This is a genomic window from Rhizobium sp. Root491 (assembly GCF_001427205.1).
Classification (GTDB): domain Bacteria; phylum Pseudomonadota; class Alphaproteobacteria; order Rhizobiales; family Rhizobiaceae; genus Agrobacterium; species Agrobacterium tumefaciens.
Map to the genome: position 1 here is coordinate 1 of NZ_LMFF01000004.1, position 53,670 is coordinate 53,670.

Annotated in this window: 63 protein-coding genes and 1 pseudogene (1 of these 64 only partly in view); 47 read left to right on the top strand and 17 right to left on the bottom strand. The window is 58.9% G+C overall.

Features of this window, described 5'->3' with window-relative positions; genetic code table 11:
• From ASD46_RS26380 to rplQ, 28 genes and pseudogenes are all read left to right on the top strand, one after another.
• Positions 1-98 (top strand): annotated as a pseudogene (locus ASD46_RS26380) (elongation factor Tu); the annotation flags it as partial.
• 313 nt (positions 99-411) lie between these two features.
• Entirely contained in the window at positions 412-720 is a 309-nt protein-coding gene (gene rpsJ / locus ASD46_RS08880) for a 30S ribosomal protein S10 (RefSeq protein ID WP_003507767.1), read from the top strand.
• Positions 721-886: 166 nt separating this feature from the next.
• Positions 887-1,528, top strand: coding sequence for a 50S ribosomal protein L3 (gene rplC / locus ASD46_RS08885; RefSeq protein ID WP_003516149.1), 642 nt, complete (start codon positions 887-889; stop codon positions 1,526-1,528).
• A gap of 12 nt (positions 1,529-1,540) precedes the next feature.
• On the top strand, positions 1,541-2,161 hold the full coding sequence (gene rplD, locus ASD46_RS08890) for a 50S ribosomal protein L4 (protein ID WP_025593949.1): 621 nt from the start codon (positions 1,541-1,543) through the stop codon (positions 2,159-2,161).
• Positions 2,158-2,451 carry a 50S ribosomal protein L23 gene (locus tag ASD46_RS08895; RefSeq protein WP_003495178.1) on the top strand — a complete coding sequence of 98 codons (294 nt, stop codon included), beginning with the start codon at positions 2,158-2,160 and terminating at the stop codon, positions 2,449-2,451. Before rplD ends, ASD46_RS08895 begins: the two co-directional genes overlap by 4 nt.
• 43 nt (positions 2,452-2,494) lie before the next feature.
• A complete protein-coding gene (gene rplB / locus ASD46_RS08900) occupies positions 2,495-3,331 on the top strand; it encodes a 50S ribosomal protein L2 (RefSeq protein ID WP_003516146.1) in 837 nt (278 codons plus the stop codon).
• 15 nt (positions 3,332-3,346) lie between these two features.
• The gene (gene rpsS / locus ASD46_RS08905) at positions 3,347-3,625 is read left to right on the top strand and encodes a 30S ribosomal protein S19 (RefSeq protein ID WP_003507772.1); all 279 of its coding nucleotides are present in this window, start codon (positions 3,347-3,349) and stop codon (positions 3,623-3,625) included.
• Positions 3,626-3,627: 2 nt separating this feature from the next.
• A complete protein-coding gene (rplV, locus tag ASD46_RS08910) occupies positions 3,628-4,017 on the top strand; it encodes a 50S ribosomal protein L22 (RefSeq protein ID WP_003495184.1) in 390 nt (129 codons plus the stop codon).
• Positions 4,017-4,748 (top strand): 30S ribosomal protein S3, encoded by a 732-nt coding sequence (gene rpsC, locus ASD46_RS08915; RefSeq protein ID WP_003516138.1) that lies wholly within the window; start codon positions 4,017-4,019, stop codon positions 4,746-4,748. The genes rplV and rpsC overlap by 1 nt, the downstream gene beginning before the upstream one ends.
• Positions 4,749-4,786: 38 nt before the next feature.
• On the top strand, positions 4,787-5,200 hold the full coding sequence (gene rplP / locus ASD46_RS08920; protein WP_003516136.1) for a 50S ribosomal protein L16: 414 nt from the start codon (positions 4,787-4,789) through the stop codon (positions 5,198-5,200).
• 12 nt (positions 5,201-5,212) lie between these two features.
• Entirely contained in the window at positions 5,213-5,413 is a 201-nt protein-coding gene (rpmC, locus tag ASD46_RS08925; protein WP_003495193.1) for a 50S ribosomal protein L29, read from the top strand.
• Between the two features lie 11 nt (positions 5,414-5,424).
• Positions 5,425-5,661, top strand: a complete 237-nt coding sequence (gene rpsQ, locus ASD46_RS08930) for a 30S ribosomal protein S17 (RefSeq protein WP_003495195.1) — start codon at positions 5,425-5,427, stop codon at positions 5,659-5,661.
• A gap of 234 nt (positions 5,662-5,895) precedes the next feature.
• The gene (gene rplN / locus ASD46_RS08935; protein ID WP_003495199.1) at positions 5,896-6,264 is read left to right on the top strand and encodes a 50S ribosomal protein L14; all 369 of its coding nucleotides are present in this window, start codon (positions 5,896-5,898) and stop codon (positions 6,262-6,264) included.
• A 12-nt stretch (positions 6,265-6,276) separates the two neighbouring features.
• The gene (rplX, locus tag ASD46_RS08940) at positions 6,277-6,585 is read left to right on the top strand and encodes a 50S ribosomal protein L24 (RefSeq protein WP_003516133.1); all 309 of its coding nucleotides are present in this window, start codon (positions 6,277-6,279) and stop codon (positions 6,583-6,585) included.
• Positions 6,578-7,132 carry a 50S ribosomal protein L5 gene (gene rplE / locus ASD46_RS08945; protein WP_003495201.1) on the top strand — a complete coding sequence of 185 codons (555 nt, stop codon included), beginning with the start codon at positions 6,578-6,580 and terminating at the stop codon, positions 7,130-7,132. The genes rplX and rplE overlap by 8 nt, the downstream gene beginning before the upstream one ends.
• A gap of 33 nt (positions 7,133-7,165) precedes the next feature.
• Positions 7,166-7,471, top strand: a complete 306-nt coding sequence (gene rpsN / locus ASD46_RS08950; protein ID WP_003495202.1) for a 30S ribosomal protein S14 — start codon at positions 7,166-7,168, stop codon at positions 7,469-7,471.
• Positions 7,472-7,483: 12 nt separating this feature from the next.
• Positions 7,484-7,882 (top strand): 30S ribosomal protein S8, encoded by a 399-nt coding sequence (gene rpsH, locus ASD46_RS08955; RefSeq protein WP_003516131.1) that lies wholly within the window; start codon positions 7,484-7,486, stop codon positions 7,880-7,882.
• Positions 7,883-7,925: 43 nt separating this feature from the next.
• Positions 7,926-8,459, top strand: coding sequence for a 50S ribosomal protein L6 (rplF, locus tag ASD46_RS08960; RefSeq protein ID WP_003516129.1), 534 nt, complete (start codon positions 7,926-7,928; stop codon positions 8,457-8,459).
• A gap of 12 nt (positions 8,460-8,471) precedes the next feature.
• Positions 8,472-8,834, top strand: coding sequence for a 50S ribosomal protein L18 (gene rplR / locus ASD46_RS08965; RefSeq protein ID WP_003516127.1), 363 nt, complete (start codon positions 8,472-8,474; stop codon positions 8,832-8,834).
• Between the two features lie 218 nt (positions 8,835-9,052).
• The gene (gene rpsE, locus ASD46_RS08970; RefSeq protein WP_003516126.1) at positions 9,053-9,622 is read left to right on the top strand and encodes a 30S ribosomal protein S5; all 570 of its coding nucleotides are present in this window, start codon (positions 9,053-9,055) and stop codon (positions 9,620-9,622) included.
• Between the two features lie 11 nt (positions 9,623-9,633).
• Entirely contained in the window at positions 9,634-9,840 is a 207-nt protein-coding gene (gene rpmD, locus ASD46_RS08975) for a 50S ribosomal protein L30 (RefSeq protein WP_003495212.1), read from the top strand.
• A gap of 16 nt (positions 9,841-9,856) precedes the next feature.
• Positions 9,857-10,336, top strand: coding sequence for a 50S ribosomal protein L15 (rplO, locus tag ASD46_RS08980; protein WP_003516125.1), 480 nt, complete (start codon positions 9,857-9,859; stop codon positions 10,334-10,336).
• A gap of 333 nt (positions 10,337-10,669) precedes the next feature.
• On the top strand, positions 10,670-12,010 hold the full coding sequence (secY, locus tag ASD46_RS08985) for a preprotein translocase subunit SecY (RefSeq protein WP_003516124.1): 1,341 nt from the start codon (positions 10,670-10,672) through the stop codon (positions 12,008-12,010).
• Complete coding sequence (locus ASD46_RS08990) at positions 12,007-12,597, top strand: adenylate kinase (RefSeq protein ID WP_003516123.1); 591 nt, start codon at positions 12,007-12,009, stop codon at positions 12,595-12,597. Before secY ends, ASD46_RS08990 begins: the two co-directional genes overlap by 4 nt.
• Positions 12,598-12,904: 307 nt before the next feature.
• Positions 12,905-13,273: a 30S ribosomal protein S13 gene (rpsM, locus tag ASD46_RS08995; protein WP_003516122.1), complete on the top strand. Its 369-nt coding sequence runs from the start codon at positions 12,905-12,907 to the stop codon at positions 13,271-13,273.
• Between the two features lie 138 nt (positions 13,274-13,411).
• A complete protein-coding gene (gene rpsK / locus ASD46_RS09000; protein WP_003495225.1) occupies positions 13,412-13,801 on the top strand; it encodes a 30S ribosomal protein S11 in 390 nt (129 codons plus the stop codon).
• Positions 13,802-13,996: 195 nt separating this feature from the next.
• On the top strand, positions 13,997-15,007 hold the full coding sequence (locus tag ASD46_RS09005) for a DNA-directed RNA polymerase subunit alpha (protein ID WP_003516121.1): 1,011 nt from the start codon (positions 13,997-13,999) through the stop codon (positions 15,005-15,007).
• 118 nt (positions 15,008-15,125) lie between these two features.
• On the top strand, positions 15,126-15,551 hold the full coding sequence (gene rplQ, locus ASD46_RS09010; RefSeq protein WP_003495230.1) for a 50S ribosomal protein L17: 426 nt from the start codon (positions 15,126-15,128) through the stop codon (positions 15,549-15,551).
• Positions 15,552-15,630: 79 nt separating this feature from the next.
• Here rplQ and ASD46_RS09015 read toward each other — a convergent pair whose 3' ends face one another.
• On the bottom strand, positions 15,631-15,954 hold the full coding sequence (locus tag ASD46_RS09015; RefSeq protein WP_025593945.1) for a hypothetical protein: 324 nt from the start codon (positions 15,952-15,954) through the stop codon (positions 15,631-15,633).
• 219 nt (positions 15,955-16,173) lie between these two features.
• The gene (locus tag ASD46_RS09020; protein WP_025593944.1) at positions 16,174-17,046 is read right to left on the bottom strand and encodes a DUF817 domain-containing protein; all 873 of its coding nucleotides are present in this window, start codon (positions 17,044-17,046) and stop codon (positions 16,174-16,176) included.
• A gap of 57 nt (positions 17,047-17,103) precedes the next feature.
• Between ASD46_RS09020 and ASD46_RS09025 the strand changes: the two genes are divergently transcribed.
• On the top strand, positions 17,104-17,532 hold the full coding sequence (locus tag ASD46_RS09025) for a DUF2809 domain-containing protein (protein ID WP_025593943.1): 429 nt from the start codon (positions 17,104-17,106) through the stop codon (positions 17,530-17,532).
• Here the strand turns inward: ASD46_RS09025 and msrQ are convergent.
• Together msrQ and msrP are read right to left on the bottom strand one after the other, a co-directional pair.
• Positions 17,486-18,133, bottom strand: a complete 648-nt coding sequence (gene msrQ, locus ASD46_RS09030; protein ID WP_060642093.1) for a protein-methionine-sulfoxide reductase heme-binding subunit MsrQ — start codon at positions 18,131-18,133, stop codon at positions 17,486-17,488. The two genes, ASD46_RS09025 and msrQ, sit on opposite strands and share 47 nt — an antisense overlap.
• A 2-nt stretch (positions 18,134-18,135) precedes the next feature.
• The gene (gene msrP / locus ASD46_RS09035) at positions 18,136-19,077 is read right to left on the bottom strand and encodes a protein-methionine-sulfoxide reductase catalytic subunit MsrP (RefSeq protein WP_025593942.1); all 942 of its coding nucleotides are present in this window, start codon (positions 19,075-19,077) and stop codon (positions 18,136-18,138) included.
• Positions 19,078-19,389: 312 nt separating this feature from the next.
• Here msrP and ilvD point away from each other — a divergent pair, with 312 nt between their 5' ends.
• On the top strand, positions 19,390-21,225 hold the full coding sequence (gene ilvD, locus ASD46_RS09040) for a dihydroxy-acid dehydratase (protein ID WP_013636431.1): 1,836 nt from the start codon (positions 19,390-19,392) through the stop codon (positions 21,223-21,225).
• 264 nt (positions 21,226-21,489) lie between these two features.
• A complete protein-coding gene (locus ASD46_RS09045; RefSeq protein ID WP_025593940.1) occupies positions 21,490-22,491 on the top strand; it encodes a serine hydrolase domain-containing protein in 1,002 nt (333 codons plus the stop codon).
• Positions 22,492-22,494: 3 nt separating this feature from the next.
• On the opposite strand, the gene ASD46_RS09050 is transcribed toward ASD46_RS09045, so the two are convergent.
• Complete coding sequence (locus ASD46_RS09050) at positions 22,495-22,848, bottom strand: lysozyme inhibitor LprI family protein (RefSeq protein ID WP_025593938.1); 354 nt, start codon at positions 22,846-22,848, stop codon at positions 22,495-22,497.
• A 174-nt stretch (positions 22,849-23,022) separates the two neighbouring features.
• Between ASD46_RS09050 and ASD46_RS09055 the strand changes: the two genes are divergently transcribed.
• Entirely contained in the window at positions 23,023-24,429 is a 1,407-nt protein-coding gene (locus tag ASD46_RS09055; RefSeq protein WP_025593936.1) for a DegQ family serine endoprotease, read from the top strand.
• On the top strand, positions 24,426-25,742 hold the full coding sequence (locus ASD46_RS09060) for a replication-associated recombination protein A (RefSeq protein WP_019567062.1): 1,317 nt from the start codon (positions 24,426-24,428) through the stop codon (positions 25,740-25,742). The genes ASD46_RS09055 and ASD46_RS09060 overlap by 4 nt, the downstream gene beginning before the upstream one ends.
• 81 nt (positions 25,743-25,823) lie before the next feature.
• Here the strand turns inward: ASD46_RS09060 and ASD46_RS09065 are convergent, their stop codons facing one another.
• Positions 25,824-26,138 carry a DUF1883 domain-containing protein gene (locus ASD46_RS09065; RefSeq protein WP_013636426.1) on the bottom strand — a complete coding sequence of 105 codons (315 nt, stop codon included), beginning with the start codon at positions 26,136-26,138 and terminating at the stop codon, positions 25,824-25,826.
• 251 nt (positions 26,139-26,389) lie between these two features.
• Here ASD46_RS09065 and ASD46_RS09070 point away from each other — a divergent pair, with 251 nt between their 5' ends.
• The 5 genes from ASD46_RS09070 to ASD46_RS09090 all read left to right on the top strand — a co-directional run bounded on the left by ASD46_RS09070 (position 26,390) and on the right by ASD46_RS09090 (position 32,789).
• Positions 26,390-28,204: a methyl-accepting chemotaxis protein gene (locus ASD46_RS09070; RefSeq protein WP_060642094.1), complete on the top strand. Its 1,815-nt coding sequence runs from the start codon at positions 26,390-26,392 to the stop codon at positions 28,202-28,204.
• Between the two features lie 304 nt (positions 28,205-28,508).
• Positions 28,509-29,777: an extensin family protein gene (locus ASD46_RS09075; RefSeq protein WP_025593934.1), complete on the top strand. Its 1,269-nt coding sequence runs from the start codon at positions 28,509-28,511 to the stop codon at positions 29,775-29,777.
• 401 nt (positions 29,778-30,178) lie between these two features.
• A complete protein-coding gene (locus tag ASD46_RS09080) occupies positions 30,179-31,000 on the top strand; it encodes a sulfite exporter TauE/SafE family protein (protein ID WP_013636424.1) in 822 nt (273 codons plus the stop codon).
• 104 nt (positions 31,001-31,104) lie between these two features.
• Complete coding sequence (locus tag ASD46_RS09085) at positions 31,105-32,031, top strand: ABC transporter ATP-binding protein (protein ID WP_019567066.1); 927 nt, start codon at positions 31,105-31,107, stop codon at positions 32,029-32,031.
• Complete coding sequence (locus tag ASD46_RS09090) at positions 32,028-32,789, top strand: ABC transporter permease (protein WP_003516094.1); 762 nt, start codon at positions 32,028-32,030, stop codon at positions 32,787-32,789. The genes ASD46_RS09085 and ASD46_RS09090 overlap by 4 nt, the downstream gene beginning before the upstream one ends.
• A gap of 115 nt (positions 32,790-32,904) precedes the next feature.
• On the opposite strand, the gene ASD46_RS09095 is transcribed toward ASD46_RS09090, so the two are convergent.
• From ASD46_RS09095 to ASD46_RS09105, 3 genes are read right to left on the bottom strand one after another with little or no spacing between them, the layout of a single operon-like run.
• Positions 32,905-33,612 (bottom strand): TIGR02281 family clan AA aspartic protease, encoded by a 708-nt coding sequence (locus tag ASD46_RS09095; RefSeq protein WP_003516092.1) that lies wholly within the window; start codon positions 33,610-33,612, stop codon positions 32,905-32,907.
• Positions 33,609-33,803: a DUF1289 domain-containing protein gene (locus tag ASD46_RS09100; protein ID WP_003516090.1), complete on the bottom strand. Its 195-nt coding sequence runs from the start codon at positions 33,801-33,803 to the stop codon at positions 33,609-33,611. Before ASD46_RS09100 ends, ASD46_RS09095 begins: the two co-directional genes overlap by 4 nt.
• A 19-nt stretch (positions 33,804-33,822) precedes the next feature.
• Positions 33,823-34,608 (bottom strand): adenosylcobinamide-GDP ribazoletransferase, encoded by a 786-nt coding sequence (locus ASD46_RS09105; RefSeq protein WP_082546167.1) that lies wholly within the window; start codon positions 34,606-34,608, stop codon positions 33,823-33,825.
• Positions 34,609-34,739: 131 nt separating this feature from the next.
• Here ASD46_RS09105 and cobT point away from each other — a divergent pair, with 131 nt between their 5' ends.
• A complete protein-coding gene (gene cobT / locus ASD46_RS09110) occupies positions 34,740-35,774 on the top strand; it encodes a nicotinate-nucleotide--dimethylbenzimidazole phosphoribosyltransferase (RefSeq protein WP_003516086.1) in 1,035 nt (344 codons plus the stop codon).
• A gap of 8 nt (positions 35,775-35,782) precedes the next feature.
• A complete protein-coding gene (locus tag ASD46_RS09115; protein WP_013636420.1) occupies positions 35,783-36,187 on the top strand; it encodes a diacylglycerol kinase in 405 nt (134 codons plus the stop codon).
• A gap of 16 nt (positions 36,188-36,203) precedes the next feature.
• Here the strand turns inward: ASD46_RS09115 and pdhS2 are convergent, their stop codons facing one another.
• Positions 36,204-37,739, bottom strand: coding sequence for a two-component system sensor histidine kinase PdhS2 (gene pdhS2 / locus ASD46_RS09120; RefSeq protein WP_025593930.1), 1,536 nt, complete (start codon positions 37,737-37,739; stop codon positions 36,204-36,206).
• Positions 37,740-37,847: 108 nt separating this feature from the next.
• Here pdhS2 and ASD46_RS09125 point away from each other — a divergent pair, with 108 nt between their 5' ends.
• The 4 genes from ASD46_RS09125 (at position 37,848) to ASD46_RS09140 (ending at position 40,895) form a co-directional block, all read left to right on the top strand.
• The gene (locus ASD46_RS09125; protein ID WP_003516079.1) at positions 37,848-38,441 is read left to right on the top strand and encodes a thermonuclease family protein; all 594 of its coding nucleotides are present in this window, start codon (positions 37,848-37,850) and stop codon (positions 38,439-38,441) included.
• Positions 38,434-39,078, top strand: coding sequence for a uracil-DNA glycosylase family protein (locus ASD46_RS09130; RefSeq protein WP_162248381.1), 645 nt, complete (start codon positions 38,434-38,436; stop codon positions 39,076-39,078). The genes ASD46_RS09125 and ASD46_RS09130 overlap by 8 nt, the downstream gene beginning before the upstream one ends.
• Positions 39,079-39,148: 70 nt before the next feature.
• Entirely contained in the window at positions 39,149-39,637 is a 489-nt protein-coding gene (locus tag ASD46_RS09135) for an Lrp/AsnC family transcriptional regulator (RefSeq protein WP_003507846.1), read from the top strand.
• 292 nt (positions 39,638-39,929) lie between these two features.
• Positions 39,930-40,895 carry an aliphatic sulfonate ABC transporter substrate-binding protein gene (locus tag ASD46_RS09140; RefSeq protein WP_025593928.1) on the top strand — a complete coding sequence of 322 codons (966 nt, stop codon included), beginning with the start codon at positions 39,930-39,932 and terminating at the stop codon, positions 40,893-40,895.
• A 95-nt stretch (positions 40,896-40,990) separates the two neighbouring features.
• Here the strand turns inward: ASD46_RS09140 and ASD46_RS09145 are convergent, their stop codons facing one another.
• From ASD46_RS09145 to ASD46_RS09165, 5 genes are all read right to left on the bottom strand, one after another.
• Entirely contained in the window at positions 40,991-41,815 is an 825-nt protein-coding gene (locus ASD46_RS09145) for a class I SAM-dependent DNA methyltransferase (RefSeq protein WP_025593927.1), read from the bottom strand.
• A gap of 84 nt (positions 41,816-41,899) precedes the next feature.
• Positions 41,900-42,166, bottom strand: coding sequence for an usg protein (locus ASD46_RS09150; protein WP_003516070.1), 267 nt, complete (start codon positions 42,164-42,166; stop codon positions 41,900-41,902).
• Positions 42,167-42,334: 168 nt separating this feature from the next.
• Positions 42,335-43,165 carry an ABC transporter permease gene (locus tag ASD46_RS09155; protein ID WP_025593926.1) on the bottom strand — a complete coding sequence of 277 codons (831 nt, stop codon included), beginning with the start codon at positions 43,163-43,165 and terminating at the stop codon, positions 42,335-42,337.
• Positions 43,162-43,965: an ABC transporter permease gene (locus ASD46_RS09160; protein ID WP_003516067.1), complete on the bottom strand. Its 804-nt coding sequence runs from the start codon at positions 43,963-43,965 to the stop codon at positions 43,162-43,164. The genes ASD46_RS09155 and ASD46_RS09160 overlap by 4 nt, the downstream gene beginning before the upstream one ends.
• A 113-nt stretch (positions 43,966-44,078) precedes the next feature.
• On the bottom strand, positions 44,079-44,852 hold the full coding sequence (locus ASD46_RS09165) for an ABC transporter substrate-binding protein (protein WP_003516066.1): 774 nt from the start codon (positions 44,850-44,852) through the stop codon (positions 44,079-44,081).
• 341 nt (positions 44,853-45,193) lie between these two features.
• On the opposite strand from ASD46_RS09165, the gene ASD46_RS09170 reads away from it, so the two are divergent.
• Positions 45,194-47,422: an OmpA family protein gene (locus ASD46_RS09170; protein ID WP_035198551.1), complete on the top strand. Its 2,229-nt coding sequence runs from the start codon at positions 45,194-45,196 to the stop codon at positions 47,420-47,422.
• Between the two features lie 202 nt (positions 47,423-47,624).
• Here ASD46_RS09170 and ASD46_RS09175 read toward each other — a convergent pair whose 3' ends face one another.
• A complete protein-coding gene (locus tag ASD46_RS09175) occupies positions 47,625-48,548 on the bottom strand; it encodes a pseudouridine-5'-phosphate glycosidase (RefSeq protein ID WP_003516064.1) in 924 nt (307 codons plus the stop codon).
• A gap of 31 nt (positions 48,549-48,579) precedes the next feature.
• Positions 48,580-49,521: a carbohydrate kinase family protein gene (locus ASD46_RS09180; protein WP_025593923.1), complete on the bottom strand. Its 942-nt coding sequence runs from the start codon at positions 49,519-49,521 to the stop codon at positions 48,580-48,582.
• A 246-nt stretch (positions 49,522-49,767) separates the two neighbouring features.
• On the opposite strand from ASD46_RS09180, the gene recA reads away from it, so the two are divergent.
• Entirely contained in the window at positions 49,768-50,859 is a 1,092-nt protein-coding gene (gene recA, locus ASD46_RS09185) for a recombinase RecA (RefSeq protein ID WP_003516062.1), read from the top strand.
• 231 nt (positions 50,860-51,090) lie between these two features.
• A protein-coding gene (gene alaS / locus ASD46_RS09190) for an alanine--tRNA ligase (protein WP_025593920.1) crosses the window boundary here: on the top strand, positions 51,091-53,670 show its 5' portion. It continues 84 nt past the right edge of the window; only the first 2,580 of its 2,664 coding nucleotides appear in the window; the start codon lies at positions 51,091-51,093; its stop codon lies beyond the right edge, outside the window.

The following is a 53,670-nucleotide window of genomic DNA, read 5'->3' on the forward strand; positions in this document are numbered from 1 at the left end:
TGATCGTTCCGATCGCGATGGAAGAAAAGCTGCGCTTCGCTATCCGCGAAGGCGGCCGTACCGTCGGCGCCGGCATCGTCGCTTCTATCGTCGAGTAATTTCACGACGTTGAAATTCAGACCGGCGGCGGTGTAACCCACACCGCCGCCGGGCTTTTAGTAAAAAAGCCTGGCGGCGTTGCATTTTTAGTGCTTGAAAAATTCGGTGAAAGCGCGTAAACGCGCATTCACACTCACCCGCTGGATTCGCAAGCAATTGCGGAGCGCGGTGTTTTAGCAGTACAGACTACTGAAATGATTGGGGTGCGACGCGCATCCCTCTCGATTTTTGAAAATCTGCGGCGCCACGATCAATAGAAGTTCATGTGTTTCCGCGTGCGGAAACGAATAACAAAGAACAAGGACAAGACGAATGAACGGCCAGAATATCCGTATCCGCCTCAAGGCGTTCGATCACCGGATCCTCGATGCCTCTACCCGTGAAATCGTGTCGACCGCAAAGCGCACCGGCGCCAGCGTTCGCGGCCCGGTTCCGCTCCCCACCCGCATCGAAAAGTTTACCGTCAACCGCTCTCCTCACGTTGATAAGAAGAGCCGTGAACAGTTCGAAATGCGGACGCACAAGCGTCTTCTCGATATCGTTGACCCCACCCCGCAGACCGTCGATGCTCTGATGAAGCTTGACCTGGCTGCCGGCGTTGACGTTGAAATCAAGCTCTAAGACTGGCCTGACCTCATCCAAGTGAGGGCCATATAACAAGGAAGGTACGTGGAGAAATCCAACGGCTTCCAATCCGGAGACCGGAAACATCGTGAGATGTCGAAGGGCACTCCTTAACAAAGGCCAAAAAGGGTTTTCCCTTCAAGGCTCGCAAGAGGATGAACCAATGCGTTCAGGTGTGATTGCACAGAAAGTGGGTATGACCCGCGTCTACAACGACGCTGGTGAACATATTCCAGTAACAGTATTGCGGATGGATAACGTACAAGTCGTTTCCCAGCGCACGGAAGACAAGAATGGCTACACCGCAGTTCAGCTCGGTGCCGGCCAGTCCAAGGTCAAAAACACGACGAAGGCGCTTCGCGGTCATTTTGCCGCTGCCAATGTCGAACCGAAAGCAAAGCTCGTCGAGTTCCGGGTTTCCCCCGAGAACCTGATCGATATCGGTGCAACACTGACCGCAACTCATTTTCAGGCCGGCCAGCTGGTCGACGTAACGGGAACCACGATCGGTAAGGGTTTTGCCGGTGCTATGAAGCGTCACAACTTCGGTGGTGGTCGCGCTTCGCACGGTAACTCCGTATCGCACCGTGCGCACGGTTCGACTGGTAACAACCAGGATCCGGGCCGCGTGTGGAAGGGCAAGCGCATGGCTGGTCATATGGGCCAGACGCGCGTTACGACCCAGAACCTCGAAGTCGTTTCGACCGATGAAGACCGTGGCCTGATCCTCGTTAAGGGTGCAGTTCCCGGTTCCAAGGGCGCCTGGATCATCGTCCGCGACGCCGTCAAGTCGGCCGCGAAGTAAGGGAGCCTTATCATGGAATTGAACGTCAAGACCCTCGAGGGAAAAGACGCCGGCAAGGTTTCTCTGTCGGAAGAGATTTTCGGCCTCGATCCCCGTCAGGATATCCTGGCCCGTATGGTTCGCTGGCAGCTTGCAAAGAAGCAGCAGGGAACGCACAAGACCAAGACCCGTGCGGAAGTTTCCCGTACTGGTGCGAAGATGTACAAGCAGAAGGGTACGGGCCGCGCTCGTCACCATTCGGCTCGCGCACCGCAGTTCCGCGGCGGCGGCAAGGCCCACGGCCCGGTCGTTCGCAGCCACGCACACGACCTTCCCAAGAAGGTTCGCGCGCTTGCTCTGCGTCACGCCCTGTCTGCAAAGCTGAAGGCTGAAGATCTGATCATCGTCGATCAGCTCGTCGCGTCCGAAGCAAAGACCAAGGCTCTGCTGGGCAGCTTCGCTTCGCTTGGCCTGACCAACGCTCTCGTTATCGGTGGCGCAGAACTTGATGGCAACTTCAAGCTCGCAGCTCAGAACATCCCGAATGTGGACGTTCTGCCGGTTCAGGGCATCAATGTTTACGACATCCTGCGTCGTGGTAAGCTCGTGCTTTCCAAGGCTGCTGTAGAGGCTCTGGAGGAGCGGTTCAAATGACGGATCTTCGCCACTACGATGTGATCGTATCTCCTTCGATCACGGAAAAGTCGACGCTGGTATCCGAACAGAACCAGGTCGTATTCAACGTCGCCAAAAGCGCTTCCAAGCCTGAAATCAAGGCTGCCGTGGAAGCTCTCTTCGGCGTCAAAGTCACGGCTGTGAACACGCTTATCCGCAAGGGTAAGACCCGTCGTTTCCGTGGGTTCGCCGGTAAGCTGAAAGACGTCAAGAAAGCCGTCGTTACGCTCGCCGAAGGTCAATCCATCGACGTGTCCACCGGACTCTAAAGGTTAGGCCCAAGCGGGCAAAGACCCAAAAGGGAACAAGAATATGGCATTGAAAAGTTTCAATCCGACCACGCCAAGCCAGCGTCAGCTGGTTATCGTGGACCGCGCTTCGCTCTACAAGGGCAAGCCGGTAAAGGCTCTCACCCAGGGCCTCAGCTCCAAGGGTGGCCGCAACAACCAGGGCCGGATCACCGTCCGGTTCCAGGGTGGTGGTCACAAGCGGACCTACCGTCTGGTGGACTTCAAGCGTCGCAAGTTCGACGTTGAAGGCACCGTTGAACGTTTGGAATACGACCCCAACCGCACCGCGTTCATCGCGCTGGTTACGTATACCGACGGCGAACAGGCTTACATTCTCGCGCCACAGCGTCTCGCTGCCGGTGACAAGGTGATCGCCTCCGACAAGGCAGTGGACGTGAAGCCCGGCAACACCATGCCGCTTCAGTACATTCCGGTCGGTTCGATCATCCACAACGTCGAGATGAAGCCAGGTAAAGGCGGTCAGATTGCCCGCTCCGCCGGTACGTACGTCCAGCTCGTCGGCCGCGATGCCGGTATGGCTATCCTGCGTCTCAACTCGGGCGAACAGCGTCTGGTGCACGGCTCCTGCCTCGCATCGATCGGCGCAGTTTCGAACTCCGATCACGGCAACACTAACGACGGCAAGGCCGGTCGTTCGCGTTGGCGTGGCAAGCGTCCGCACGTTCGCGGCGTCGTCATGAACCCGGTCGACCACCCGCACGGTGGTGGTGAAGGTCGCACGTCGGGTGGTCGTCACCCGGTTACTCCGTGGGGTAAACCCACGAAGGGCAAGCGCACCCGTTCGAACAAGTCGACCGACAAGTTCATCATGCGTTCGCGCCATCAGCGCAAGAAGTAAGAGGAGAAGTCTCAAGTGGCTCGTTCAGTTTGGAAAGGTCCGTTTGTTGACGGCTATCTTCTCACTAAGGCTGAGAAGGTGCGCGAAAGCGGACGCAATGAAGTAATCAAGATCTGGAGCCGTCGCTCCACGATCCTGCCGCAGTTCGTCGGATTGACGTTTGGCGTCTACAACGGCAGCAAGCATGTGCCCGTCTCTGTCAATGAAGACATGGTCGGACACAAGTTCGGTGAATTCTCTCCGACCCGTACCTATTATGGTCACGGCGCGGACAAGAAGGCAAAGAGGAAGTAATCATGGCGAAGGCTAAGACCGAACGCCGGCTGAAGGACAATGAGGCTCAGGCCATTGCCCGTACGCTCCGCGTCAGCCCCCAGAAACTGAACCTGGTTGCCGCTCTTATCCGTGGCAAGAAGGTAGATCGCGCTCTCGCCGAGCTCGAATTCTCCCGCAAGCGCATCGCAGGGACCGTCAAGAAGACGCTCGAATCTGCGATTGCCAATGCGGAAAACAACCATGACCTCGACGTCGACGCTCTCGTCGTCGCCGAGGCCTATGTTGGCAAGTCCATCACCATGAAGCGTTTCCACGCTCGTGGCCGTGGTCGTGCATCCCGCATTGAAAAGCCGTTCTCTCACCTCACGATCGTTGTTCGTGAAGTTGAGGAAAAAGGGGAGGCCGCATAATGGGTCAGAAAATCAATCCGATCGGCTTCCGCCTCGGCATCAACCGTACCTGGGATAGCCGCTGGTACGCTGACACCGCTGAATACGGCAAGCTGCTGCATGAAGACCTGAAGATCCGGGCTTACCTGATCAAGGAACTCAAGCAGGCCGGTATCGCCAAGGTTGTCATCGAGCGTCCGCACAAGAAGTGCCGCGTTACGATCCATTCGGCTCGTCCGGGTCTCATCATCGGCAAGAAGGGCGCGGACATCGAGAAGCTTCGCAAGAAGCTTTCTGAGATGACCAACTCCGAAACGCACCTCAACATCGTTGAAGTGCGCAAGCCGGAAATCGACGCGACTCTCGTCGCTCAGTCGATCGCCCAGCAGCTCGAGCGCCGCGTGGCTTTCCGCCGTGCGATGAAGCGTTCGGTTCAGTCCGCAATGCGTCTTGGCGCCGAAGGCATCAAGATCACCTGCGGTGGCCGTCTCGGTGGCGCCGAAATCGCTCGTACCGAATGGTACCGTGAAGGACGCGTTCCGCTGCACACGCTGCGTGCGGACATCGACTACGGCACAGCTGAAGCGGAAACCGCGTTCGGCATCTGCGGCATCAAGGTCTGGATCTTCAAGGGCGAAATCCTTGAGCACGATCCGATGGCCTCTGAGCGTCGTGGTCTCGAAGGCGATGCTCAGGGCCCTGCAAGCCGTGAGCGTGGCGATCGTCCCGATCGTCGTCGCGAAAACGCTTGATTGACGCTGGCGAAAGATAAGCTCGGAGAAGTAAGAAAATGTTGCAGCCAAAGCGTACTAAGTACCGCAAGCAGTTCAAGGGACGCATCAAGGGCGTCGCCAAGGGCGGCTTTGACCTGGCATTCGGTGAATTCGGCTTGAAGTCGCAGGAACCGAACCGCGTGAACGCACGCGAGATCGAAGCGGCCCGCCGCGCGATCACGCGTTACATGAAGCGCGCAGGTCGTGTGTGGATCCGCGTATTCCCTGACGTTCCGGTAACGGCAAAGCCGACCGAAGTTCGTATGGGTAAGGGCAAGGGTTCGGTCGAATACTGGGCATGCAAGGTCAAGCCCGGTCGTATGATGTTCGAGATCGACGGTGTGTCCGAGGAGATCGCCCGCGAGGCGCTTCGTCTCGGCGCTGCCAAGCTCTCGGTCAAGACGCGCTTCGTACAGCGCATCGCAGAGTAAGGAGCAAGGCACATGAAAGCCGATGAAGTTCGCGGCCTCAGCGCCGACCAGCTCAAGGACAAGCTCGCCGATCTGAAGAAGGAGCAGTTCAACCTGCGCTTCCAGAAGGCGACTGGCCAGCTGGAGAAGTCCTCGCGCATCAACGAAGTCCGCAAGGACATCGCCCGCGTTAAAACCATTGCCCGCCAGAAGGCGGCAGAAGCCAAGGCCTAAGGAAAAATAATATGCCGAAACGCATTCTGCAGGGCGTCGTAGTGTCCGACAAGAACGAGAAGACTGTTGTAGTCCGAGTTGAGCGCCGATTCGCTCACCCGCTGCTCCAGAAGACCGTTCGCCGTTCGAAGAAGTACAAGGCACACGACGAAAACAATCAGTATAAGGTCGGCGATGTCGTTTCCATCGAGGAATGCGCACCGATCTCCAAGGACAAGCGCTGGACGGTCGTTTCCGCCCAGGCTTAATTTCATCAGAATCGCGCCAGGTCTCTTGTACTTGGCGCGAAATACTGTATGAAGCACCGCAAGGACGCTCGTGAATCGAGCGTCTTTTGCTTTGATGCGCACGGAAGGTCCTTCGGGAAACCACCCTGTCACGACATTTCCGCGCAAAAAAAGAGACATTCATAAGCTGGGGCAGGGGGCTCACTCGGGAGAGTTTGCCCAACCGTTCCGGTAACAACAAGAAGGCGACCTGACATGATTCAGATGCAAACAAACCTCGACGTGGCGGATAATTCCGGCGCACGTCGTGTCATGTGCATCAAGGTGCTGGGCGGCTCGAAGCGCAAATATGCTTCTGTTGGCGACATTATTGTCGTTTCCATCAAGGAAGCTATTCCGCGCGGCCGCGTCAAGAAGGGCGATGTGATGAAGGCGGTTGTCGTTCGCACCGCCAAGGACATCCGTCGCGCTGACGGCAGCGTCATCCGTTTCGATAACAACGCAGCCGTTCTTATCGACAACAAGAAAGAGCCCATCGGCACCCGTATCTTCGGACCGGTTCCGCGCGAACTTCGCGCCAAGAACCACATGAAGATCATCTCGCTGGCTCCGGAAGTACTGTAAGGAGCGTATGCGATGCAGAAAATTCGTAAAGGCGACAACGTTGTCGTATTGACCGGTAAGGACAAGGGCCGTACCGGCGAAGTAATCCAGGTTTTGCCGAAGGAAGATCGGGCCGTTGTGCGTGGCGTTAACATGGTGAAGCGTCACCAGCGCCAGACCCAGGCTCAGGAAGCTGGCATCATCAACAAGGAAGCGTCCTTGCACATCTCCAACATTGCCATCGTCGATAAGGATGGCAAGCCGACCCGCGTTGGCTTTACTGTTGTAGACGGCAAGAAGGTCCGCGTGGCCAAGCGTTCGGGAGAAGTGATCGATGGCTGATAAGTACGAGCCGCGTCTCAAGACGGAGTACGTTTCCCGTATCCGTGGCGCCATGCAGGAGAAGTTCTCCTACGCCAACGTGATGATGATCCCGAAGCTTGAAAAGATCGTGATCAACATGGGTGTTGGCGAGGCAACTGCCGACTCCAAGAAGCCAACCATTGCTGCCGGTGACCTGGCTGCGATTGCCGGCCAGAAGCCGGTTGTTACCCGCGCTCGCAACTCGATCGCTGGTTTCAAGGTTCGCGAAGGCATGCCGATCGGTGCGAAGGTTACCCTTCGTGGCGCCCGCATGTATGAATTCCTTGATCGCCTGGTCAACATCGCGCTGCCGCGCGTTCGCGACTTCCGGGGTCTGAACCCGAAGAGCTTTGACGGCCGTGGCAACTTCGCCATGGGCATCAAGGAACACATTGTGTTCCCTGAGATCAACTACGATAAGGTTGATCAGATGTGGGGCATGGACATCATCGTTTGCACGACGGCGACGTCGGACGACGAAGCACGGGCTCTGCTTACAGAGTTCAACTTCCCGTTCCGTCACTAACCGTAACGACGAGCGTAGAAAAGGAACTCCGATATGGCGAAAACAAGCGCAGTTGAAAAGAACAAGCGCCGCCGCAAGTCGGTCGCCCAGCAGGCCACCAAGCGGGCTGCACTGAAGGCGATCGTGATGAACCAGTCCCTTCCGATCGAAGACCGGTTCAAGGCCACTCTGAAGCTCGCTTCGCTGCCGCGTGACGGCTCGAAGACGCGTATCCGCAACCGCTGCGAAGTAACGGGCCGTCCGCGCGCGTTCTATCGCAAACTCAAGATGTCGCGTATCGCGCTTCGTGAGCTGGGCAATTCCGGCAAGGTGCCGGGCATTGTCAAGTCGAGCTGGTAAGGAGACGGGCACATGACCATGACTGATCCTTTGGGTGATATGCTCACCCGCATCCGCAATGGTGCTGCTCGCCGTAAGTCTTCGGTAAGCACGCCTGCTTCCAGCCTCCGCGCACGCGTTCTCGACGTGCTGCAGGCTGAAGGCTACATTCGCGGTTATTCCAAGGTCGATTTCGAAAACGGCAAGGCCGAATTCACGATCGAACTGAAGTACTACGAAGGCGCGTCCGTGATCCGTGAGATCGGCCGCGTTTCCAAGCCGGGCCGCCGAGTTTATGTCTCGGTTAAGTCCATTCCGCAGGTCGCGAACGGCCTCGGCATCACCATCCTTTCGACCCCGAAGGGCGTGATGGCCGATCACCAAGCTCGCGAACAGAACGTTGGTGGCGAGGTTCTTTGCTCGGTCTTCTAAGACCCGAGCACGGATCTCCATAACGAACAGACAGGATTGAACAATGTCTCGTATCGGTAAAAAGCCCGTTCAGGTTCCAGCAGGTGTTACGGCCAATGTCGACGGCCAGAAGGTCACTGCTAAGGGCCCGAAGGGTGAACTGTTTTTCGTCGCTAATGACGACATCCAGCTGAAACTCGAAGATAATGGCGTTTCCGTAACGCCGGCCAACAACACCAAGGAAGCTCGTTCGAAGTGGGGCATGTCCCGCACGATGATCGAGAACATCTTCAAGGGTGTTAAGGACGGCTACGAACGCAAGCTCGAAATCAACGGCGTCGGTTACCGTGCCGCCCTGCAGGGCAAGAACCTGCAGCTGGCTCTCGGTTTCAGCCATGATGTTGTTTACGAGCCTCCGGTCGGCATCACCATTGCCGTTCCGAAGCCGACGGAAATCATCGTTTCCGGTATCAACAAGCAGCAGGTTGGCCAGGTTGCCGCGGAAATCCGCGAATACCGTGGTCCCGAGCCCTACAAGGGCAAGGGCGTGAAGTACGCTGAAGAGCGTATCGTCCGCAAAGAAGGCAAGAAGAAGTAAGGATCACGCGAAATGGCTAGCAGGAAAGAAGCACTTGCACGTCGCGCGAGCCGTGTGCGCCGCCAGATCAAGGCGGTTGCCAATGGCCGCCCGCGCCTGTCGGTTCATCGCTCGTCGAAGAACATCTACGCTCAGATCATCGATGACGTTGCTGGCAAGACGCTTGCGTCTGCCTCCACGCTCGAAGCCGATCTGCGCGGCTCGCTCAAGACCGGCGCCGACGTTGCAGCAGCAGCTGTCGTAGGCAAGCTGGTTGCAGAGCGTGGCGTCAAGGCTGGCGTCAAGGATGTCGTATTCGACCGTGGCGCATTCATCTATCACGGCCGTATCAAGGCTGTGGCAGAAGCTGCCCGCGAAGGCGGTCTGAACTTCTGAGTGCTTGACCCTTTCGATTGTTCGCAATCGAGAGAAAGGGTCACGCACCACTCAAGATCCTGCAGCGTCCTTTGCGTGTCGGTTTCGACACGCGGCGCTGCAGTTTCCGCCCTGACAACGATCCGGGCGGAATTTCACCGGACCATGCGGGTCTCTTCATCGAGGCCGGTGGTCTTTTCGTTTGCCGTTCCACCCGTAAAAGAAAAAGGACAAGGACAATGGCACAGGAAAAAAGAGGTTCTCGCGACGACCGCCAGAACCGTGAAGAACGCGATAGCGAATTCGTCGACAAGCTGGTCGCGATCAACCGCGTTGCAAAGGTTGTTAAGGGTGGCCGTCGCTTTGGCTTCGCCGCTCTCGTCGTCGTCGGCGACCAGAAGGGCCGCGTTGGCTTCGGTCACGGCAAGGCTCGCGAAGTTCCGGAAGCCATCCGTAAGGCAACCGAGAGCGCAAAGCGCGATCTGATCTTCGTTCCGCTGCGCGATGGCCGCACGCTGCATCACGACGTCAATGGCCGTCACGGCGCAGGCAAGGTTCTGCTGCGTTCGGCCAAGGCCGGTACCGGTATCATCGCCGGTGGTCCGATGCGCGCTGTTTTCGAAACGCTGGGCGTTCATGACGTTGTTGCCAAGTCGACCGGTTCTTCGAACCCGTACAACATGGTTCGCGCAACGTTCGACGCTCTGAAGCATCAGGTTCATCCTAAGGACATCGCTGCACAGCGTGGTCTCAAGTATGCGACCCTTCAGTCTCGTCGTGCCGCTTCCGGCAACGCTTCTGAAGAATAAGGAGCTGGATCATGGCCAAGAAGACTACTGAAGCCAAAAAGACTGTTACGGTCGAACAGATCGGCAGCCCTATCCGCCGCCCGGCAATCCAGCGTCAGACGCTGGTCGGTCTGGGTCTCAACAAGATGCACCGTCAGCGCACCCTGGAAGATACTCCTGCGGTTCGCGGCATGATCCGTGCGGTCCAGCATCTCGTTCGCGTCGTTGACGAGAAGTGAGACGGAGTAACCTATCATGAAACTCAATGAAATCAGAGACAACGAAGGCTCCACCAAGGACCGTATCCGCGTAGGTCGCGGTATCGGTTCCGGCAAGGGCAAGACCGGTGGTCGCGGTGTGAAGGGTCAGAAGGCTCGTTCGGGCGTTGCCATCAACGGTTTTGAAGGCGGTCAGATGCCAATCTACCGTCGTCTTCCGAAGCGCGGTTTCAACAACATTTTCGCTTCCGAATTTGCTGTTGTATCGCTCGGCCGCATTCAGACCGCCATCGACGCCAAGAAGCTCGACGCTTCCGCAACGATCGATGCTGCTGCTCTCAAGGCTGCTGGCGTTATCCGTCGCACCAAGGACGGCGTTCGCATTCTCGCTGACGGCGAACTGACGAGCAAGGTTGCTTTTGAAGTTGCCGGCGCTTCCAAGCCTGCACTCGAAAAGATTGAGAAGGCTGGCAGCTCTATCAAGCTTCTCGCAGTTGCAGCTGAAGCTTCCGAGTAATATATAGACTTCAGACGCCCGGGGCATAGTCGCTCCGGGCGTTTGCGCTCCCTGGCTTATGGTGCTCTCGATTTAAATCGATTTATTGTGGCATCATGGCAAACTCTTCGCGGTGCAGCTGTTATGCGCGCCACATGCGGCATAAAGTGCCGCAGGGAGAGCCTCACAGTTCTTGAACTTCCTTGAGGGAGGGGATAGGACATAAAAAAACAGGGTGAGGCATGATGGCGGCGCAACGCCGTGTTCGTCCGAAGCCCGTTTTTGAACCGGTATTTTTAGACCTTTCCGCATTGGCCGGTTTCGCTGGCCGGCAAGGGTCATTCGGAGAAATTTATGGCTTCAGCAGCGGAACAACTGGCTTCGAACCTGAATTTTTCGACCTTCGCTAAGGCGGAGGATCTGAAAAAGCGTCTCTGGTTTACTCTTGCCGCACTTCTCGTCTACCGTCTTGGTACCCACATTCCGCTTCCGGGTCTGAACCCAGAAGCCTATGCGCAGGCCTTCCGTGGCCAGGCCAACGGTATTCTCGGTCTTTTCAACATGTTTGCGGGTGGCGCAGTCGAGCGTATGGCGATCTTCGCCCTCGGCATCATGCCTTACATCTCCGCTTCGATCATCGTGCAGCTCATGACCTCGGTCGTGCCTTCGCTCGAAGCGTTGAAGAAGGAAGGCGAAGCCGGACGCAAGATCATCAACCAGTACACGCGCTACGGCACGGTACTGCTTGGCACCCTGCAGGCCTACGGCATCGCTGTCGGCCTTGAGAGCGGCAACGGCCTCGTGGTCGATCCTGGCCTGTTCTTCCGTATTTCCACCGTCATCACGCTGCTCGGCGGCACGATGTTCCTGATGTGGCTTGGCGAACAGATTACCTCGCGCGGCATCGGCAACGGTATTTCGCTCATCATCTTTGCCGGTATTGCCGCAGGTCTGCCCAAGGCGCTTGCCGGCACGCTGGAACTCGGCCGCACCGGTGCGCTGTCGACGACGCTCATCCTCATGGTCGTTATCGTGGCAATCGGCGTCATCGCGCTGATTGTTTTCGTGGAGCGCGCCCAGCGCCGTTTGCTGATACAATATCCGAAACGCCAGGTCGGCAACCGGATGTTCCAGGGCGATACCTCGCATCTGCCGCTGAAGCTCAACACGGCTGGCGTTATTCCCGCGATCTTCGCATCCTCGCTGCTGCTTCTGCCTGCGACGGCTGCCGGTTTTGCCGGAAACACCAACCTGCCGGGCTGGGCAACTTCGATCATCGCGTCGCTGCAGCATGGACAGCCGCTGTTCATGGCGCTCTACGGCCTGCTCATCGCGTTCTTTGCATTTTTCTACACGGCTATCGTCTTCAATCCGAAGGACACGGCCGATAACCTCAAGAAGCATGGCGGCTTTATTCCGGGCATTCGTCCGGGCGAGCGCACCGCGGAGTACATCGATTACGTTCTGACCCGTATCACGGTTGTCGGCGCTGTTTATCTTGTCTTCGTGTGTATCCTTCCTGAGACACTTATCGCACGTACGGGCATTCCATTAGCCCTTGGTGGTACTTCGCTTTTGATCGTTGTCAGTGTAACTCTGGACACGGTTGCGCAAATCCAGGGACACCTGATCGCGCAGCAGTATGAAGGACTGATCAAGAAGTCGAAGTTGCGTGGAGGAAAGAGGGGACGATGAGACTGATATTTTTAGGTCCGCCGGGTGCGGGCAAGGGAACCCAGGCCAAACGCCTGACTGACAAGTACGGGATCCCGCAGCTTTCCACCGGTGACATGCTTCGCGCTGCGGTTAGCGCGGGCACGGAAATAGGCAAGCGCGCCAAGGCCGTCATGGACGCCGGCGGGCTGGTTTCCGACGATATCGTCAATCAGATCGTTTCCGAACGCATCGAAGCTCCGGACTGTGCCAAGGGTTTCATTCTCGATGGCTATCCGCGCACCGTTCCGCAGGCCAAGGCGCTTGCCGAGAACATGCACAAGAAGAATGTCGCCCTCGATGCCGTCATCGAACTGAAGGTGGACGAGGAGGCGCTGATTCGCCGAATCGAAAATCGCGTTGCAGAGACCATCGCTGCCGGTGGCACGGTTCGTTCCGACGACAATCCGGAAGCCTTCCGCAAGCGGTTGACGGAGTATCGCGAGAAGACTGCGCCGCTGTCGCAATATTACAGCGAGCAGGGCGAACTTGTGACACTGGATGGCATGGCTGATGTCGATGCCGTCACCGCGGCCATCGAACGGGTTCTGGAAAAGGCCTCGGCCTGATGGTTGGAGCGGGATGGTGAAAACCGCAGGCGGTTTTCCCGGCAAATCCTGTGCTCCTGATACGGCGTATCCTTTGGATCGCAAAAGAATCTTGGCGGAGCCGGTTGCTTTTTAGCGCTGATTCCGTTAAACACCGCGCCAACTCGCGACATCCCAAGCGACTGGCGCGGATTTCCCTTAAGGGAGGGAAATCCGGGTTCGGTCGTTTTGACTTGTCACGGACATCAATTTTGAACTGGCGGTCGTGTCGGCCGCTCGAATGGAATCACCACTTGCCGGATGGCAACTGGAACCAAGGAGAAAAGACGTGGCACGTATCGCTGGCGTCAACATCCCGACTGCAAAGCGCGTTGTTATTGCGCTGACGTATATTCACGGGATTGGTCCGAAATTCGCGCAGGAAATCATGGACAAGGTCGGTCTTCCGGCTGACAAGCGCGTTCATCAGCTTACGGATGCTGAAGTTCTTCAGATCCGCGAAGCCATCGACCGCGACTATCAGGTCGAAGGCGATCTTCGTCGCGAGACCTCGATGAACATCAAGCGTCTGATGGACCTCGGCTGCTACCGCGGCCTGCGTCACCGTCGTGGCCTTCCGGTCCGCGGTCAGCGCACGCACACCAACGCCCGCACCCGTAAGGGTCCGGCGAAGGCTATCGCTGGTAAGAAGAAGTAATTTTCCGGTTCTCCGGAAAGGAGAGGCTGGTGCGGTCTGCGCCAGCCTTTCTGAGTTTGGCGTGAAGCTTGGAAACGGGTCGATCGCCGGTGTAGCCGCTGGTGTTACGGCGGTGAAGAGATCAATGAAAGGTATAAAATGGCCAAGGAAGCCGCACGCGTTCGCCGTCGCGAACGTAAAAATATCACGTCGGGCGTCGCGCATGTCAACTCGACCTTCAACAACACGATGATCACCATCACCGACGCACAGGGCAATGCTATTGCCTGGTCGTCTGCTGGTGCCAAGGGTTTCAAGGGTTCGCGCAAGTCGACCCCGTTTGCTGCCCAGATCGCTGCTGAAGATTGCGCGAAGAAGGCTCAGGAACACGGCATGAAGTCGCTTGAAGTTGAAGTTTGCGGTCCGGGTTCCGGCCGTGAATCGGCACTTCGCGCTCTGCAGGCTGCCGGTTTCATGATCACTTCCATTCGCGACGTGACGCCGATCCCGCACAACGGTTGCCGTCCGCGCAAGAAGCGCCGCGTCTGACGCGACCGTGGTTCGGAAATTCCGCCTTTCCTTCGGTCTGGCGGAATTTTCGTGTATCTGGCGTGTGCGCGTCGATTTCGATCGACGGACTTGCGCTCAAGAACCCACTGATGAACCGCGGAATTAGGTTCCTCTCAGTGTTTTCATGCTCGGTCCGTCACGATTGGATGGTGGCGGCGAACGGAAGGTTTAAAGATGATTCAGAAGAACTGGCAGGAACTTATCAAGCCGAACAAGGTCGAGTTCACCTCGTCCAGCCGCACCAAGGCAACGCTCGTTGCCGAGCCGCTGGAGCGTGGTTTCGGTCTTACCCTCGGCAACGCGCTGCGTCGCGTTCTGTTGTCTTCTCTGCGTGGTGCCGCTGTTACGGCCGTGCAGATCGACGGTGTCCTGCACGAATTCTCCTCCATCCCCGGCGTTCGGGAAGATGTGACGGATATCGTGCTCAACATCAAGGAAATCGCCATCAAGATGGATGGTGACGATTCCAAGCGCATGGTCGTGCGCAAGCAGGGTCCCGGTTCGGTAACCGCTGGTGACATCCAGACGGTTGGCGACATCGAGATCCTGAACCCCGACCACGTGATCTGCACGCTGGACGAAGGCGCTGAAATCCGCATGGAATTCACCGTCAACAACGGCAAGGGTTACGTACCGGCTGAGCGCAACCGCGCGGAAGATGCCCCGATTGGCCTCATTCCGGTGGACAGCCTGTATTCTCCGGTCAAGAAAGTGTCCTACAAGGTGGAAAACACCCGTGAAGGTCAGGTTCTCGACTATGACAAGCTGATCATGACGATCGAGACCAACGGTTCGGTTTCCGGCGAAGACGCCGTTGCCTTCGCCGCTCGCATTCTTCAGGACCAGCTCGGCGTCTTCGTCAACTTCGACGAGCCGCAGAAGGAAGCAGAAGAAGAATCGGTTACCGAACTCGCGTTCAACCCGGCGCTTCTCAAGAAGGTCGACGAGCTGGAACTGTCCGTTCGTTCGGCAAACTGCCTGAAGAACGACAACATCGTCTATATCGGCGACCTGATCCAGAAGACCGAAGCCGAAATGCTTCGCACGCCGAATTTTGGTCGCAAGTCGCTGAACGAAATCAAGGAAGTTCTCGCTTCCATGGGTCTGCACCTCGGTATGGAAGTACCGGCATGGCCGCCTGAGAACATCGAAGATCTCGCCAAGCGTTACGAAGACCAATACTAACAAACAAGAAGGCAGACCTTAAAGACTGCCTTTCCCCGTCAAACAGCAGATAAGTCATCTGCATGTGCCAGGAAACGGCAGGCCTTAGAGAAGGCACCTGCGTAGAAGGAGAATAGCAATGCGCCACGGTAATTCAGGCCGCAAGCTCAATAGAACCGCCAGCCACCGCAAGGCAATGTTTGCCAACATGGCTGCTTCGCTCATCACCCATGAGCAGATCGTCACCACCCTTCCTAAGGCGAAGGAAATCCGTCCGATCGTCGAGCGTCTCGTGACGCTTGGCAAGCGCGGCGACCTGCACGCTCGTCGTCAGGCGATCTCGCAGATCAAGGATCAGGACGCTGTTCGCAAGCTGTTCGACGCAATCGCTTCGCGTTACGCAACCCGCAACGGCGGCTACCTGCGCATCATGAAGGCTGGCTTCCGCCAGGGCGACAACGCGGCTCTGGCCGTTGTTGAATTCGTCGAGCGCGACGTTGACGCCAAGGGCGCAGCCGACAAGGCTCGCGTTGCTGCGGAAGCTGCTGCTGCCGAAGCTGCGTAAGGTCTGACGCCGTTCAGGCGTCGTGAATTAAAAAGCCGGGTGAGAAATCACCCGGCTTTTTTATTTTCCAAAAGAATAGTCATGAACGACGCAGATAATAACCGTCAGTGCCGTCGTCACCTTCGATCAACTCGACGGTCCGGTTGAGAAGCCGTCTAATTCCCTTACCTTCGGCACCAAATTCAGCATTGGATGTGTTCCAAAGATCTCCAATCAAGCTATCTGAAACATCAGAGCGCAACAGCGATGCAAGGAATGTATTGAGCTCATTTCGCTCCTTTTTGGTTAAGTGATACAAACCTAGAAGTAAGACGCCATCCAAGCTTTTGAACATTTCGAAGTCTTGGATCATATAGCCTGTAAATTTCAGGAATACGGGCGCGGGTGTAATGGTCTTTTTCACAATATCGGCGTTCCGAGGGTAAGCTGTATCAACATAGAAGCCATTAGGGCGGCTGGCATCGTGAACAATAAATACGCCAACTTCGTAATTTTCGCCTGTCTTGTATATCGCCCGATAGATTTTTTGGCAGGATTTACTTAATGATATCTAAGTTATTGCTCTCTATCGGCTCGATGTCCTGCAATCGTCGTTTTTAACGATGCTTGGAAAGCGCTCGCTTCACTCCGGAACGTGTATACGGGCCTTGATGTGCTTGAGTTGCGCGACAATTGTAAAGGTCATGATGACCAGCAGCGACCATGAACTCCATTTGCCGATATGGACGACGGACCAGGCGCCGATCTGATCGGGATATTTCCAGATACCGAAGAATGTGGAGATGTTTTCCGCCAGCCAGACGAAAAACCCTATCAGGACGAAGGAGAGAAGCAGCGGCATCTTTCGATCCCGATCATAGGGACGGTAGACCACTGTTGCGCGGGAATAGAGGCCGATGGCGCAGGCGGCGATGTACCAGCGGTAGTCACCGATAAAGTGGTGGGTGAAGAAGTTGGCGTAGATGGCGATACCGATCAGCGTTGCCATCCAATAGGTGGGATAATTGCGAATGCGCACATCCAGCAGGCGCCACGCCTGGATGATGTAGCTGCCGACGGCGGCGTACATGAAGCCGGAAAAGAGCGGCACGCCGAGGACCTTGCTATAGGCGAAGTCGGGGTAGGACCAGGACTGGATAGCGCTTGACGTCTTGAACACCTCAAGCGCGAAGCCGACGATATGGAACAGCAGGATGGCCTTGGCCTCGTCAAGCGTTTCCAGCCTGCTCCAGATCATGAAGAACTGGATGCCGAGTGCGACGATCAGCAGCACGTCATAACGCGGAATGCCAAATACCCCACCATGCGGCACCACGAAGATGGAAATGAAGAACAATCCCGCAAACAGGCAGGCACGGGCTTCCTTGATGCCGAAATAGAGAAATTCGATGACAAAGCGCCTGATGCCCTTGAGTTCGCCCCAAGGATAGGTATCGCACAGAAGATTGTCCAAAACCGAGAGGCGGGTTGCGGCTGGGCCTGTTGCTGTGCTCATGTTCGCGCCTCGATTTGTATCCGTTAAATTTTCATACGAAAACCGGAAGGAACTCGCATGGGTCCGTCACGCCTTTCCCCGCCTTATTTTGCCCGCATCCGGCTTTTGGCGGCGGCCATGATTGTGATCATTGGCGGTCTTTGCTTGCGGGCGTTCGGCTACGAGGTGGGATTGCCGTTCGTGGCGGTAAAATATGGCGGATCCGTGCTCTGGGGGGCGATGGTCTATCTGCTGCTGGCGGCCATCATTCCGTCCCGCTGGTACGGTTACGAGGTTCACATCGCCGTCATCGCCGTCGTCGTCGTGGAATTGATTCGGCTCGTTCATTTCCCGGCGCTGGACGCGTTTCGCGCAACGGCGGCCGGAGCTTTGCTGCTCGGCCGCGTTTTCTCGGTGTGGAATATCGTCTGTTATATCGGCGGGATCGCGGTGGCGTCCTCTACGTCCGGACGGGGCTTGCGCGCCTTGCCCGCTTCGCCGCCATGATCGAGGGCCGCACCAGCCGATACCCGAGCAACACCACCATCGTACTGATATAAAACACCGGCTCGAGCGTGATCGATTTTCGCGCCAACACGAAATGCAGTACGCCGACGATGAGCACGAGATAGACGAGCTTGTGCAGCGTGTTCCAGCGGCTGCCGAGCTTGCGGATCGACCAGCGGTTGGAGGTGAGCGCGAGCGGCAGCAGCATGACGAGCCCCGCCATGCCGAACATGATATAGGGCCGCTTGAGAATATCAGCGGCGATGGAGCTGAAGACCAGGCCGCGGTCCAGAACCAGATAGACGCTGAAATGTGCCAGAACGTAATAGAAGGCGATCAGTCCCAGCGCCCGGCGATAGGCGATGAGGTTTATGTTGAAGAGATCGCGCAGCGGCGTCACCAGCAAGCCGAGGCATAGAAAGCGCAGTGCCCAGATGCCGAGCAGGTGCTCGAAATCCTTGACCGGATTGAAGCCGAGGCCGCCGGTTGCGGCGAGGTAAAAATACCAGAGGCCGGGACCGAGGCCGATGACATAAAGCGACCAGATGGCTGCCGGCTGGTAACGCTTCGGCAGTGAGGGAAGCGAAAAGGCGAGGGCCATGATCAGTAATTCGCCTTTAGATCGAGGCCGGTATAGAGGCTTGCCACCTCGTCGTAGCCGTTGAACATCAGGGTAGGGCGGTTCTGGGTGCCGAAAAAGCCGCCTTCGCCGATGCGCTGTTCCGTTGCCTGGCTCCAGCGCGGATGGTCCACATGCGGATTGACGTTGGAATAGAAACCGTATTCGCGGGCGTTGGAGTTTTTCCACGTCGTTTCCGGCTGTTTCTCGACAAGCGAAATACGGACGATGGATTTGATGCCCTTGAAGCCGTATTTCCAGGGAACGACGAGGCGAATGGGTGCGCCATTCTGGTTCGGCAGGGTTTCGCCGTATAGTCCGACGGCGAGAATGGTCAGAGGATGGCGGGCCTCATCTAGGCGCAGACCCTCGACATAGGGCCAGGACAGAGGCTGGAACAGGCCGCTCTGGCCCGGCATTTCCTCCGGCCGCACCACGGTTTCGAAGGACACGTATTTCGCGCTGCCGAGTGGCTCCACCTTGTCGAGAAGTGCGGCGAGAGGGAAACCGATCCACGGAATGACCATCGACCAGCCCTCGACGCAGCGCATGCGATAGGTGCGCTCCTCTAGCTGATATTTCATCAGCTCTTCGATGCCAAATTCCTGCGGTTTGGAGACAAGGCCATCCACCTTCACCGTCCATGGGGTGGGCTTGAACTTGCCGGAATTTTCCTTCGGGTCGGATTTGCCCACTCCGAACTCATAGAAATTATTGTAGCTGGTGACGGCATCGAGCGGGGTGAGCTTCTCGTCCAGCTTGTAGGCGCCTGCTTTGGCAGCAAGCGGAGTGGCGACAGCCTCGCGGCCGGAAAGCCCGATTGCCGCAAGCCCCGCCGCCGTGCCCAGGAAGCCACGTCTCGAGAGGTAGATATTCTTCGGCGTGATTTCTCGTGCCGGGATGAGGGGCGGACGATAGGCGGGCATTTCAACCTCCACAAAAGCCGGGTGCATCGGCGATAAATCGATTATGATAGGCTATACGGCCGCTGCACAGATATGTTTCAGCACTCTGCGCAAAAACAGCGGTCGGGCGGCAAAAATCGCGCATTTGTGATGACGGGCCGCGCGAATTGCAACATTCAAACCGGGCGTACCGTACCGAACCGTACTGTTTTGCCCGAAGGTGACAGTGACAGGGCTTACGGTTTGCGCTAGAAAAACCGCAAAATAGGGCGAGGGCATTTTGACCGCGGTGCGGGAATGCGCTCTTCTGCCCAAGAGATCGAGGAAAACACCATGCCAGTCTATCGCTCCAGAACGACAACCCACGGCCGCAACATGGCGGGCGCGCGCGGCCTATGGCGCGCCACCGGCATGAAGGACAGCGATTTCGGAAAGCCCATCATCGCGGTGGTCAATTCCTTCACGCAGTTTGTGCCGGGCCATGTGCATCTGAAGGATCTCGGCCAGCTCGTTGCGCGTGAAATCGAAGCGGCCGGTGGCGTTGCCAAGGAATTTAATACCATCGCTGTTGATGACGGCATCGCCATGGGCCATGACGGCATGCTTTATTCGCTGCCGTCGCGCGAAATCATCGCTGACTCGGTCGAATACATGGTCAATGCCCATTGCGCCGACGCGATGGTGTGCATCTCCAACTGCGACAAGATCACCCCCGGCATGCTGAATGCGGCGATGCGCCTCAACATTCCCGCCGTATTCGTTTCCGGTGGTCCGATGGAAGCGGGCAAGGTCGTTCTGCATGGCAAGACGGTCGCGCTCGATCTGGTTGACGCCATGGTCGCAGCTGCGGACGACAAGATTTCCGATGAGGACGTCAAGATCATCGAGCGTTCCGCTTGCCCGACCTGCGGTTCCTGTTCCGGCATGTTCACTGCCAATTCCATGAACTGTCTGACCGAGGCGCTAGGCCTGTCATTGCCCGGCAATGGCTCGACGCTTGCCACCCATTCGGACCGCAAACGCCTGTTCGTCGAGGCCGGTCACCTGATCGTCGATCTGGCGCGCCGTTATTACGAGCAGGACGACGAGACCGTTCTGCCGCGCACCATTGCCAACAAGGCTGCGTTTGAAAACGCCATGTCGCTGGATATCGCCATGGGCGGTTCCACCAACACGGTGCTGCATATTCTGGCGGCAGCGCATGAGGGCGGTGTCGATTTCGGCATGGAAGACATCGACCGTCTTTCCCGCAAGGTTCCCTGCCTTTCCAAGGTCGCGCCTGCCAAGCAGGACGTGCACATGGAGGACGTTCACCGCGCCGGCGGCATCATGCGCATTCTCGGTGAGCTGGATCGTGGCGGTCTCCTCAACCGCGATACCTACACGGTGCACGAGGCGACGTTGGGCGACGCCATCGACCGTTGGGACATCACCCGCACCAACAGCGAAACCGTGCGGCAGTTCTTCAAGGCTGCCCCCGGCGGCGTGCCGACGCAGGTGGCCTTCAGCCAGTCGTCGCGCTGGGACGATCTGGATACGGACGGTGAAAACGGCGTTATCCGCTCGGTTGAAAAGCCCTTCTCCAAGGATGGCGGTCTGGCCGTGCTTTATGGCAACATCGCTCTTGATGGCTGCATCGTGAAGACGGCGGGTGTCGACGAATCCATCCTGAAATTCAGCGGTCCGGCGGTTGTTTACGAAAGCCAGGACGCGGCGGTGAAGGGTATTCTTTCCAACGAGGTCAAGGCAGGTGATGTCGTCGTCATTCGTTACGAAGGACCGAAGGGCGGCCCCGGAATGCAGGAAATGCTCTATCCGACCAGCTACCTCAAGTCCAAGGGCCTCGGCAAAGCCTGCGCGCTGATCACCGACGGACGTTTTTCGGGCGGCACATCCGGCCTGTCCATCGGCCATGCCTCGCCGGAAGCGGCGCAGGGCGGCGCTATCGGCCTCGTGCGTCAGGGCGACTTGATCGAGATCGATATTCCCAACCGCACGATCAACCTCAAAGTTACGGATGCGGAACTGGCAGCCCGCCGCGCCGAGCAGGATCAGCTCGGCTGGAAGCCTGCGGAGTTCCGCAAGCGCAACGTCACGACAGCGCTGAAGGCCTATGCGGCTTTTGCGTCCAGTGCCGACAAGGGTGCTGTTCGGATTTTGCCGGAGTAATCTGGCGGGCAGGGTCCTACATTGCAGGCAGCCTGAGCCGCTCTTCTGAGCGGCTTTTTCTTGTTCTGACCCAGATTACGCGCGTTGTTAAGAAACAGATTCAATTGCCTCAGAGCTTGATTCTCCAAGCTCGCGCAACACGTTGTTTCTGAAACGCAAATTCTAAACCATCCGGCCGTCCACCCTCCATGCCAGCAGTCACATTGGAGTGATGTTCCGTCACTTGCCCTTTTCCAACGCGCCGCGATGCCTAACTTCAGCACCATGAAAAGACGAACCGCAATCGGCCTTATCGCATCCCTGCCTTTCGCCCGCCTTGCCCACGGGCAAACACCCGGCAATGGCGCCCGCTTCAGTCCATTGCTCAACGAGGCGGATGGGCTTTCGAGCCTGAAAGCCGTCATCGTCAGTATTGACGGCGAGGAGGTGGCCAGCCGTGCCTATCACGGCGCCAGCCTTATGGGTTCCACCAACATCAAGTCGGCCTCGAAATCTGTGATTTCCGCGCTGGTCGGCATGGCGATCGATCGCAAGATATTGGCCGGGGCGGATCAGCCGATTGCCACGATCCTGCGCAGCGATTTTCCGCCGAACCCCGATGCGCGTCTGGAAAGGGTAACCATCGGCAACCTGCTTTCCATGCAATCCGGTCTGGAACGAATGTCCGGCCCGAACTACGGCCGCTGGGTCGCCAGCCGCAACTGGGTGCGAATGGCGCTGGGGTCGGGTTTTGCCGGAGAGCCGGGCGGTGGCATGCTTTACTCTACCGGTTCCACGCATCTGCTTTCGGCGATTTTGACCAAGGCATCCGGCCGTTCGACGCTGTCGCTGGCGCGCGACTGGTTCCGGCCGCTGGAGGGTTTCTCAATCGGCGGCTGGGAGCGCGATCCGCAGGGCATCTATCTCGGCGGCAACCAGATGGCGATGACGGCGCGGTCGCTGCTGGCTTTCGGCGAGCTTTACCGGCTGGGCGGGGTAACACCAGGCGGCGAGCGTTTGATTTCGCAGAGCTGGATCGATCAATCCTGGCAGCAACGCACCAATTCCGTCTTCAACGGCGATGGTTACGGCTATTGCTGGTTCATCAAGGAGATGGTGGGCGAGACGGTCTATTACGCCTGGGGCTACGGCGGGCAGATGCTCTATATCGTCCCCGGCAAACGGCTTTCGGTGGTTATGACGTCCCGTGAGGATGCGCCTTCGGCGAGAACCGGTTATCGCGATCAATTGCATCGGCTGATGGAGAATATCATTCGCGTTGCGTGAAAATCAGAGCGGTCTGTTTATGCTCTGAAAAGCTTCCCCGAGCCGCTTCATGCGCTCCTCATAGGCACTCGTGATGCAGGCGACATCAGCGTTGCATTCCTGGCGCCTTTTCAACCATTGGCTCTGTTCTTCGCGCAAGGTGTCGCGTGCGCCCATCGCCATCAGTTGTGTCAGGATGTCGAAGGTGGTGACCATCTTCACGTCCTGGTCGTTGAGGGCGCGGTTGTCGCAGATCGCCTTTTCATCCGCGGCCAGATCCGGCTTCGTGCAATCGAAGCTGGCGGCGTTGGCGGGCGAACCCAGTGAAGCGCAAGCGAGAAGGATGCCGGAGGCAAGGATTGTCTGTTTCATGTGCATGGGTCGTCTCATTTTGAGGACAGGCTCGTGCGGGTGAAACCGAAATGGGGTGCTGTTGGTTCCACCTGCACAAGCCGGTCATCGCATGAAAAAGATCGGCCATCATCTTGCCGCGCTTTGCTTTATAGGCTTTCGCGTTATAACTCCATCATACTGATGAGGATGAGGAATCACATGCAGAGCGTGCTGAAGTATCTGTCCACCGGCTTTCTTGCGGCGCTGCTTCTCGTTCCGGTCGGAGCGCAGGCGCAGGACAACAAGACCGTGCCCGCAAGCCACATGGAAATGCAGCTTTCCTTCGCGCGGCTGGTCAAGCGTACCGCGGGCGCTGTGGTGAATGTCTATGCCGAACGCATCGTGCAGCGGCGCTCGTCGCCCTTTGCCGGCGACCCGTTCTTCGAACAGTTCTTCGGCCAGCAGATGCCGAACCGCACGGAGAAACAGTCCTCGCTTGGATCGGGTGTGATCGTGACGGCCGGCGGCCTCGTGGTGACCAATAATCACGTCATCGATGGCGCCGACGACATCAAAGTGGCGCTGGCGGATGGGCGTGAATTCTCCTCCAAGGTGCTGCTGAAGGACGACCGGGTCGATCTTGCCATTCTGCAGATCGACGCGAAGGAACAGTTTCCGGTGCTTTCGCTTGGCAATTCGGATGCCATTGAAGTCGGCGATCTCGTGCTTGCCATCGGCAACCCCTTCGGTGTCGGCCAGACGGTAACAAGCGGCATCGTCTCGGGGCTGGCGCGCAACCAGGTGACGCAGGGCGATTTCGGCTTCTTCATCCAGACCGACGCCTCCATCAACCCCGGCAATTCCGGCGGCGCGCTGATGAACATGGCGGGTGAGTTGATCGGCATCAATACTGCCATCTTCTCCAAGGGCGGCGGGTCGAACGGCATCGGTTTTGCCATTCCCGCCAATCTGGTCCGCGTTTTCGTTGCCGCCGCCGAGCGTGGCGACGCGAACTTCCAGCGGCCCTATATCGGCGCGACCTTCGATCCTGTCACCTCCGATGTCGCCGAGGCGCTTGGCCTGCACCGCGCGCGCGGTGCGCTCGTTGTCAGCGTCGTCAAGGGCGGCCCGGCGGAGAAAGCTGGCATCGAGCCGGGGCAGGTCGTAACGGCGGTCAACGGTTTGGAGGTGGAGCATCCCGATGCACTCGGTTATCGCCTCACGACGGCTGGCATCGGCAAGTCCGCCGAATTGACGCTGGTGGAGAAGGGTAAAGAGAAGAAGGTGACCATTGCGCTCGACACGGCGCCGGAAACCGCGCCGCGTGACGAACGGCTGCTGGAGGGACGCAATCCCTTGGCGGGCGCGACTGTCGCCAATCTCTCGCCGAAGCTTGCGGATGAACTGCGCATGCCTTCCCAGGTGACCGGCGTCGTCGTCACCGATGTGAAGCGCGGTTCGCCGGCCTATCGGGTCGGTTTCCAGCCGAAGGACGTCATCCTATCGCTGAACGGCTCGGATATCGGCTCCACGGCTGCGGTCGAAAAGGCGCTGGATGACAATCCCGGCTTCTGGCGGGTGGAAATCCTGCGTGACGGTCAACGCATCCGGCAGTTCCTGCGATGAGCGATGATCTCTTTGCCCCACAGGTGCCTGTCGAGGTCGCCAACCGGCGGCCTCTTGCCGACCGCCTGCGTCCGAAGACGCTGGCGGAGGTGACCGGGCAGCCGCATCTGACGGGTGAAGAGGGCGTGCTGCGCCGTATGATCGATAGCGGCTCACTCGGATCGATGATCTTCTGGGGACCGCCCGGCACCGGCAAGACGACGGTCGCGCGTTTGCTTTCGGGCGAGGCCGGGCTGGCTTTCGAACAGATTTCGGCGATCTTTTCCGGTGTTGCCGATCTCAAGAAGGTCTTCGAGGCAGCACGCACACGCCGGATGAACGGCCGGCAGACGCTGCTTTTTGTTGATGAGATCCATCGTTTCAACCGTGCCCAGCAGGACAGCTTCCTGCCGGTCATGGAAGACGGCACCATCATTCTTGTGGGTGCAACCACCGAAAACCCGTCCTTTGAACTGAATGCCGCTCTTTTGTCGCGGGCGCGCGTCCTCACGTTCGGTTCGCATGACGAGGAGAGCCTGGGCGAGCTTTTGAAGCGCGCCGAAGAGGCGGAGGGCAAGCCTCTGCCGCTGACCGAGGAGGCGCGTGTCAGCCTGATCCGGATGGCCGATGGCGATGGCCGCGCCGTGCTGACGCTTGCCGAAGAGGTCTGGCGTGCGGCGCGCAAGGACGAGACTTTCGATACCGAAGGGCTGACGCGCATCGTGCAGCGGCGCGCGCCGGTTTACGACAAGGGACAGGACGGCCACTACAATCTGATTTCCGCGCTGCATAAATCGGTGCGCGGTTCGGACCCGGATGCGGCGCTTTATTATCTCTGCCGCATGTTTGACGCCGGCGAAGACCCGCTCTTTATCGGGAGGCGGCTGGTGCGCATGGCGGTGGAGGATATCGGCCTTGCCGATCCGCAGGCGCTTGCCGTCTGCAATGCCGCCAAGGACGCCTATGATTATCTGGGGTCACCGGAAGGCGAACTGGCGCTGGCGCAGGCCTGCGTCTATCTCGCCACCGCGCCGAAATCGAATGCCGTTTATACAGCCTTCAAATCGGCGATGCGGGCGGCCAAGGAAAACGGCTCGCTGGTGCCGCCAAAACATATTCTGAACGCGCCCACAAAGCTGATGAAGGGCGAGGGTTACGGTGACGGTTACCGTTACGACCATGACGAGCCGGATGCCTTTTCGGGACAGGACTATTTTCCGGAAAAAATGGGTCGCAAGACGTTTTACGATCCGCCCGACAGGGGTTTCGAGCGGGACATCCGCAAGCGTCTCGACTGGTGGGCGAAGCTGCGCCGCGAGCGCGGTTCGCGTTAAAAAGCTTTCTTCACAAAAAGAATCATGCGCTTGCCAAAGTGAGTCGTAAAACCGCGCCATCCAACTGTTTCCAAAGGGAAATCAGGATGCCTTCCGGTGTTGTATGACCTGCGACGGCGCAGGCAGCATCTTGACCGAGGATTCCGCCAGACCGCTATGCCCTTCCGCATCGATCACCAGATGCCAGTGCAAGGTCTCGGGAATGCTGATGCGGATCGGCGATTTTTTCGCGACGCCGCCGAGATATTTGAAATCGAGCAATTCGGTGAAACGCTGGAAGTTTGCGCCTGTCATCAGCCGTACATTGTTGACGGCCGACAGGGACACCTCAATGGTCGTCCCAGCCCGCAATTCCTTCAGGTCATAGTGTGTAAAGCGGAAATTCGGCCGTGACATTGCGCGTCTCCCTGTACCTGTATTTTGGCAAAAGAGGATAGGACGTCAGGGTTAACGAGCTCTTTAAAACGGCAGCACCCTGTAGAATTTCGGGTCGCTGCGCCGGCTTTGAAGGGCCGTGGAGAGTATTGGCGGGTTGGGAGGAGGAGGTCTGGAATAATACTAACGTATAATAAGCGTATTCAGTTATAATAAATTTTTTAACTCTAACATACGCTGGTCGAAGTGCCGTCAGCGGCGTTGGGGGGAATATGAAAAACGTCACGATATCTATGCGCCTTTATGCGCTCGTTGCATTGTTTCTGGCAATATTGACTGCGGCACTTGCATTCAGCCTGTTCGAGACCTTTCATGAGATGGAACGCGAGCGTAAAGCGGGGCTCGCATCCATGAACGAAACGGCTGTCGCCATTCTTGAGCAATATTACCGGCTGGAGCAGGGTGGCACCCTGACGCGTGAGGCTGCGCAGCAGCAAGCCAAGACCACGATTGCGGCGATGCGCTATGGCAACGGTAGCGGCTATTTTTGGATCAACGACATGCATCCCAAGATGGTGATGCATCCGATCAAGCCCGAGATGAACGGCAGCGATCTCACTGCCAACAAGGATCCGAACGGCAAGGCGCTGTTCGTCGAATTCGTCAATACGGTGAAGGCGGGCGGCCAGGGCTTTGTCGATTATTATTGGCCCAAGCCCGGCGCGCCGGACCCAGTCGAGAAATTTTCCCATGTCGCCGGTTTCGCGCCCTGGGGATGGATTGTCGGCACTGGCGTTTATGTCGACGATCTTGAGGCGGTTTTCTGGAGCAACGCCTATTTCAACATCGCAGTGTGTGTTCTGTCCGGCCTTCTGGTGATCGGCGTGGCTGCAGCCGTCGTGCGCAGCGTGACACGGCCTATCGATCGCATCCGGCAGAGTATGAAGCGGATCGCTGATGGTGACGGCGAGGCGGAAATTGAATTCGCCGACCGTCGCAACGAAATCGGCGCCATTGCCAAGACGTTGCTGGTGCTGCGTGACAGCGTCAACGAGCGCAGCGCCTTGCAGGCCCGCGAGGCGGGGCAGCAGCGGGCGCTGGAGGAGGCGAGGCATGGCAACGAGATGGCGTTGCGCTCCGCATCCGAGCGTCAGGCTCATGCCATGAACGAGCTCGGCAGTTCGCTGGAAGCACTCGCCAATGGCGATCTGACCGTCGAGCTTGCCGATATCGGCGGCGAATATGAAAAGCTGCGCATGGATTTCAACCGCGCCGTCGGCGCGCTGCATGGGGCGATCGAGGCGATCGCCAGAACCGGCCATGTCGTCAACGATAGCGCATCTGACATCAGCGGTGCGACCGGCAATCTTTCGCGCCGGACAGAGCAGCAGGCAGCGGCGCTGGAGGAGACGGCGGCGGCTCTTGACGAAATCACCGCGACGGTGCGCACCGCTTCCGAACGGGCGAACGAGGCCCGACAAATGGTGCAGGATACAAAAACGAGCGCAGGCCGCTCGGGCGAGATCGTGCGCAATGCCGTCGATGCGATGGGCCGTATTGAGGAATCTTCGCGGCGCATCGGGCAAATCATTTCCGTCATCGATGAAATCGCGTTCCAGACCAACCTTCTGGCGCTGAATGCCGGTGTCGAGGCCGCAAGGGCAGGCGAAGCGGGACGCGGTTTTGCCGTGGTGGCGCAGGAGGTTCGCGAACTCGCGCAACGCTCTGCCAATGCCGCCAAGGAGATCAAGACCCTTATCAATCGTTCGGCGGAAGAGGTCGGCGGCGGTGTCGCACTCGTTCGCTCCACAGGTGACGCGCTGGATGAGATCGTGACGCTGGTCAACCGGGTCGACGGCCACGTCAATTCCATCGCCACGGCGGCGCGGGAACAGGCCACCGGCCTGCAGGAGATCAACACCTCCGTCAACCACATGGACCAGATGACCCAGCAGAACGCCGCCATGGTGGAAGAGACGACGGCGGCCAGCCAGACGCTGGCCGAAGAAAGCCGGCAGCTCCGCGCGCTGCTGTCCCGTTTCGAACTCGGGCACGGGGCAGGGCGTGAGGTTTCGCGGGCGGCTTGATTTTTATCCGCTTGAGATAGTTTACAGGGCGCGGCTTTGGCTGCGCACTTTCTGTTTCGAGGAAGTGCGACAAGCTCTCCTCCGTCGTGCCGGACCCGTGGTGTGTCTGCATCGTGAGAGGCGTTGGTTTGCAGAGCTTTGCTCACACCTTTGGTATGATTTCGCTCGAGGCTTCCGCATTTCCCGCTTCACGGAACAGCCCGGTTCGTTATTTCTCCCAACCAATAAGGATTCGTTTACCCCGTTTCTTTAAAATTTACCTGTATTGCCGCGGGTAGCGGCCGCTGAAGGTACAGGTTCTCGTATGGCGTATGTTTCCCTTCCGCGTCGTCTTGTGACGTTGTTGATGATTTCCACGGTCATGGTGTCGTGTTCGGCGGAGGGCCTTGTGCCGCCGGCCGAGGTTGACGGCACGACGCGTGTCGGCGCCATCCGGTCGTCGCGACAGCAAGGCTACAGCGCGCCGCCGGGTGCGGTCTATCAGGCCGAGCGGACCGGGCAGGCCACCAATTATCCCGCAGCCGTGTCGCAACCGATGCCGGAGCCTTATGCCTCGCAGGATCCCCTGCTGCAATCGCCACAGGGCGGCCAGGGCTATTCCACGCTGGATGGCCAGCATCAGGCGCGGATGGCCGCGAACGGCCAAAGCATGGCCTCCCCAGCCATGCCTAACCAGCAGGGCGCCGCAAATCAGATCGCCGAAGGCGAGGGCGGGGTGAACATGGATTCCATGCTGGGCGTGGAGCCGGTTCGCGGACTTGCGGAAGAGCAGGACGCCGATATTGCCGAAGGCGCTTCTGCCCAGCCGGTGGTGGACGGCATCGGCACCGACAATCCGGTTGCCGTTTCTCCGGCTCGCCGGCAACAAAGTGCGGGTCAGTCGCGGTTGATACCGCCACCGCCGCCCGGGTCTTCTTCCCGCCGCCAGCCGGTGGAGGAGGTCGCCATGTTGATGCCTAATGATCCGATGGCCCGCGACGGATTGCAAAGCAACCGCTCGGCCATGCCGCCCGGCGTCATGCCATCCTCGGAAGTGGCCTGTCGCTCCGAGCTGCGCCGTCTCGGCGTCGCCTTCCGCGATGTTGCGCGCATTGCAGATGGACCGACCTGCGGTATCGACTATCCGATCGAACTCAGCGGGCTTGCCAGCGGCGTTGCCATCCGCCCGGCCGTGAAGCTCAATTGCCAGGTCACGCTTGCCTTCGCCAAATGGGTAAAGTTCGAACTCGTGCCGTCCTCCCGCTTCCGTTACCTCTCAGGCGTCGGACGCATCACGCCCATGGGCGGTTATTCCTGCCGCAAGATGAATTCGCGCTCCAGCAATCCGTGGTCCGAACATGCGCGCGGCAACGCCATCGATATCGGCACCATAACGCTGAACAACGGGAAGGAGATTGACGTTCGCAGCAAGAACTTCTTCGCCTTCCGGGAAAAGGCGCTGCTGAAGGCAGTGAGGTCCGATAGCTGCAAATATTTCTCCACGGTTCTCGGGCCAGGCAGCGATCCCAACCACTGGAACCATTTCCACTTCGACCTGCGCACCCGCAAGTCCGGTTACAGGCATTGCGATTAGGGGGCGACGAGACGACACGGTGGTGCATTACGATAGGCGTGAGGCATTAGTTGTGGTGCGTCACGTCGACCCGTAACTTCCCGTCCGTCCCGGCGCTACCCGGAATGACGGAGTGGGGGATGTGGCCACATTACAATTTGGGCCTGTTGGGTTTGGTGCTAGCCGCCCAAAAAAAGACCGGCCCTAAGGCCGGTTGAAGAAGACTGCCTAAATCGGGGGATATCGGCGTCTTTGCAAGGGCATGCAATGGGAAGAAATCCCATAAAACGGTCCATCCGGTGCGGATATCCGGCAAAAAACATCGCGCCGTACTGACCTGCGGCCAACATGGCTTGCCGCCCTTTTCTGATACGCTATGAGCGTCACATGTTTGTGACAACGGCCCGCTGGAGCCTGCTTTCATGCCCCCTGTTTCAGAGATACTGATCTTTGCTTCGGCGCTTGCGGCCGCGGGCGTGGTCGCTGGACTTCTGGCGGGGCTGTTCGGCATTGGCGGCGGTGCTGTCCTGGTGCCGGTGTTCTACCATGTGTTCGGGCTTCTGGATGTGCCGGAGGCGGTGCGCATGCATCTGTCGCTTGGGACTTCGCTCGCCATCATCGTGCCGACCTCCATTCGTTCCTTCCTGACGCATCGCCAGAAAGGTGCCGTTGATATCGATCTCCTGAAGGGTTGGATCGTCGCCGTGCCGCTGGGCACCATCCTCGCATCTGTGGTGGCTGCGCATGCCTCGAGCGTGGCTTTGCGGCTGATCTTCGCTTTCATTGCGCTTGCGCTCGCCTTCCGGATGATCTTCAACCGGGCGAGCTGGCATCTCGGTTCAGACCTGCCGAAAAACCCGGTCCGCTTTCTGGTCGGCACCGGCATCGGCCTTCTGTCTGGCCTGATGGGTGTGGGCGGCGGGGTGATGAACAATACTTTCATGACACTTTACGGACGCACCATCCATCAGGCGGTTGCCACATCCTCCGGTGTCGGAGTACTTATTTCGCTGCCGGGTCTCCTCGGCTATATCTGGGCCGGCTGGGGTGATGCAGGTCTGCCGCCTTTTTCCACCGGCTTCATCAACTGGATCGCCGTCGCGCTGCTGATCCCCATCACGCTTGTCGTCGCGCCCTATGGCGCGCGGCTGGCGCATGCACTCAGCAAGAAGCAGCTGGAGCGGGCCTTCGGGGTGTTTCTGGTCTTCGTCGCGGCCCAGTTTTTCTACAGCGTCTACAGCTGATTTTCCCTCCCCGCCGAATGCAGTGTTCAGGCCGTTGGGCTGGCAATTGCGGGTTGTACGGCCTATATGGCGTGCATCTTACTCGTTTTTTCGAAAGATTCGCGATGAATGCCATTGTTTCGATACGGAATCTGACCAAATCCTACTCAAATGGCTTTCAGGCGCTCAAAGGTGTCAGCCTCGATATCAGAGAGGGGGAAATCCTTGCTCTTCTCGGGCCCAACGGAGCCGGCAAGACGACGCTGATCTCTATCATCTGCGGGCTTGTCAATCCGGGTGAAGGCTCGGTTCTCGTTGGCGGATATGATGTGGTGAAGGATTTTCGCCAGACGCGCGCCCTGATCGGCCTTGTGCCACAGGAACTGACGACAGATCAGTTCGAGACCGTATGGAACACCGTCAGCTTCTCGCGTGGTCTGCATGGGCAGAAGAAGAACCCGGAACTGATCGAGCGGGTCCTGAAATCGCTGTCGCTCTGGGACAAGAAGGACAATATGCTGCGGGAGCTTTCCGGCGGCATGAAGCGACGCGTGCTGATCGCCAAGGCGCTTGCGCACGAACCGAAGGTCCTCTTCCTCGACGAGCCGACGGCGGGTGTGGATGTTACCTTGCGCCGCGACATGTGGAATGTCGTTTCCGAGCTGCGCTCCAAGGGCGTCACAATCATTTTGACCACGCATTACATCGAGGAGGCGGAAGAGATCGCCGATCGGGTGGGCGTTATCAATGGCGGCCAATTGTTGCTGGTGGAAGAAAAGACCGCGCTGATGAAGAAGCTCGGCCGCAAGCAGCTTTTCCTTGAACTTTCGCAGCCGGTGGAGGCGTTGCCGGACAGTCTCTCATCCTTCGGCCTTTCGCTCTCGGATGACCGCAACACCATCACCTACGAGATCGAGGACAACGGCGAGCAGGGGCGCATTGCCGATCTGCTGACTGCGCTTTCCGGTGCCAACATCCATTTCAAGGATATTTCGACACGTCAAAGCTCTCTTGAGGATATTTTCGTCTCGCTGGTAGGAGACCAGAAATGAATTTCGAAGCCGTCAAGTCCATCTACCTGTTCGAAATGGCGCGCACCCGCCGCACCCTGTTGCAGAGTGTCGTGTCGCCCGTCATTTCCACCTCTCTCTATTTCATCGTTTTCGGAACGGCGATCGGTTCAAGGATTCAGGAGGTTGGCGGGGTTTCCTATGGCGCGTTCATAACGCCCGGCCTGATCATGCTGACGCTTTTGACGCAATGCATCAGCAACGGCTCTTTCGGCATCTATTTTCCGAAATTCACCGGCACGGTCTACGAGATATTGTCTGCGCCAGTGGCGATGACGGAAATTGTTGCCGGTTATGTCGGGGCGGCGGCGACCAAGGGGCTGATGATCGGTACGATCATCCTGATAACGGCCTCCTTCTTCGTGGATATCACCATCGCCCATCCGTTCATGATGATCCTGTTCTTTGTGCTGACGGCGGTGAGCTTCAGCCTGTTCGGCTTCATCATCGGCATCTGGGCCACGAATTTCGAGCAGCTGAACCTCATCCCGATGCTGGTGGTGCCGCCTCTGACATTCCTCGGCGGCAGCTTCTACTCCATCGACATGCTGCCGCCCTTCTGGCAGACGGTCAGTCATTTCAACCCGGTGCTCTACCTCATCAGCGGTTTCCGCTGGAGCTTCTACGAGATCGCCGACGTCAATCCCGTCATCAGCCTGGCGATGATCACGCTGTTCCTCGCACTCTGCCTCGGTGTCGTCGGCTGGATGTTCAAGACCGGTTACCGGCTGCGCAACTGACCGGAAAGAGGTTTGCCGTGAATGTGATACGCCCGGTTTGCACCGGGCGTTTTCGTATTCGGATAGCGAGACGTTATTTTTTGATCGCGAGCAGGAACTGTCTGCCCGGCAGGTTTTACCTGTCTCGCAATCTCAACTCATCGGTCTGCATCTGCATCGAACCAAGCGTCGACAGGAAGCTCATGCCGAGCAGGCTCTGGCCCAGTTGGCCATCCTGCGCGACGAGGGCGGGGATGTTGCTCCGCGCGATCGGGCCGATGCCGATCTCGGACAGGGTGACGGGCGCTGCCGCCGTGCGGCCGTTCGCGGTCATCACCGGCACGGTGTAGCGCAGTTTCGTGGTGTCGATGCCGATGGCGGCGGCATCGGCATTGGCCAGCACCACGGAGCTCGCGCCGGTATCGACCAGCATGTGGATCGTTTTGCCTTCAATGCTGACATTCGCCTCGAAATGGCCGCTCATCGATTTGTGCAGTATGATCTCCTGTTCGCCGCCAGCGGTCGTAACCACCACCGCACGGCCGGGCATCAGGCCACCCAGCAGCCGGTCGGCGAAGGATTGCAGGTCGTAGCGATAGAGATAGACGGATACGAGGCCGAGGATAATCACGAGCCAGATGGCGAGTTGCCGGACAACGCTTGCGAAGCTGCCGCGGCTTCCCGCCAGAATGCCGACGGATAGCAATCCCGCAATCGGCAGGAGATAGACGATCTGCCCGAATTTCTCGTTGTCGATGCCGAAGGTGCGGCCGCTGTCGTGATTGACGAGAAGTAGGCCGAGACCCACGGCCAGCAAGAGGAGAACGAAAGTCAGCCTGTTCATGCGGTGTGCGTCTCCCTGGAGGTGTCCTTGCCTGTTTTTGCCAGTCTTTCGGGAAGCGCCTGCATGATCATGCGGCGCTTTTCGTCGCTATAGGTTGCCCAGCCGCCGATCTCGTCCAGCGTGCGTCCGCAACCGATACAGAGGGTGTTTGTGGCGTCGAGGGAGCAGATATGAATGCAGGGTGTTTCCATGGGGATCTATATCAGTCTGTCACGTCGCAAGGGCAAGAGCGACGAGAGTAACGATCTCCGTGATCTGCTGGCTGGCGCCGATTGTGTCACCGGTGTGGCCGCCGATCTTGCTGACACAGAGCCTGCCGAACAGCACCGTCGCGAGGCAGGCAGCCGCCAGAACGACTACGATCGACACAAAGGGCAGGGCATGCAGCGTGAAAAGCACGAGCAGCAGCAACCCTGTTGCGAGCGCGATGTTGCGCTCGCTTTCCCCGGGTTGGCCGGCGCCGGCGGCGATGCCGGAGGTTTTGGCGGCGGGCAGTGACTGCCAGTGCCATACCATCAGGGCGCGGCTCACCACCAGCGCGGCAATCAGGCAGGCGGCGGCGGTCTTGGCAGGCAGGGTTTCTATAAGCGATGCGAGTGCCGTGGCGCGCAGTGCAAAGGACAGGACCATGGCGATCGTGCCATAGCTGCCGATGCGACTGTCCTTCATGATCTCAAGCGTTTTCAGCTTGTCCTTGCCGCTGCCGAAGCCATCGGCCATATCCGCCAAGCCGTCTTCGTGCAATGCACCTGTTATGAGCGCGGTGACGGCGATGGCAAGCCAGCCGGTGAGCTGCGGTGAGGCGTCGAACTTCGCTAATGCCACCACGAGGACAGCAGCGGGCAGGGCGATCAGGAGGCCTGCGGCGGGAAAAGCGCGTGCTGTCCGGCGCATCGATGGACCGTCACCTTCACCGAAGAAGCGCGATGGGACCGGCAGGCGGCTGAGAAAGGCAACGGAATGCATGACATCTGTTATAAAATCCCCGGCCTTCATGCTCTCTCCGCTGCTGTGCTTGCATTTCCGGTTGTTCCGCGGCGCGTCCGCGATTATGAGAGGCGCAACAAAGACCGATTTGCCGGAAAACACAAGTTTCCGCCAACCCGACGACAAGAAAGACAGATACCATGAGCATGAGCGGATTGCCCTTCGACGATTTCCGCGCGCTGCTGCGCGAGCTTCCCGGCCCGGATACGCATGCGCTGGTCGCGGCCAAGGAGCGCAATGCGCAACTGACGAAACCGGCCGGTTCGCTCGGTCGGCTGGAAGAAATCGCCATGTGGCTTGCCGCATGGTCGGGCCGCTCGCCCGCCGTTACCCGTCCGCTGGTGGCGATTTTCGCCGGCAATCATGGCGTCACTCGGCACGGCATCACGCCCTATCCGACGTCCGTGACGCAGCAGATGGTGGAGAATTTTGCGGCAGGCGGTGCGGCGATCAACCAGATTTGCGTCACCAATGATCTCGGTCTGAAGATTTTCGATCTGGCACTTGACTACCCGACCGGCGACATCACCTGCGAGCCTGCCCTTTCCGAGCGCGATTGCGCCGCCACCATGGCCTTCGGCATGGAGGCGATTGCTGGCGGTACCGACCTTCTCTGCGTTGGCGAAATGGGCATCGGCAACACCACCATCGCAGCGGCGATCAATCTGGCGCTCTATGGCGGCACGGCGGAAGAGTGGACCGGTCCCGGCACTGGCTCTGAAGGCGAGGTCATGGCCCGCAAGATCGCGGCGGTGAAGGCTGCCGTGGAGTTCCACAAAGACCATCTGTCCGATCCGCTCGAAATCATGCGCCGTCTCGGCGGACGCGAAATTGCGGCGATTGCCGGCGCGATCCTTGCCGCGCGCGTGCAGCGCATTCCTGTGCTGATCGACGGTTATGTGGCGACTGCCGCTGCCGCGCTGTTGAAGGCTGCCAATCCTTCCGCGCTCGACCATTGCCTGATCGGCCATGTCTCCGGTGAACCGGGCCATCTGGCTGCCGTCGAGAAACTTGGCAAGACGCCGCTTCTGGCGCTGGGCATGCGGCTTGGCGAGGGCACGGGTGCCGCTTTGGCCGCCGGCATCGTCAAGGCTGCCGCCGCCTGCCATTCCGGCATGGCGACTTTCGAAGCTGCCGGTGTCGATACTGGCACCCATTCCCACACTGAGCATTGAGGCCGAAGATGGACGCAACGCCGCAGAAGAAGCAACCGGAACCTGCCTTTCGCAAGGAAAAGGGATGGCGGCATCTTTTTGCTGCTGCCCGCTATTCCTTGCAGGGGCTTGGACGGCTGTGGCAGGAAGCGGCGTTCCGGCACGAGGTTCTCGCCTTCGGCGTCGGCCTTGCCCTGCTTCTGGTCGCCGGCGCGCCGTTTGCGCATCTTCTCGTCTTTACGGTGCTGATGCTGCTTTTGTTCGCGGTCGAGGCGCTCAATACCGCGATTGAGGAGTTGGTGGATCGCATCTCGCCGGAAATTTCTTCCGTCGGGCGGCACGCCAAGGATCTCGGTTCCTTCGCCGTCTTCTGCCTTTTGACGGCAAACGGATTTTTCGTGCTTTATTCGCTGGTGACGACGCTGTTCTTCTGAACGGCAGATTTGACGCTTAGGCGAAGGACCGGCGGCGTGGCTGGATGGCGTGGGTTTCCTCCACGGCTGGCAGGCTTTGCAGCACGCGTTTTGCCGGCAGGATGGCGATGCCTTCGGTGCCTTCACGCAATTTCGATTTCAGGATGAACTGGCCGTCATGCTTGGCAAGGATGGCCTGAACGATGGGCAGGCCGAGCCCGGTTCCCTGTTCGGCGCTTTTGATCGCGATCGATCCCTGACCGAAGGCCGACAGCACCACGGGGATCTCTTCCTCTGGAATGCCGGGGCCGTTGTCCTTGATCGACACATATTGCCCGCCACCCGCCGTCCAGCCTGCCTTCACGAGGATTTCACCGCCCTGCGGGGTGAATTTGACGGCGTTGGAGAGCAGGTTGAGGATAACCTGGCGGATCGATTTTTCATCCGCCCAGACCTGCGGCAGGCTGCTTTCAAACTGCTGCGAAATCCTGATGGTCTTGGCGCGGGCGCGAAGCTGGATCATGCCGATGCAATCTTCGGCGATCTCAAGCATCGAGACCGCTTCTTCATTGAGGTCGTAGCGGCCGGCCTCGATACGCGACAGGTCGAGGATTTCGTTGATGAGGTCGAGCAGATGCTGGCCGGAACGGTGGATGTCGCCCGAATATTCCTTGTAGAGCGGATTGTTGAGTGGACCGAGCACCTCCGCTGACATGACTTCGGAGAAGCCGAGAATGGCGTTGAGCGGGGTTCGCAGCTCGTGCGACATGGAGGCGAGAAAGCGCGATTTCGCCAGATTGGCCTCTTCCGCACGCCGCCGCGCCTCATCCGACATTGAGTTGGCGACTTCGAGTTCGGCGATCAGATCATCTTTTTCAGTCTGCGACGACAGCAGCTTGATGCTGGTCTGGTAAAGCCTGCTGGTGATGCGATGACAGAAAAGAATCGCCATGCCGAACATCAGGGCGAGGCCAACATCGAAGGGATCGCGGGAGACGACGGAGGTGACGCACAGCGCCGCCAGCACAGGCAGGAAGGTCATGAAGGTGGCCCGCCGCAGCATGAAATTGGCCATGGCGGTAAGCGAAAGCGCGATCAGCAGCGTCGCGCCCTTGAAGAAAAGAACGAGTGTCGGGTTGTTGCGCACCGGTTCGGCCAAGGCGAACATTGCCCAGGCGCAACCGATGAGGATCTGCATGGCAAGGAAGAGATTGCGCCACTTCGGCAGATTTTCGGCCGTGATCCCCTGTTTGGCGGCTCTTTTGGCCAGCACCAGAGACATGGCATGGAAACTCAGCGCAATGAGCGACCAGATGATCAGCCCTATGTCACCCGTGATATACAAACCGATGATAGAGGCTAATACGATGAAAAGCGGCATGATCATCGCGCCCTGAAGGGCTTCTGCGATGTGCATCGTCAGCATTTCACGTTCATAGGCTTCGCTGCCGCCAGCGCCTTGCTGCAAGCGTTCACGCGTCGTCTTCACCGTGTCGAAAACAGCCTTGTTACGGTGCTTTCGTGAACGGTCGACGATGATCTTATCGGTGGACGTGCTGACGCTTTTACTCATTGTTACAACGCAGGTGACATGAACCCTTTGCAGGCTACGCACAAAATCTTAAGAAGATGCTGCCGTGAAAGGATTTGTTTGCCATTTCTGACAAGGGTTTGTTGTGACATGAGACGAAATGGAGGCAGGCGCGGCTTTTTCTCGACGTTTCGCGACGGCGGGCTTTTCCTTGCCACCGTTTTTCTCGGCATTCTGATTGCCGCCAAGCTCGATCAGATCAATAGCGAGACCCATACCGGCCGTTTCTTCGTGATCGATGGCGATACGCTTTCAAAGGGCGAGGACCGGTTCAGGCTGCTCGGCATCGATGCGCCGGAGCTTTCGCAGACGTGCCGACGCGGCAGCGAAACCTGGCCGTGCGGCGCGGAGGCGCGCCGCGTTCTGCAACAGATGATCGAAGGCACGACCTTTTCCTGTTCCGGCAGTTCCAGGGACCGTTACGGACGTCTGCTGGTCTATTGCTCGGCGGGAGACCGGGACGTGTCCTCGGAAATGGTGGCGTCGGGTTTTGCCATCGCTTCAGGTTATTTCCAGTTCTCCGGCGAACAGGCGCTGGCGCGCAAAGAAGCTCGCGGCATATGGGCCGGAGAATTCGAAAAGCCGGCAGAGTGGCGGCGCGAACATCGCGCAGCGGATTTGCAAACGCCCGCAGCGGGTTTCCTCACCATCATCCGTCATCTTCTGGGATGGAATCATGGCTGAGGCGGATCGAGCCCTGCCGATGAATGACGACGGGTTGGACGGGCTGCGGGGCGCGATTGCCCTCTGTCGCATCTGTCGCGACACCCCAACCTACGGACGCCTGCCGCACGAACCCCGACCGGTCGTGGTGATGTCGACCAAGGCGCGTATCCTGATTGCAGGGCAGGCGCCCGGGCTTCGCGTGCATGAAACGGGTGTGCCTTTCAACGATGCCTCCGGCGACAGGCTGCGCCAGTGGCTGAATGTTGATCGTGAGACATTCTACGATCCGGACCGCTTCGCTATTGTGCCCATGGGGTTCTGTTTCCCCGGCTATGACGACAAGGGCAGTGACCTGCCGCCTCGACGCGAATGTGCGCCGCAATGGCGGGAGAAGGTGCTGGCGGCGATGCCGCAGGTGGAGCTGGTCCTTGCCATCGGTCAATATGCCCAGGCCTTTCATCTCGGCGAAAGACGGCGGAAAACCATGACCGAGACTGTGTACGACTGGCGCAGCTATTTTCATTCAAATTCGGGACCGGCCATTTTGCCGCTGCCGCATCCAAGCTGGCGCAACACCGTCTGGCTGAAGAAGAATCCGTGGTTTGCCGAGGAGCTGCTTCCTGTTCTGCGACAACATGTGGAAATGCGACTTTAGTGAAACAATTTTCTGTTTTTCTCTAAAAATTAGTGTATTGAAAGGAAATTAATTCAGGAGGGTAGACGCATTGGATCGCCTAGACCGTAAGATTTTGCGCATTCTGCAAGAGGATTCCACGCTGGCTGTCGCTGATCTGGCGAAAAAGGTCGGCCTTTCCACGACGCCCTGTTGGCGGCGTATCCAGAAGATGGAAGAGGACGGTGTCATCCGCCGGCGCGTTGCGCTGCTGGATCCGGTCAAGGTCAACACCAAGGTCACCGTTTTCGTCTCCATCCGCACTGCCTCCCATTCCATCGAATGGCTGAAGCGGTTTTCCGAGGTGGTGTCCGAATTCCCCGAAGTCGTCGAGTTTTACCGCATGAGCGGCGATGTCGATTATCTGCTGCGCGTTGTCGTGCCTGACATCGCGGCCTATGACGCCTTCTACAAGCGGATGATCGCCAAGATCGAAATTCGTGACGTGTCGTCTGCCTTTGCGATGGAACAGATCAAATATACGACGGAACTGCCGCTCGATTACATGCTGCTGGATAATCCCAAATCCGGCGAGGAATGATCCCGGCTGATCAGGCTTTTTGAACAATGCCCTTTCCGGCTGCCGGGGAGGGCATTTTTCGTTGGGCAGTTTTGCTTTTCCGCAAGCACTCAAGTCGGCCATCCGGCGGTTGTCCGGGGAATGCACACTCCTGGCGTGCCGAGGCGGCCAGGCAATCTTATTCCGCCTGCGACGGCAAATTAGCACATTCAATTCTCTTTGCACTCGCGCCGCGCAAAGTGGGATTTTGATAAAATCACTCGAATATCTACGCTTTGTATATCTGATGATGGCAACAGCGAAGGATATCCACATGCTCACACGACGCGGAACATTGGGACTGATTGCGGGTGCAACGGGGGCGGCGTTCCTGCCGCATATCCGGCGGGCTGGAGCCGCGACCACCACGTTACGGATCGGCTGGCAGAAGAATGGCGTGATCGCGTTGGCAAAGAGCCAGGGCGCGCTTGAAGCGCTGTTGAAGGATCGCGGCATTGAGGTCAAATGGTCGGAGTTCTCCTCCGGGCCGCCGCTTCTTGAAGCGCTGGGCGCAGGTGCGCTGGATATCGGACCGACGGGCGATGTGCCTCCGCTTTTCGCGCAGGCTGCCGGTGGCAATCTGCGCTATGTGGGAACTTACAAGGGCGCCGCCGGTGGATCGGCAATCCTTGTGCAGAAGGATTCGCCGCTGAAGACGCTGGCCGACCTCAAGGGCAAGAAGGTGGCTTTCAAGCGCGGCTCCAGCGCCCATAACGTTACTGTCAAAGCATTGCGAAAGGCCGGTCTGACGCTGAACGACATAACATCCATCGACCTTGCCCCGCCGGATGCGGCGGCCGCTTTCCGAAGCGGCAGCATCGATGCCTGGTCGATCTGGGATCCTTATTTTGCCGTGGCGGAAAAGGAGCCGACGACACGGGTTCTCACGACTGCCGAAGGTATTGTCGATCCCTGGAGCTATTTCCTCGCCAATGGCGACTTCGTGGAAAGCAATCCCGACCTCGTGCCGCTGCTCCTCAAGGAACTCGCAAGCGTCGGCGCAAAGGCTCAGGCCAATATCGATGAGACTGCAAAATTGCTGGCGGCGATAACCGGCGTCCCGCAGGATGTCACCAAGGTGTCGCTGACGCGTCCGGGAGCGGATCTGGGGCGTGTCTCGCTGGTTTCGGATGAGGCCATCAGCTATCAGCAGGCGCTGGCCGACGAGTTCTACGATCTGAAAATCGTGCCGAAGAAACTCAACGTTACCGATATCGTCTGGCGTCCCAAAGCGAGTTGAGCCGGGCGAAAGCTGAGTCTCTTCAATCGTCTGGCTGTTGTTGCTGAGAGATTGATTCAGGCAAGCGCTCCATTTCAGGAGCGCTTGCCTCTGCCTCAGCCCTTGAGCCTGGCAATCACCAGATGGCCGGGTGTGGGATTGCCGTCCTGCATGCGCACGTTGATGTCGGTGACTTCGACTATGTCGAAACCGGTCGCTGCCAGTCTTTCCCGAACATAGGTTTCGGCGTGGGCGAAACGCTGGTGCGGGCCGACCATATAGGGGCGTCCGGCCATGGTTGCCTCGGGCAGCGTTTCCGACGAGAAGATCAGCAGGCCACCAGGGACGAGGTTTTCAGCGGCGCCGAAAAACAGCGGTTCCAGCGCGCCGAGATAGGGCAGCACATCGGTTGCGGTGATGATGTCGAAGGGCTCGTCGTCATTGTCTTCGAGAAAGTCCTCGGCTTCGGCGACATAAAGCGTCTCGTAGAGGTCCTTTTCATGGGCGATCTCGACCATGTTTTCGGAAATGTCGATGCCGGTGATGTCATCAGCCATGTCGCGCAGCGCTTCGCCGGTGAGGCCGGTGCCGCAGCCGAGATCGAGCAGGCGCTTGAAGGGGCCGAGATCAAGCGTTTGCAGGCGCTGGCGCACCATCATCGGCACTGCATAACCGAGCTGTTCGACAAGAATATCCTCGAAGGCTTCGGCGTGCTGGTCGAACAGGGTTTCGACATAGGCGTCGGGCGCTTTGGAAGGCGGTTCGCCGCGGCCCATGGCGGCGATGCGAACGGCTGCGCCGCCATGATCGTCCGGGTCGATGGCCAGAACCTCTTCATAGGCCTTCACCGCCGCGTCAACATCGCCGGCTTTTTCAAGCGCGAGCGCGCGGTTATAGGCTTCGGCAAGCGCCTCTTCGTCAATTTTCTGGTTCTTCGTCATCGTGCGGTATCCGTCAGCATCTTCAGTTGAAGTCTGCTGTAAGCCGCAAGACGGACGGGCGCAATGCTTATGTGGCGATGGGCCTCAGTGGAGAATGAACTCTCCTTTCAGTGCGCGCCATTCCTGCGCCGAGATCACCTGCCGGTGCACATAGCGGACCGAGTGCAACGGACCGTCTAGCTTTTCTTGCCAGAATTTGAGGAAACCGTGCATTTCGGGGAAATCCGGGGCGAGATCATAGTCCTGCCAGACATAGGTCTGGAGAACCAGCGGATGGTCCGGCATGCGATAAAAAATCTGGGCGGTGGTGAGGCCGTAGCCCCTCAGCATCATTTCCATTTCCTTGTTCATGTCGGCTGTTCCCGTTCTCATGATTGCCGATCACAGCGTTGTCGCTGTATCTGATATGGGAACACGACAGGGTTAACCCAACCTTGCCAAAGGTCTGGGTTGTCACAAAATAGTTATATTTTTCAAAATGTTGGCAGTCTTCTCTGTTGAGTGCTGCCAACCGTGCCCCTAGCGCTTGAGATGGCGTGTCAGGCGGGCTTCGAGCCATGCCCAGACATGCCGGAGCGTCTCGACGATCGTCAGGTAGAAGATCGCCGCCCAGAGATAGGCCTGATAATCGAATGTGCGGGAGAAGGCGTAGCGCGTCTGTCCCATCAGGTCGAAGACCGTGACGATGGAGACCACTGCCGAACCCTTGATCATCAGGATGATCTCGTTGCCGTAGGGGCGCAGAGCCACGATGAGGGCCTGCGGCAGAATGACCTTGCGGAAGGTGATGAATTTCGACAGGCCGAGCGAGGCCGCACCTTCAATCTGGCCGCGTGGCACGCTTCGGATCGCGCCCCTCAGAATTTCGGCCTGATAGGCGGCGGTGTTGAGGGTGAGCGACAAGAGGCCGCAATACCAGGCCTCGCGGAAGAACCACCACAGGCCAACGGTTTCCAGCCCCTGACGGAAACTGCCGAGGCCGTAATAGATCAGGAAAAGCTGCGCCAGCAGCGGGGTGCTGCGAAAGACGTAGACATAGGCATAGGCCAGCGCGCTGATGACGCGATTTTCCGACATGCGGGCGAAGGCGATCGGCACCGAGAGAATTGCTCCGAGGATGATCGAACTGCCAACCAGCGTAATGGTGGTGATGAGGCCATCGATATAACGCGGCCCGTAACGTTCGAATTTCGCCCAGTCCCAGCCTTCGATCATCGCAAAGATCAGCCCGGCGGCCAGCAGCAGCCAGAGCGTTATAACGGCGATGCCGACGACGCGCGATATGTTGAGGGGCTTGTCTGTGGCAACCGGCGCGGGGCGCGGCGGGATGAGTTCCTGAACATGGCTCATCGGCTTGCCTCCGACTTACGCGACCAGCGATCGATGAAGCCGATGCCGATGGAGGAGAGCAGAGCGAGGATGAGGTAGAGCAGACAGGCGATGCCGTAGAAGAAGAAGGCTTCCTTGCTGACGCGGGCAGCGATGCCGGTCTGGCGCACGATATCGGCAAGGCCGATGATCGAGACGTAAGAGGTATCCTTGAGCAGAATGACCCAAAGGTTGGTCATGCCGGGCAGGGCGATCCTGACCAGCTGCGGAATGATGACAAGCACCATGGTGTGGCCGCGCGAGAGGCCGAGTGCATGGCCCGCCTCATATTGGCCCTTTGGGATGGCCTTGAAGGCGGATAGCAACACTTCCGAGGAATAGGACGAAAACACCACTGACAGCGCGACCATGCCCGCCACGAAGGCGTTGATCTCTACCGGGCCGGTTATCCCGACATAACCGGCGGCCGATTGCAGCAGCATCTGTATGCCGTAATAGACGATGAACAGGGTCAGGAGTTCCGGCAGGCCACGGAAGATGGTGGTATAAACACCGGCCGCCAGCCGCAGCGATTTTTCCTCCGATTGCGCGGCGAGCGCAATGAGGAAACCGATCACAAGCCCGACGGGCAGGGTGGCGAGCGCCAGCGAGATCGTGACCTTGACGCCGAAGGCGATTTCGTCGCCCCAGCCGGCATCGCCACAGGTGACGAGGGTGCCGTTTCCGAAAAGCGTGAAGAGACCGACCGGCCCACAGAAAGGGTCGAGAAGTGTCGAGACATAGGTCCAGAACGCACCTATGGCGGAAAATGCTCCGCTCATGCCAGTTTTCCCCCGCGGTCTTAAGCCGCCGTGATTGTTATGGTTACGTTTTCAAACAAAAATGGCGGAAGGGCAAGCCTTCCGCCACCAGATTTCAACAGGCGACGCGCCGCTTACTGGCCGTAAACGTCGAAATCGAAGTATTTCTTGTTGATTTCCTGGTACTTGCCGTTGGCGCGGATGCCGGCGATGGCAGCCGTGAACTTGTCGGCGAGCGCCGTATCGCCCTTGCGAACGGCTACGCCTGCACCATTGCCGTTGATCTCGACATCCACCGGAAGCGGCGTCAGGATCTTGCAGCACTTGCCTGCATCCGATTTCAGCCACTCCGACAGGACGACGATATCGTCGATGACGGCGTCGATGCGGCCGTTGGCGATGTCGAGCTTATATTCGTCGGCGGTCGGGTACATTTTCAGGTCGGAACCCGGGAAGTGCTTTTCGGCATAGTTGGAGTGGGTCGTGGAACCCTGCGCGCCGAGCGACTTGCCCTTCAGGTCGTCGACGGACTTGATCGGCGAATCCTTCGGTACGGCGATTGCCGGCGGGGTGTTGTAATATTTCTTGGAGAAATCGACCTTCTGGAGACGCTCCGGCGTGATCGACATGGACGCGATGATAGCGTCGAACTTCTTTGCCTGCAGGGCGGGGATGATGCCGTCCCAGTCATTGGTGACGAAGGTGCATTCAGCCTTCATTTCGACGCACAGCGCCTTGGCGATGTCGATGTCGAAGCCGGTCAACGTACCGTCGGCTTCCAGATTGTTGAAGGGCGGGTAGGCGCCTTCCGTGCCGATGACGATCTTGTCCTGCGCGAGGGCCGCGCCGGAAAACAGGGAGATGGCGGCAATCGATACGGCTGCGAGCAGACGGGTGGAAATAGGCATTTCGATCCTCTCTTTTGGTCGTTCATCCGCAGTCTGTTGTTGTTTTCAGTGCGGACGTCGTGAGCGCAGGCGCAACAGAACGGGTTGCCATTCGTGGCCTTCAGCGCGCGGCAATTATTCGTCCGGTTGGTCAAAAAATGCAACTGCAATATTAGCGCCCTCTTTTTCGTCGCGGAGCTTTCACGAAATGGCCTTGATCTGTTCATTTCCGGTACAGAACGCTTTGGTCATCATGGGAACCGAAGCGTATGCAAGGCGTTGACCAGCGCCTGCACGCGCGGCCGGATTTACAATGTCGCGGCATAAGCGGCGTACAACGATTGGCAGATGAGGAAGCACCGATGCTGAAGAAGAACACATTGCTGACGGGGGTGGTTTTCCCCCTCATGTCGCTGGCGATCGCGGTGGAGCCGGCCGCCGCCGGTTATGCCGGCGCCGCACGGACGCAAACGCAAATGCCCCAGGCACAGGCCCCGGTGATATTGGCGCAGGCGCAGCCGCAAGCGGAGGAGCAGAACCCGGAAGAGCTGCTGCGCAAGCAACGCCAGCAAGCAGAAGAGGCGCAGCCGAAGCCAGAGCCAGAGCCGAAAAAGCAGGAGCAGGCTCCGGAACCGCAGCGCGAACAGCCGAAGGCTGAAGCCGCACCGGCCGAACCGCGTCCTGAACCCAAGCGTGAAGCTCAGCCCGAGCCGCAACGCGAGCCTCAGCCAGAACCGAAACGGCAACCGCAGCAGCGCGAAGCCCAACCGGAACCGGCGCCAGCTGAACAGCCACCCGCCCGCAAGCAGCGTCCGCAGCCTGAGCCCGAAGCCGCACCTGCACAAGCCGAGCAGCAGCCGCAGGAACGGCCGCGCAAACCGGCTAGAGCCGAGCAGCCGGCAGGCGAGGGCGAGCAACGCCCCGCACGTCCGCGCAAGCCGGAGCCGGCGGCCGAACAGCCAGCCGCACGCCCTGAAAATACCGAGCAGCCGGCGAAACAGCGCGAGCCCGCCGCCGAGAAAAAGCCGGTAGAGGAAAAGGCGCCTGCTCCAGCACCGGAACCGAAATCGGAACCCGCCGAAAAGGCCGTTCCGGAGAAAAAGCCAGCGGCTCCTGAGCCAGCTGTAAAGGAGGCTCCTGTTCCAACGGAAGCGCCGACACCGGCACGGCCACCGGCTCCGGAAGCTCAGCCCAATCCTGCGCCCGGCCAGCAGCCTTCTGAGAAGCAGCCGGTAGAAGGCCAGGGCAAGACGGAGCCTGCAGCGCCGCTGCCGGGTGCTCCGACACCTCCGCCGCCAAGCGGTGCCACGACAGGACAGGCGCCTGCCGGCGAAGCCGTTCCCAATCAGGTCGCCATTCCGCAGACGGAAGCGCCTCCGACGACGAAGCAGGAACTGGACAAGGCCAAGGCTATCGCCAAGGACCCGTCCAAGACTGCCGACACCGTCATTCTGCCCGTCGACAAGGGTGCCGCCGTTCTCGACAGCGACAAGGAAGTGGAGCGCTCCGGTAACAACCAGGCACGCGAGCAACGTCGCCGCGAGCGTGAGCAGGCCGGTGACGTGAAGGTGCCGACTTCCGACGCCGAAGCGCAGCGCGCCGGTGCTGCCGGAGGCAAGGCTCCGCCGCCCGTGAAGATGGAGGCGATTACCTCTCAGCAGGGCGAGCGTGTCGACCGCCGTCCGCAATATGACCGGCCGGAAGGTGCGCGGGAATGGCAGCCGCGCGAAGGCGGCCGGCGCGATCAGGATCGCGATGCGCCGATCATCCTGCAGTTTGGCGACCGCGTGGTTGTGCGCGGCGACGACAATCAGCGCTTCATCCGCGATGGCGGCGAGCCCTATTACGAGCGCCTGCCCGGCGGACGTGTCCGCGAGACCGTCGAGCGTCGCGACGGCACGCAGGTGGTGACGATCCGCAACCGCTATGGTGACGTCATCCAGCGTTCGCGCATCGATGACCGTGGCCGGGAATATGTTCTGTTCTATGCACCGGAACTGATGGACGAACCGGACCGTGAATATGTCTATCGCGATCCCGGCCTCGACCTGCCGCCCATGCGTCTGCGCATTCCGGTTCGTGACTACATCATCGACACGTCGAGCGATCCGGACCGCGATTACTACCGCTTCCTGGAGCAGCCGCCGGTCGAGCCGGTGGAGCGTGTCTACTCGCTGGATGAAGTGCGTTATTCGGCCCGTATCCGCGACAAGGTGCGCCGTATCGACCTCGATACGATCACATTTGCCACTGGAAGCGCTGACATTCCGATGGCGCAGGCCCGTTCGCTGCGGAAGGTAGCGGATGCGATCAACAAGGCTCTGGCAAAGAACCCGGCGGAAACCTTCCTGATCGAAGGCCACACCGATGCTGTTGGTTCGGATGAAAGCAACCTCGTTCTTTCCGACGAGCGTGCCGCTTCCGTCGCCAATGTCCTGACCGACGTTTACGGCATTCCGCCGGAAAACCTGGCGACGCAAGGCTACGGCGAGCGTTACCTGAAGGTTCAGACACTCGGCCCGGAACAGCAGAACCGCCGCGTCACCATCCGCCGCGTGACACCGCTGGTAAGACCGGTCGCCCAGAACTGATAAGGTTCAGGAACTGAAAAATGAAAGCCCGGAAAGCGCAAAGCTTTCCGGGCTTTTTTATTGGTAGCAAAGTTCCCAGGCCGACACATTATCCGTAACTCCGGACTAGATCCGGGGTCCGGCGTGATCAAATCCGGCATGACTGGGATGCTTCTCACCCTGCCATCATCCTCAAATTTGAGGATAATCCAGCCTCTAACGCTTAGTTAAGCGCCACAGCAATCTCTGCGGCGAGTTGGGCATTGTTGCGTACCAGCGCGATATTGGTCGCGAGGCTGCGGCCGTCGGTCAGGCGGAAGATATCGCCGAGCAGGAAGGGCGTGACGGCCTTGCCGGTGATGTCCTCGCGCTCGGCGTGGGAAATGGCGCGATTGATGTAGATTTCCATCTCCTCGCGCGGAATTTCGTCCTCTTCCGGCACGGGATTGGCAATCAGCATACCGCCATCGATGCCGAGCTGTTCGCGGGTCGTCTGGAAATTGGCGATGGCTGCAGGGCTGTTGAGCGACAGCGGGCTGGGAAGGCCCGAAGAACGCGACCAGAAAGCCGGGAACTCTTCCGAACCGAAAGTCACGACAGGCACGCCGTTGGTTTCGAGAACTTCCAGCGTCTTCGGGATGTCAAGAATGGCCTTGGCGCCGGCGCAGACGACGATCACGCCGGTTTTGGCAAGCTCGGTCAGATCGGCGGAAATATCGAAGGTTTCCTCCGCGCCCTTGTGCACACCGCCGATGCCGCCGGTGGCGAAAACGCGGATGCCGGCGCGGGCAGCGGCAATCATGGTGGCTGCCACTGTCGTGGCACCGGTGCGGCGCTCGGCAATCGCAAAGGCAATATCGGCGCGCGAGACCTTCATGGCGTCGGTGGTCTGGGCAAGCGCTTCGAGCTGCTCCTTCTCGAGGCCGATATGCAGCGTGCCGTGAATGACGGCGATGGTTGCCGGAACGGCTCCCTGATCGCGGATGATCTGTTCGACGCCTTCGGCCATCTCGATATTGCCGGGATAGGGCATGCCGTGGGTGATGATGGTCGATTCCAGCGCGACGATCGGCGCGCCGCGCTGTTTGGCAGCGGCAACCTCTTGCGAATAGACGATGGGCAGGAGCGGGGAGATGGGGCGGGTCATTCTGTTTGTTCCAGATTATAAAAAAACGGGTTCATGCCAGCATTTCGGCCTTGGGGACAAGCCCCAACATGGTCTCGACACTGTCTTTTGACAGGTCTTGGGCGGTGGCGAAAGGCGATTGCACGGTGATGGCGGCCGCCGCGGCACCCAGTCGCAGGGCCTCAGTGATGGTTTTGCCCTCCGCAATCGCCGCGAGATAACCTGACGCCATGGCGTCTCCGGCCCCGGTTACGTCTTTCACCTCGCGGATGATGGGTGGGTGGAGGCTTGCGGTTTGCGTCGCGTTGAAGGCTACCACTTCGCTTGCGCCACGGGTGATGACGCCGCCGGCAAGGCCTGCCCTGCGGAGAATGCCCGGCCAGTCGCGAACATTGTCTGCCGTCTGTCCGGTCAGCGCGCGCGCCTCTGCCTCGTTCATGAAGAGAATGTCGATATCGGCGAGCATGTCCTTCAGCTTCACCGCCTTGGCGGGCGAAATGGCGATGGCCGCGAGCGGCTTTTGGCAGGCGCGGGCAATGAGACCGAGCGCCTTCAACGTATCCTCCGGCAGATTGGCATCGCAAAGCAGAAGGTCGCTCGCGGTAATCGCTTCACGCACCGCTCGAACTTTGAGGCGGCGCGGCGAAAACAGCTTGTAAAGGTCCATATCCGCAAGTGCGATGACAAGATTGCCGTCGCGCTCCAGAATGGCGGTGTAGCTTGGCGTGCGGCGATCGAGGAAAACGAAGGGCGTATCTTCCACGCCCGCCTGCCTTGCTGCCTCCGCCACCGCTTCGCCGGTCACGTCGCCGCCGCGCGGTGCGATGATACGGACGGCAAAACCGAGCCGGGAAAGATTGCGCGCCGCGTTGAAACCGCCGCCGCCAGCCTCTTCCATCCATGAGCCAGGATTGCTGGCGCCGGGCGCCGTTTCAGTCTCGATCATGCCGCGCCTGTCTATATGCGCGCCGCCCAGAACGAGTATTTTCTTCACGCTTGTGTTTCCCTCTTTCGCGGATGGAAAAGGTGGACGATTCGTCCCAATCTTCTGTTTGTTCCCCTTCACATCCGGTTCGCAGCGATAGGCCGGACACGGAAAAACGAAAGCAGAACAAACCACTTATCGCTATTTGTTTTCAATATGCTGGCTGCGCCTTGCGATATGAGAACAAATAGAGTACATCCTATTTCCATACTGCTTCATTGCCTGTGCGGCTTCAATAACCTAAAGGTGGATCGGATGGCACAAAATTCTTTGCGTCTCGTAGAGGATAAATCGGTGGATAAAAGCAAGGCACTGGAAGCGGCGCTCTCCCAGATCGAACGGTCGTTCGGCAAGGGATCGATCATGAAGCTCGGTTCCAATGAAAACGTGGTTGAAGTAGAGACCATTTCGACGGGTTCTCTCAGCCTGGATATAGCGCTCGGTATCGGCGGTTTGCCGAAGGGGCGTATCGTTGAGATTTACGGCCCGGAAAGCTCCGGTAAGACGACGCTTGCGTTGCAGACGATCGCGGAAGCCCAGAAGAAGGGCGGCATCTGCGCCTTCGTGGATGCCGAGCACGCGCTCGATCCGGTCTATGCCCGCAAGCTCGGTGTGGATTTGCAGAACCTTCTGATCTCGCAGCCGGATACGGGAGAGCAGGCGCTTGAAATCACCGATACGCTGGTGCGCTCCGGTGCCGTCGACATTCTGGTGGTGGACTCGGTTGCGGCGCTGACGCCGCGTGCCGAAATCGAAGGCGAGATGGGCGACAGCCTGCCGGGCCTTCAGGCACGTCTGATGAGCCAGGCGCTGCGCAAGCTGACCGCCTCGATCTCCAAGTCGAAGTGCATGGTGATCTTCATCAACCAGATCCGCATGAAGATCGGCGTCATGTTCGGTTCGCCGGAAACGACGACGGGCGGTAATGCGCTTAAATTCTACGCCTCGGTGCGTCTCGACATTCGCCGTATCGGCGCCGTCAAGGAGCGTGAAGAGGTTGTCGGCAACCAGACCCGCGTCAAGGTCGTCAAGAACAAGATGGCACCGCCTTTCAAGCAGGTGGAATTCGACATCATGTATGGCGAAGGCGTTTCCAAGACCGGCGAGCTTGTCGATCTCGGCGTGAAAGCCGGTATCGTCGAGAAATCCGGTGCATGGTTCTCCTATAATAGCCAGCGTTTGGGGCAGGGGCGTGAAAATGCCAAGACCTTCCTGCGCGACAATCCGGAAATGGCAAGCGAGATCGAACTGGCGCTGCGCCAGAACGCTGGTCTGATCGCCGATCGGTTCCTGCAGAATGGCGGCCCGGAAGCCGGCGAAAGCGACGACGGTCCCGACGAGGGCTGATGCATTCGAAGGTCCGGGCGTTCGCGTCCGGTGGCTTTGCCGGCATGAGCCGGTATGGATCAAAAGGGTCGCGCGATTTTCCTCGCGTGGCCCTTTTTCTTTGCCTAGACGCCTTGGTGCGCCTCCATGGCTGGACAGGGCAGGATGCGGACGATAAAAGCCTTTGATTTTGCAAGATAGCCATCATTCGGGATGGCGGTGATGGACTCCAGCTGTGAGCGGTGTGTGGGTATGAGCGGTGTGAATGAAATTCGGTCGACCTTTCTCGACTACTTCAAGAAGAACGGACACGAGATTGTGCCCTCCAGCCCGCTGGTGCCGCGCAACGATCCGACGCTGATGTTCACCAATGCCGGCATGGTGCAGTTCAAGAACGTCTTCACCGGTCTCGAAAGCCGTCCTTATTCCACCGCTGCCTCGGCGCAGAAATGCGTGCGCGCCGGTGGCAAGCATAACGACCTGGACAATGTCGGTTATACGGCCCGTCACCATACGTTCTTCGAAATGCTCGGCAATTTCTCCTTTGGCGACTATTTCAAGGAAGAGGCGATTACCCATGCCTGGAACCTGATCACCAAGGAATTCGGCATCGATCGCAACCGTCTGCTGGTCACGGTCTATCACACCGACGACGAGGCTTTTAATCTCTGGAAGAAGATCGCCGGTTTCTCTGACGATCGCATCATCCGTATTCCGACCAGCGATAATTTCTGGGCCATGGGCGATACCGGTCCGTGCGGTCCCTGCTCGGAAATCTTCTATGACCACGGCGATCATATCTGGGGCGGACCGCCCGGCTCGCCGGAAGAGGATGGCGACCGTTTCATCGAGATCTGGAACCTCGTCTTCATGCAATATGAGCAGCTGACGAAGGAAGAGCGCATCGATCTGCCGCGCCCTTCTATCGACACCGGCATGGGTCTCGAGCGCATTTCGGCGTTGTTGCAGGGCAAACACGACAATTACGACACCGATCTGTTCCGGGCGCTGATTTCGGCCTCCGTCGAAGCGACCGGCGTTCCGGCAGAGGGCGAGAAGCGCGCCAGCCACCGCGTCATTGCCGATCATCTGCGCTCCTCCGCTTTCCTGATCGCCGATGGCGTCCTGCCGTCGAATGAGGGCCGTGGTTACGTTCTGCGCCGCATCATGCGCCGCGCCATGCGCCATGCCGAGCTTCTCGGTTCGCGCGAGCCGCTGATCTACAAGCTGCTGCCGGCGCTGATACAGCAGATGGGCCGCGCCTATCCGGAACTGGTTCGCGCCGAGGCGCTGATCTCCGAGACGCTGAAGCTTGAGGAAACCCGTTTCCGCAAGACGCTGGAACGCGGCCTGTCGCTGCTGTCCGACGCGACCTCGACCCTGCACAAGGGCGACATGCTGGACGGCGAAACCGCCTTCAAGCTTTACGATACCTATGGCTTCCCGCTCGATCTGACGCAGGATGCGCTGCGCGCCCGCGAAATCGGCGTCGATATTTCCGGCTTCACCGATGCCATGCAGCGCCAGAAGGCGGAAGCACGCTCGCACTGGGCTGGTTCCGGCGACAAGGCGACCGAAACGGTGTGGTTCGAACTGAAGGAAAAGCTCGGCGCGACCGAATTCCTCGGTTACGACACTGAAACAGCCGAAGGCGTTATTCAGGCGATCGTCAAGGACGGCAAGTCGGTGGACAGTGCTGCCGAGGGCGAGACGGTTCAGATCGTCGTCAACCAGACGCCATTTTATGGCGAGTCCGGCGGTCAGATGGGCGATACCGGCGTAATCTCTGGCGATAACGGCACCTTTACCGTTTCAGAAACCCAGAAAAAGGGCGAGGGCCTTTTCGTGCATTCCGGCACGGTGTCCAAGGGTGGATTGAAGCTCGATGACGCCGTGCAGCTGACGGTCGATCACGACCGCCGCTCGCGTCTGCGCGCCAACCACTCCGCCACCCACCTGCTGCATGAGGCGCTGCGCGAGGTGCTTGGTACGCACGTTGCTCAGAAGGGTTCGCTGGTCGCACCCGAGCGTCTGCGCTTTGACGTTTCGCATCCGAAGCCGATGTCGGCCGAGGAGCTGAAGGTCGTCGAAGAAATGGCAAACGAGATCGTCTTGCAGAACTCGCCTGTCGTGACGCGTCTGATGAGCGTTGACGACGCCATTGCCGAGGGTGCTATGGCGCTGTTTGGCGAAAAATACGGCGATGAAGTCCGCGTTGTGTCCATGGGCACCGGTGTTCACGGTGCGAAAGCCAACCGTCCGTACTCGGTCGAGCTTTGCGGCGGCACCCATGTTGCCGCAACCGGCCAGATCGGCCTTATCCGCATTCTAGGCGAAAGTGCCGTCGGTGCGGGCGTGCGCCGTCTTGAGGCCGTAACGGGTCAGGGCGCGCTTGCCTATCTCTCCGAGCAGGATGAGCGCGTAAAGGCACTGGCCTCGTCGCTGAAGGTTCAGCCGGGCGATGTGCTGTCGCGTGTCGAGGGACTTCTCGACGAGCGCAAGAAGCTGGAGCGCGAGCTTGCGGATGCCCGCAAGAAACTCGCAATGGGCGGCGGCTCGTCGGATGCCGGCGCAAACGACGTACAGCAGGTTGCGGGCGTCAATTTCCTCGCAAAATCCCTGTCCGGGATCGATGCCAAGGACCTCAAGGGTCTTGCAGATGAAGCCAAGGCCAATATCGGCTCCGGCGTCGTGCTGCTGATCGCCGTGTCCGAAGACGGCAAGGCAAGTGCTGTTGCTGCCGTGACCGAGGATCTGACTGGCCGTTTCAGCGCCGTCGATATCGTCCGCACGGCCTCTGCGGCCCTCGGCGGCAAGGGCGGCGGTGGACGC

What these genes read in the sequence shown, in the direction of transcription:
- rpsJ (WP_003507767.1), top strand. Translation starts at nt 412, where the DNA reads ATGAACGGCCAGAATATCCGTATCCGCCTCAAGGCGTTCGATCACCGG.
- rplC (WP_003516149.1), top strand. Translation starts at nt 887, where the DNA reads ATGCGTTCAGGTGTGATTGCACAGAAAGTGGGTATGACCCGCGTCTAC.
- rplD (WP_025593949.1), top strand. Translation starts at nt 1,541, where the DNA reads ATGGAATTGAACGTCAAGACCCTCGAGGGAAAAGACGCCGGCAAGGTT.
- ASD46_RS08895 (WP_003495178.1), top strand. Translation starts at nt 2,158, where the DNA reads ATGACGGATCTTCGCCACTACGATGTGATCGTATCTCCTTCGATCACG.
- rplB (WP_003516146.1), top strand. Translation starts at nt 2,495, where the DNA reads ATGGCATTGAAAAGTTTCAATCCGACCACGCCAAGCCAGCGTCAGCTG.
- rplV (WP_003495184.1), top strand. Translation starts at nt 3,628, where the DNA reads ATGGCGAAGGCTAAGACCGAACGCCGGCTGAAGGACAATGAGGCTCAG.
- rpsC (WP_003516138.1), top strand. Translation starts at nt 4,017, where the DNA reads ATGGGTCAGAAAATCAATCCGATCGGCTTCCGCCTCGGCATCAACCGT.
- rplP (WP_003516136.1), top strand. Translation starts at nt 4,787, where the DNA reads ATGTTGCAGCCAAAGCGTACTAAGTACCGCAAGCAGTTCAAGGGACGC.
- rpmC (WP_003495193.1), top strand. Translation starts at nt 5,213, where the DNA reads ATGAAAGCCGATGAAGTTCGCGGCCTCAGCGCCGACCAGCTCAAGGAC.
- rpsQ (WP_003495195.1), top strand. Translation starts at nt 5,425, where the DNA reads ATGCCGAAACGCATTCTGCAGGGCGTCGTAGTGTCCGACAAGAACGAG.
- rplN (WP_003495199.1), top strand. Translation starts at nt 5,896, where the DNA reads ATGATTCAGATGCAAACAAACCTCGACGTGGCGGATAATTCCGGCGCA.
- rplX (WP_003516133.1), top strand. Translation starts at nt 6,277, where the DNA reads ATGCAGAAAATTCGTAAAGGCGACAACGTTGTCGTATTGACCGGTAAG.
- rplE (WP_003495201.1), top strand. Translation starts at nt 6,578, where the DNA reads ATGGCTGATAAGTACGAGCCGCGTCTCAAGACGGAGTACGTTTCCCGT.
- rpsN (WP_003495202.1), top strand. Translation starts at nt 7,166, where the DNA reads ATGGCGAAAACAAGCGCAGTTGAAAAGAACAAGCGCCGCCGCAAGTCG.
- rpsH (WP_003516131.1), top strand. Translation starts at nt 7,484, where the DNA reads ATGACCATGACTGATCCTTTGGGTGATATGCTCACCCGCATCCGCAAT.
- rplF (WP_003516129.1), top strand. Translation starts at nt 7,926, where the DNA reads ATGTCTCGTATCGGTAAAAAGCCCGTTCAGGTTCCAGCAGGTGTTACG.
- rplR (WP_003516127.1), top strand. Translation starts at nt 8,472, where the DNA reads ATGGCTAGCAGGAAAGAAGCACTTGCACGTCGCGCGAGCCGTGTGCGC.
- rpsE (WP_003516126.1), top strand. Translation starts at nt 9,053, where the DNA reads ATGGCACAGGAAAAAAGAGGTTCTCGCGACGACCGCCAGAACCGTGAA.
- rpmD (WP_003495212.1), top strand. Translation starts at nt 9,634, where the DNA reads ATGGCCAAGAAGACTACTGAAGCCAAAAAGACTGTTACGGTCGAACAG.
- rplO (WP_003516125.1), top strand. Translation starts at nt 9,857, where the DNA reads ATGAAACTCAATGAAATCAGAGACAACGAAGGCTCCACCAAGGACCGT.
- secY (WP_003516124.1), top strand. Translation starts at nt 10,670, where the DNA reads ATGGCTTCAGCAGCGGAACAACTGGCTTCGAACCTGAATTTTTCGACC.
- ASD46_RS08990 (WP_003516123.1), top strand. Translation starts at nt 12,007, where the DNA reads ATGAGACTGATATTTTTAGGTCCGCCGGGTGCGGGCAAGGGAACCCAG.
- rpsK (WP_003495225.1), top strand. Translation starts at nt 13,412, where the DNA reads ATGGCCAAGGAAGCCGCACGCGTTCGCCGTCGCGAACGTAAAAATATC.
- ASD46_RS09005 (WP_003516121.1), top strand. Translation starts at nt 13,997, where the DNA reads ATGATTCAGAAGAACTGGCAGGAACTTATCAAGCCGAACAAGGTCGAG.
- rplQ (WP_003495230.1), top strand. Translation starts at nt 15,126, where the DNA reads ATGCGCCACGGTAATTCAGGCCGCAAGCTCAATAGAACCGCCAGCCAC.
- ASD46_RS09020 (WP_025593944.1), bottom strand. Translation starts at nt 17,046, where the DNA reads ATGAGCACAGCAACAGGCCCAGCCGCAACCCGCCTCTCGGTTTTGGAC.
- ASD46_RS09025 (WP_025593943.1), top strand. Translation starts at nt 17,104, where the DNA reads ATGGGTCCGTCACGCCTTTCCCCGCCTTATTTTGCCCGCATCCGGCTT.
- msrQ (WP_060642093.1), bottom strand. Translation starts at nt 18,133, where the DNA reads ATGGCCCTCGCCTTTTCGCTTCCCTCACTGCCGAAGCGTTACCAGCCG.
- msrP (WP_025593942.1), bottom strand. Translation starts at nt 19,077, where the DNA reads ATGCCCGCCTATCGTCCGCCCCTCATCCCGGCACGAGAAATCACGCCG.
- ilvD (WP_013636431.1), top strand. Translation starts at nt 19,390, where the DNA reads ATGCCAGTCTATCGCTCCAGAACGACAACCCACGGCCGCAACATGGCG.
- ASD46_RS09045 (WP_025593940.1), top strand. Translation starts at nt 21,490, where the DNA reads ATGAAAAGACGAACCGCAATCGGCCTTATCGCATCCCTGCCTTTCGCC.
- ASD46_RS09050 (WP_025593938.1), bottom strand. Translation starts at nt 22,848, where the DNA reads ATGCACATGAAACAGACAATCCTTGCCTCCGGCATCCTTCTCGCTTGC.
- ASD46_RS09055 (WP_025593936.1), top strand. Translation starts at nt 23,023, where the DNA reads ATGCAGAGCGTGCTGAAGTATCTGTCCACCGGCTTTCTTGCGGCGCTG.
- ASD46_RS09060 (WP_019567062.1), top strand. Translation starts at nt 24,426, where the DNA reads ATGAGCGATGATCTCTTTGCCCCACAGGTGCCTGTCGAGGTCGCCAAC.
- ASD46_RS09065 (WP_013636426.1), bottom strand. Translation starts at nt 26,138, where the DNA reads ATGTCACGGCCGAATTTCCGCTTTACACACTATGACCTGAAGGAATTG.
- ASD46_RS09070 (WP_060642094.1), top strand. Translation starts at nt 26,390, where the DNA reads ATGAAAAACGTCACGATATCTATGCGCCTTTATGCGCTCGTTGCATTG.
- ASD46_RS09075 (WP_025593934.1), top strand. Translation starts at nt 28,509, where the DNA reads ATGGCGTATGTTTCCCTTCCGCGTCGTCTTGTGACGTTGTTGATGATT.
- ASD46_RS09080 (WP_013636424.1), top strand. Translation starts at nt 30,179, where the DNA reads ATGCCCCCTGTTTCAGAGATACTGATCTTTGCTTCGGCGCTTGCGGCC.
- ASD46_RS09085 (WP_019567066.1), top strand. Translation starts at nt 31,105, where the DNA reads ATGAATGCCATTGTTTCGATACGGAATCTGACCAAATCCTACTCAAAT.
- ASD46_RS09090 (WP_003516094.1), top strand. Translation starts at nt 32,028, where the DNA reads ATGAATTTCGAAGCCGTCAAGTCCATCTACCTGTTCGAAATGGCGCGC.
- ASD46_RS09095 (WP_003516092.1), bottom strand. Translation starts at nt 33,612, where the DNA reads ATGAACAGGCTGACTTTCGTTCTCCTCTTGCTGGCCGTGGGTCTCGGC.
- ASD46_RS09100 (WP_003516090.1), bottom strand. Translation starts at nt 33,803, where the DNA reads ATGGAAACACCCTGCATTCATATCTGCTCCCTCGACGCCACAAACACC.
- ASD46_RS09105 (WP_082546167.1), bottom strand. Translation starts at nt 34,608, where the DNA reads ATGAAGGCCGGGGATTTTATAACAGATGTCATGCATTCCGTTGCCTTT.
- cobT (WP_003516086.1), top strand. Translation starts at nt 34,740, where the DNA reads ATGAGCATGAGCGGATTGCCCTTCGACGATTTCCGCGCGCTGCTGCGC.
- ASD46_RS09115 (WP_013636420.1), top strand. Translation starts at nt 35,783, where the DNA reads ATGGACGCAACGCCGCAGAAGAAGCAACCGGAACCTGCCTTTCGCAAG.
- pdhS2 (WP_025593930.1), bottom strand. Translation starts at nt 37,739, where the DNA reads ATGAGTAAAAGCGTCAGCACGTCCACCGATAAGATCATCGTCGACCGT.
- ASD46_RS09125 (WP_003516079.1), top strand. Translation starts at nt 37,848, where the DNA reads ATGAGACGAAATGGAGGCAGGCGCGGCTTTTTCTCGACGTTTCGCGAC.
- ASD46_RS09130 (WP_162248381.1), top strand. Translation starts at nt 38,434, where the DNA reads ATGGCTGAGGCGGATCGAGCCCTGCCGATGAATGACGACGGGTTGGAC.
- ASD46_RS09140 (WP_025593928.1), top strand. Translation starts at nt 39,930, where the DNA reads ATGCTCACACGACGCGGAACATTGGGACTGATTGCGGGTGCAACGGGG.
- ASD46_RS09145 (WP_025593927.1), bottom strand. Translation starts at nt 41,815, where the DNA reads ATGACGAAGAACCAGAAAATTGACGAAGAGGCGCTTGCCGAAGCCTAT.
- ASD46_RS09150 (WP_003516070.1), bottom strand. Translation starts at nt 42,166, where the DNA reads ATGAACAAGGAAATGGAAATGATGCTGAGGGGCTACGGCCTCACCACC.
- ASD46_RS09155 (WP_025593926.1), bottom strand. Translation starts at nt 43,165, where the DNA reads ATGAGCCATGTTCAGGAACTCATCCCGCCGCGCCCCGCGCCGGTTGCC.
- ASD46_RS09160 (WP_003516067.1), bottom strand. Translation starts at nt 43,965, where the DNA reads ATGAGCGGAGCATTTTCCGCCATAGGTGCGTTCTGGACCTATGTCTCG.
- ASD46_RS09165 (WP_003516066.1), bottom strand. Translation starts at nt 44,852, where the DNA reads ATGCCTATTTCCACCCGTCTGCTCGCAGCCGTATCGATTGCCGCCATC.
- ASD46_RS09170 (WP_035198551.1), top strand. Translation starts at nt 45,194, where the DNA reads ATGCTGAAGAAGAACACATTGCTGACGGGGGTGGTTTTCCCCCTCATG.
- ASD46_RS09175 (WP_003516064.1), bottom strand. Translation starts at nt 48,548, where the DNA reads ATGACCCGCCCCATCTCCCCGCTCCTGCCCATCGTCTATTCGCAAGAG.
- recA (WP_003516062.1), top strand. Translation starts at nt 49,768, where the DNA reads ATGGCACAAAATTCTTTGCGTCTCGTAGAGGATAAATCGGTGGATAAA.